The sequence below is a fragment of the Saccharothrix sp. S26 genome (assembly GCF_021390395.1).
GTDB lineage: Bacteria > Actinomycetota > Actinomycetes > Mycobacteriales > Pseudonocardiaceae > Actinosynnema.
Window position 1 is genome coordinate 114,603 of sequence record NZ_JAJUWT010000009.1, and the last position, 56,592, is coordinate 171,194.

Consider the following 56,592-nt stretch of genomic DNA (forward strand, 5'->3'; position numbering starts at 1 on the left):
CCCGCTGGGCGACGGTGTCGTCCCCGAGCACGGTCGCTGCCTCGGCCAGCGCGATGGCGGTGATCGCCGAGGAGGTCCCCTCGACCTTCGCTTCCAGCGCCGGTGTGCCGTCGGGCCGCACCCGGCTGGGCACCACGCCCTCGATCGAGCACAGCACGTCGGAGACCAGCTCCACCCGCTGCCGCAGGTCGTCGGTCGAACGCAGGCCGTGCCGCACGGCCAGGGCGGTCGCCCACAGGCCCAAGGACTGGCTGAGCGCGGTCACCGCGTCGTCCAGCAGCTTCGCCCCGTCGCGCGACACCGCCGCCAGGTAGCAGCCGCGGTCGTCGCGCAGCGTGCGGTCGAGCCAGTCCAGCACCCGGCCGCCCACCTCGGCGGGCCGCGGACCGTGCACCTGCGGGTCCGCGCTCAACGCGGCGACCACGGCCAGCAGCTGGGCCTCGGAGGTCTTGACGTTGCCCAGCTCGTGCGGGATGCCCGAGATCTCCTCGACCTCCACGAAACCCTCGTGGCGCGGGTCGGCGAAGTCCAGCAGGGCGGCCAGCGACGCCGCGGCGCGGTCCGGGTGCGCGGCGAGGTCGGCCAGCGCGATCGTGGCGTGCGCGCCCAGCGTGCGCTCCGAGGTGAGCACGTGCCGGCCGGTGTGGTCGACCGCGGAGGCGTGACCGTCCGCCCCGCTTGCGGTGAACGCGGTGTCCAGGAAGTCGCGGACCCGTTCGGAGAACGTGTTCGGCAAGGCTCCTCGATTCATCGGAGTGAGGTGATGATCTCTGCGACGCGACGCGCCCCGTGTGGGTCGGGTGCCACCGCGCGGTACTTCTCCCTCAGGTCCCGCACGGCCTCCGGCGAGCCGATCAGCTCCCGAGCCTTGGCCGCGAGGGCCACCGAGTCGGTGCCGAGCTGGGTGGCGAACCCGAGCGCGCCCAGCCGCTCGAACGGCTCGATCTCGTGGTACTCGCTGTAGGAGCTGAGCACGAACACCGCGGGGATGCCGAGGGCGCAGATCTCGGTGACGGTGATCCAGCCCGGCGGCACCAGCAGCACGGCGGCGTCGCGGATGAGCGCCATCCAGTCGGGGATGTAGTCGAAGCTGTGCACACCGGGCGGCGCGTCGAACTTCTCCCGGCCGATGAGCACCATTTCCAGGTCCGGCTCGCGCGCGCGCAGCTGCGCGAACGCGTCGAGGTAGCAGTCGACGAGCGCCTGCTTGTTCTTCAGGTGCATGGTGGTGCCGCCGACGGTGGCGACGACGACCGGTCCGTCACCCAGCCCGAGCCGCCGTCGGGCCGCCGCGCCCTCGGCCTTGGCGTCACCGGTGGGCAGCGGCCGGATCATCGGCCCGACGAAGTGGGCCCGCCCCTGGTCCTGCAACACCAGGAAGTCGGCGTCGGAGGCCAGGCCCGGCAGGGGCGGCTTGTCGGTCACCACCGCCGCGGCCGTGCGCGTGATGGACCGGAACACCTGGTCGAGCGCGACGCGGGCGCGGTCGAGCTGGTCGCCGTCCACCTCCACACCGCCCGCGATCAGCTGGTCGTTGGTGACGTTGACCAGCGAGAAGTTGAAGCGCTCGGTCACCAGCACGTGCGGCAGGCCGGCGAAGTGCGCGGCGATGGCCGCAGCCGGGTTGTAATCGCCCACCACGACCTCGGCAGCCGCGTCCCGGAAGTGCCCGAGCAGCCGCAGGATGCGGTCGCCGTCCAGGAAGGTCGGCACCAGGTAGCCGCTGACCATGCCCTCCCAGTCGAGCCGGTCGGGCAGGTGGCTGCGCAGCGCGGTGTTGGTGACCCCCTTGGGCGAGATGTCGACGACGTCCACGCCCGCGGCGGCGAACATGGGCCCGAAGGTGTCCTGCATCGACCCCAGCAACACGGTCTGCGCGAGGTCCGGGCGCAGTTCCCGCACTTGCGCGGCGATGGCCAGCGCCCGCATGTTGTGCCCGGTCCCGGTCGGGTTGGGCGCGTACACGACGGTCATCGCAGAACTCCCTCCACCGCGGCCGCGGTTCGTGTGCCGACGATCTTGACCTCGCCCGGCCGGTCGCGGTCGCGGAGCACGACCGCCCCCGGCGGGACGACCTGACCCGGGCCGATGTCGAGCGGCCCGACCAGCAGCGCGTCCGCGCCGATCCGCGCGCCGGTCCCGATCCGCACCGGGGTCGGCGTGAGCGGGAGGGAGGTGCGCCCGTGGTCGTGGCCGCTGGACAGGACGTGCGCGCCCGGCCCGATCCGCACGTCCGACCCGGTGGTGATGCCACCCGCGCCTTCGAGCACCGCGCCGGCGCCGACCTCGGTCCGGTCCCCGAGCTCGATGCCGCCGGTCGGCCACGGTCCCGGGGTGCGCGCACCACGCCCGATGAGCACGACGTCGTCACCGAGCACCACGTCGGCGCCACCGGAGAGGTCGGCGTCCACGAGGGCCACCGCGCCGACCTGCCAGCTCCCGAGGTCCGGGTCCACCTCGACGAGCAGCGCGCGGCCGACCGCGGCCTGGGACGTCCGGTCGCCGGCCAAGCGGACCATGGCCTGCCCGAGCAGCCGCGAGCCCTGTTGGCGCCGGGTCACGGTCCTCAGCAGCGCGTGGAAGGACGGCAGGCCGTCGTCGACCGCCTGCCGCGAGGAGACGTGCCGGGCGGGCCTGCCCGCCACGATCCCACCGGCCGGCACGTCCGCCTTCACCACCGCGCCCGCCGCGACGACCGACCCGTCACCCACCTGCACGCCCGGCGCGACCTCGGCGCCGGCGCCGAGCCACACGCCGCTGCCGATCCGGCACGGCGCGGCGCCCGGCTCACCGACCCGGACACCGGAGGCGATGAGCGTGCCTGGGCCGACCCGGCACCCGGCCAGCACCGACCGGAAACCGACGAAGACGTCGTTGGCCAGCACGGCGTCGTGCAGTCGGGCGCCGACGCGGACCCAGCTGTCGGGGCCGACCTCCGACCGGCCGGTGACCTCCACCTCGTGCTCGAACAGCGGGGTCGGCGGCGCGCCGAACAGCGCGCGCAGGTAGTCGTCCATTGCGGTCATGCGGTTTCCCCCAACCAGCAGATTCATCGGGCAGCGCGTCACCGGGCGCGATCGTTCGATCGGCCCCGGCACGTCCCGGTCAACAGGCGGGCAACAGTGCCCTGCTCAGGAAAACGGCTGCGATGCGCCTGACATCCCCCATGCGGAACGACGCCCGCACACATCCCAGTGTGTCAGAGCGCCCCTGCGTGTCAAGCAGTCCGCACCCGGCGACTTTAAGTCCATTGTGGATACACCGTCGCGGAAATGGACAATCCGGCCTTTCCAAGGCATTGCACACTCCCCCCGCTTCGGCACCACGCAGGGAAACCCCGCGCAGCCGGCGAGACGCACTCCTCACGCCGGTTGCAACGCCCTAGGATCACGCCCGGCAGAGCCATTGCGACCGAACGCGGCCGAGCGTTCCAGGGCGTCGGCCGCCCCGCCGGGCATCAGTCCTCAGTGGACGGCTCGGGACCACAAGGGGGGTCATGTCGAACACGGGCACACTGCACACGCGCAGGTTGGGACGGGAGCTGATCCGACTGCGCGAAGCGGCGGAGCTGGAAGTCACCGCCGTGGCGCTGGACATGCGCAGATCGGTCACCGAGCTCGTCGCGGTCGAGAGCGGGCACCGGCGTGCCGGCTGGTCGACCGTCGCGTGGCTGCTCGCGCGCTACGCGGCCGACGACGTCGACCGCGCCGCGGTCCGCGAGCTCTGGCAGGAGACCACCGAGGCGGGACCGCCCGCCGACCGCGCGTTCTCCCGGGCCGTCGCCGAGGCCGCCACGCTCTCGGTCTTCGGCCAGGTCGTCATACCCCGCGTGCTGCGCACACCCGGCTACGCCGAGGCGGCGGACCTGCCCGCACCTCCCCCGTTGCCGACCGGTTCGAGCACGGTGCACGCCGTCGTGGACGAGAGCGCGCTCCTGCGACTCGACCCGGAGGCCGACGCGCACCAGCTGCGCCACGTGCTGGAAGTCGCCGAGCAGCCCCACGTGACGCTCCAGGTGCTGCCCCTGCGGGCCGGCGCTCACCGACACTGGCTCACCCCGTTCACCGTCCTGACCTTCACCGACCACCCGGCCGCCGTGCACCACGACAGCGACCCGCGGCCGCGGTGGAGCGAGGACGCGGACCAGGTCGACGCGGCCGTCGAGGCGTTCTCCCGGGCAACCCGCCGGGCACTGGCGCCGGCGGACTCGGCGGAGCTCATCCGCCGCCTGGTTCGCTGAAGGCGTCCCGCGATCGGCGTCCGACGACCACCGCGACGCGGAAGTGCCCGCCACCCCGGGGTGGCGGGCACTTCCGCGTTGCGGGCCCGCGGCGGTGGCACCGCATTTCCTCGACGGTTCTTTAAGGCCGCACCACCAGGGTGGTCGGTACACCCGCACCAGGACGACGATGTCCCGTTCCCGTTCACCGCGCACATCAGGAGGCCCCGATGACGACCACCGCGCCCCCTGCGGCACTGACGTTGTTGTGCTTCCCCCACGCGGGCGGCAACGCCTCGCTGTTCGCCGGGTGGCACCAGGTGCTGGGCGTCCGGGTCGTCCCGGTCGAACTGCCCGGCCGGGACGGCGACGGTGCGGCCACCGACCTGGCCGCCCTCGTCGACTCGCTCGCCGACCGGGTCCGCGAGGACGTCCGCGGCGATTACGCCGTCTACGGGCACAGCATGGGAGCGCTGGTCGGCGCCGAGGTCGTGCGCAGGCTGGTGGCCACCGGTGCTCCCGCCCCGCGCGCGCTGTGCCTGGGCGCCTACCCGCCCCCGCACCACGAACACCCGCTGGTCGGCCGGTTGCCGACCGACGACGAGCTGGGTCGCCTGATCGTGGAGCTGACCGGGCTGCCCGAGGAGGTCCTGGACCACCCGACGTGGGTGGCGGGCGCCACCAGGCTGTTGTCGGGTGACTTGGCGCTGCTGCGCGGCCACCGCTTCCGCGTGGGCGAACCGCTGCCCGGACCCGTGCACGTGTTCGCCGGTGAGGGCGACGGCTTGGCTCCGCCGGAGGGCATGGCCGCGTGGGCGGAGCTGACCGAGTCCGAGCCGGTGCTGCACGTGCTGGGCGGCGGCCACTTCTTCGTCCGCACGCAGCGGGCGGCGTTCCTGCGACGGCTGCGAGCCGTGCTGGTGTCGGTCACGACCGGGGCGGCGGTGGGTTGATGGACACCGCGACGACCACCCGCACCGCCACCACCTGGCTGGTGTCCGCGCGGGACGAGGAGGGCCTGCGCGCGGCTGCCGCGGCGATCGCGTCCGCGCAGACCGTCGACCCGCGTGCGCTGGCCGCCCTGCCGCGGCTGCCGCACCGCGCCGCCGTGACCGCGGTCGGGCCGGATGCGGCGCGGGCGGCCATGGCCGACGTCGCCGCCGACGCGTTCTCCCCGGACGCCGTGCGCGGGGTCGCCGACACCGGGCCGGTCGGCGCGCTGTTCACCGGGCAGGGCAGCCAGCGGCCGGGCATGGGCCGGGAGCTGGCCCAGCTGGTGCCGGACTTCGGCGACGCGCTGCGCGACGTCTGCGCGGCCTTGGACGCGGAGCTGCCGCGCCCGCTGCTGCCGCTGGTGTTCAGCGAACCGGGGTCGCCCGAGGCCGAGGCGTTGGGCACCACGGAGTTCACCCAGCCCGCGCTGTTCGCCGTCGAGGTGGCGCTGTTCCGCGTGTTCGAGTCCTGGGGCCTGCGCCCGGCCGCGCTGCTCGGCCACTCCATCGGCGAGCTGTCCGCCGCGCACGTCGCGGGCGTGTTCGACCTGGCCGACGCGGCGGCGGTGATCGCGGCCAGGGGCAGGCTCATGCAGTCCGCCCGGCCCGACGGCGCGATGATCGCCATCGCAGCCCCCGAGGACGCCGTGCTACCCCACCTGGTGCCGGGCGTGGGCATCGCTGCGGTCAACGGCCCCAAGGCCGTCGTCATCTCCGGTGACGCGGGCTCGGCCGCCGAGGTGGCCGCGGCGCTGGCGGCCGACGGCCACAAGACGACCCCGCTGCGGGTCGGCCGGGCCTTCCACTCCAGCCACATGGACCCGGTGTTGGACGAGTTCCACGCCGTGGTGTCGTCGGTCGAGCTGCACGAGCCGCGGATCCCCGTGGTGTCCAACGTGACCGGCCGGGTCGCGAACGACCTGACCGACCCCGCCTACTGGGTGTCCCACCTGCGCAGCGCGGTCCGCTTCGCCGACGGGGTGCGGACCATGACCAACGACGGCGTGCGCACGTTCGTCGAGTTCGGGCCCGACCCCACGCTCAGCGCGCTGGGCCGGACGTGCGCGCCGGACGCGGTGTTCGTGCACACCCTGCGCCGCCGCACGCCCGAACACGCGACCGTGCTGGGCGCAGCCGCGGCGCTGTGGGTCCGCGGGTCCGAATTGGACTGGTCGCGCATCCTCGACTGATCGGGTGAGCACGAGCGCCCCACGGGAAGGGAACACGCCCGTGGGGCGCTCGTGCACCACGACACGAAGCGCGAGGCAGCTGGAACTCTGAGGCGCTTGCACGTAACGACAAGCGCGCCGGGAGGGCGAACTCTCCCGCGGCTCGCGCACGACGACAAGCGCCCCACAGGACGAACACTCCCGTGGGGCGCTTGCGCGTGCGGGCGGTCAGGGGTTGAGGATGTGGTCGCGTTCGCGGCGCAGCGCTGGGCCGGGTTCCACGCCCAGTTCGGAGGCGAGGAGCCGTTCCGCCTCCCGGTAGGCCATCAACGCCTCGCCGGGACGCTTGGCGGCCCGCAGCGCGCGCATCAGGCGCAGGTGGAACGGCTCGTGCAGCGGCTCGGTGTCGACGGCGGCCGTCATCAGCGACAGCGCCTCGCGGGCACGGCCCAACGTCACCAGAGAGTCGGCGACGATCTCCAGCGCGCGGCGGCGTGAGCCGTCGACGAGGTCGGCGGCTCCGCGCAGCAGCGGTCCCTCGCAGGGCAGCCAGCCGGGACGGCCGAGGGCGAGGGCGTTGCGGGCCTCCGCCAGGGCCGACACCGGGTCTCCGGCACGGTCCGCCGACACCGCGGCGGCCACGTGCGCCCTGAAGAACGACAAGTCGGTGTCGAGCACGTCGAGCCGGTACCCGCCCGGGACCGTGTGCACCACCAACGGGTCCAGCAGGACCCGCAACCGCGCCACGTGGACGTGCAGAGCGCCTTGGGCGCTGCGAGGCGGACGACCTCCCCACAGCTCTGCGACCAGCTGCGCGGAGGTGACCGGTTCCGGGGCGCGCAGGACCAGCGCGGCCAGCAGCAGGCGCAGCTTCCCCGCACCGATCACGCGTTCGGCGGGGTCCACGTCGCCGACGGTGACGCGGACCCTGCCGAGGAGCGCGCAACGCGGTGTCACGAGCCGCGCAGCAGTCGGCCGACCCGGCGGGCGAAGCGCTGGTTGGCCGACGCGGCCGCCGGGCTGAGCCGGTCCATGTAGAAGAAGCCGTGGGTCAGGCCCTGGCCCGGCAGCACCGTCACCGGCACCCCCGCCTCGTCCATCCGCTTGGCCAGCAACGCCGCCTCGTCGTGCAGGACGTCGTACTCGGCCAACGAGAACAGGCCGGCCGGCAACCTCTCGACGCCCGGCGCGACCGACGGCGTGGCGTCCACCGGCGGGGTGTCCAGGCGGTCGCCGAGGTACTGCCGCCAGAACCAGGTCGCGTTGGTGCGCGTCAGCGGGTAGCCGTCGGCGTAGCGCTCGTAGGACAGCGTGCGGAAGTCCGCGCCCAGGGACGGCGTGACCAGCGCGAGCAGGCTGAACCGCGACACCAGGTGCGGGGGCAGCCTCAGCAGTGCCGAGACGGCCAGGGCGCCGCCGGAGCTGTGCCCGCCCACCCCGGCGGTGTCGGGGTCCGCGCCCAGCTCCCGCGCGTGCCCCAGGGCCCACTCCAGCGCGGCGGCGGTGTCCAGGATCGGCGCGGGGTACGGGTGCTCGGGAGCGTTGCGGGCGCGCACGGCCAGCACCGCGCACTCCGACAGCAGCGCGAGCTGGCGGACGGGGGTGTCCTCGACCTCCAGCGAGTTCGCCACGAAGCCACCACCGACGACGAACACCAGCAGCGGCAGGGCCTGTTCGGGGTCGGGGTGGTACAGCCGCGCCGCGACCGGTCCGGCGGGACCGGGGATGCTCAGGTCGCGGACCTCGGGCAGCGGCGCGCCCGCGCCCGCGACGTCGAGCCAGCCGTCCACCGCGGTGCGGACCTGGTCGACGGTGAACGTGCCGAAGTCGACTTCGCCCTCCGGGGCGTCGGCGATGAACTGCTTGATGTGCGGGTCGAGCGCCATGGGCGTCGGACCTCCCCCTCAGTGTGGGCATCGGTGGTCGGTGGTCGCTCGGCGGACGACCGACCGGCCGCCGAGCGCCGGGTCAGTGGCCCATGCCCAGGCCACCGGACACCGGGAGCACGGCCCCGGTGACGAAGCCGTTCCCGGCCAGGAACAGCACGGCGTCGGCGATCTCCTCGGGCGTGCCGGACCGGCCCAGCGGCGTGCCCGTGATCAGCTCCTCGCGGCGCTTCGCGGTGATCGTCGAGCCCATGTCGGTCTCCACCAGGCCGGGGGCCACGACGTTGACGGTGATGCCTCGCGGCCCCAGCTCCCTGGCCAGCGAACGGGCCATGCCGACCAGTCCGGTCTTGGCGGAGGTGTAGTTGACCTGTCCGGCCGCGCCGAGCATGCCGACCGCCGAGGACACGAACACCATCGCGCCGCGACGGGCGGCGAGCATGCCCGCGCCCGCTCGGCGCGCCACCCGGAAGACGCCGCCCAGGTTGGTCGCCACCACGTCGTCGAACTCCTCGTCGGTCATGGCGATCGACAGCGCGTCACGGGTGATCCCGGCGTTGGCCACGAGCACCTCGACCGGGCCGTGCTGGGCCTCGACGGCGTCGAAGGCCGACTGCACCGACGCGGTGTCGGTGACCTCGCACCGGACGCCGAACAGGTCGTCCGGCGGCGGGCTGTCGCGGTGGGTGACCGAGACCTTGTCGCCGTTGCGGGCGAACCGCCGGGCGATGGCCAGCCCCAGCCCCCGGTTGCCACCTGTGACCAGCACCGATCTGCTCATTCGCGTACTCCTGTCGCTCAGGGGGCCGTCAGCACGAGGACGCCGTTCTGCCCGCCGAAGCCGAACGAGTTGGTGACCGCCGCGCGCAGCGGCGCGGTCCTGGGCTCCTTGGCCACCACGTCCAGCTCGACCTCCTCGTCGAGGGCGTCGAGGTTGGCGGTGGGCGGCACGGTGTCCTCCTGCAACGCGAGCACGGTGTAGGCGGCCTCGATGGCGCCCGCGGCGCCGAGCGCGTGCCCGGTGACGCCCTTGGTGGAGGTCACCAACGCCCTGTCGCCGAGCACGCGGCGCACGACGCGCGCTTCGGTGACGTCGTTGAGCGGCGTCGACGAACCGTGCGCGTTGACGTGGTCGATGTCCTGCGGGGACAGGTCCGCGTCGGTCAGCGCCTGGCGCAACGCGGCCTCCACCGCACGGCCCGACGGGTCCGGCGCGGACAGGTGGTGCGCGTCGCAGGTGGCGCCGTAGCCCGCCACCTTGGCGCGCACGCGGGCGCCGCGCGCACCGGCGTCGGCCGAGCGCTCCAGCACCAGCACCCCGGCGGCCTCGGCCACGACCATGCCGTCGCGGTGCCGGTCGAAGGGCCGTGACGCCGCGGCGATGTCGTCCGCCCTGGTCGACAGCGCGCCCATCTGGGCGAGGCCGGCCATGGTCATCCTGGTCAGCGGTGCGTCGGCGGCACCCGCGATGGCGATGTCGCACATGCCCGCGCGCAGCAGTTGGCGCGCGGTGCCCACGGCGGTCGGGCCGGAGGCGCAGGCGGTGGCGGCGCACAGGTTCGGCCCCCGGGCGCCCAGGTCCATGGCGACCGCGGCCGGGATCATGTTGACCGGCGACATCACCCAGACCAGCGGGGACACCCAGGAGTGGCCTTCCTGGAGCATCTTGGCGTGCTCGCGCTCCATGCTCCCCACACCGCCCATGGACGTGCCGAGCACGACGGCGACCCTGGCGCCGTCCCACGACCGCGGGTCCAACCCCGCGTCCGCGACGGCTTCCCTGGCCGCGACCACGGCGAGCTGGGTCGCCCGGTCGAGCTTGAAGGCGACCCGGCGGTCGAGGTGGTCGGTGATGTCGAAACCGGGAACCCGGCAGCTGAAGTCGACCGGGAGGCCGGCCAGCTCCGGGTCCGAGGCCGCCGCCGAACGGCCGGAGAGCACGCCCTTCCAGTTGTCGGCCACCCCGATGCCCGCGGGGCTGATCAGCCCCAGCCCGGTGACCACGACGTCGTCGGCGTTCACTGGACGTCCGCCCCCTTGCTCCGCACCAACGCCTTGATCTCCAGCGGGGTCTGCTCGGCGGAGATGTCGCCCGGGGCCAGCTCGATGCCCAGGCTCTTCTGCAGGAACAGGGCCAGTTCCACCGCGACCAGCGAGTCGATGCCGAACTCGGTCATCGGGCGGTCCTCGGCGAACTCCTCGGTGGGCACGCCGAAGCGGTCGGACAGGATGGTGGCCAGGTCTTGGACGAACGTGGTCATGACGGCTCCTCTGCGGTGTCGACGGTGGCTTGCGGACGGGTGGCGTCGGCGACGGCGACGACATCGGGCCACTCCAGGGCGGTGGCGCCCCAGGTCGTGCCGCCGCCGAACGCGGTCAGCAGCACGGTGTGCCCCTTGTGGATGGTCTGGTCGACCGCGGCGTCGGCCAGTGCGAGCGGGATGGAGGCCGCGGCGGTGTTGCCGACCCGGTGGATGTTGGACACGACCCGGTCCGCGGGCAGGTCCAGCTGGTCGGCCAGCGCCATCAGGATGCGGGTGTTCGCCTGGTGGCCGACCACCCGGTCCACGTCGGACACCTGGATGCCGCTGCGGGCCAGCACCGCCCGGGAGGACTCGGCCATGCGCAGCACGGCCTGCATGAAGACCTCACGGCCCTGCATGGTGAAGTACCTGCTGCTCGGGTCGACCGGTTCCGGGCTGGAGCGCTGGCGGGAACCACCGCCCCGCACGGTGATCAGGTCGACCCCGCCGCCGTCGCTTCCCAGGTCGAACGTGCCGATCGCGCCGGGCTCGTCCGGCTCGCCCCGGCGCAGCAGCACCGCGCCCGCCCCGTCGCCGAACACCGCGCGCGTCGTGCGGTCGCGGGGGTCGAGGATGGTGGAGAAGGCGTCGGCGCCGATCACCAGCACCCCGCGCGAAAGACCGGCGGCGATCTGCCCGACGCCCGTGGCCAGCGCGTAGAGGAAGCCGGTGCACACGGCGTTGACGTCCATCGCGGCCACACCGGTCAGGCCCAGCTCGGAGGCGACCCAAGGGGCGGTCGCCGGGCACGGGCGGTCGGGTGTCGTGGTGGCCACCAGCACCAGGTCGACCACCGGCGCGGCGCCCGCGGTCTCCTCGGCCGATTCCAGCGCCCTCCTGCCCGCCTCGACGGCGAGGTCGCCGACCCCCTGGCCGGGAGTCAGCACGTACCGCTGCCGGATGCCGGTGCGGCTGGAGATCCATTCGTCGCTGGTGTCGAGCACCTCGGCCAGGTCGCCGTTGGTCACCACGGTCGGCGGGGTGTAGGCGCCGATCCCGGCGAGCACCGCGGCGGTCATCGGACCGCTCCGCTGTCGGGTGCCGTCTCGCGCCGCGCTGTCCACGGCGTGCTCCCTTCGATCTTGATGGCGGTCGGTGTGGGCGCCGCCAGCTCCAGGGCGGCGCGCAACCCGGTGCGGTCGCCGGGGCGGGTGCAGGCGGTGATGTGGCCGTCCGGGCGCAGCACGACGAGCGCCGGACGTGGGCCGAGCGCGCGCAGCAGCACGCGCCGGGGTGTGGCGGGGTCGGTGAGGACCGCGGCCCGGTCCGCCACCGCGCCGCGCAGGACGTCCGGGGCGGTGCGCGAGCCGAACAACCCACCCCAGACCAGGACCGTCGGCCGATCCGGGTGCAGCGCGCCGGGACCGCCTCCGAGCGGCACGGGCAGCCGGCGCCCGCCGCGCCGTCCCCGGACCGCCCCGGTCCCCCGGTAGTCGACGCCGAGCTGGCTCACGATCGGCGCCACGGCGGTGCGCAGCAAGCCGCTGCGGTGAGCGAGGGTGAACAGGGCGTCACGCAGTCCGACCTGCCACGGACCGGACACCATGCCCCACTTGGTCTGCGCGGTCGTGGTGGCCGCGACGGCGCGCGCGGCGGCGAGCCGTTCCTCCGCGTAGTGGTCGAGCACGCGCTCGTCCAGCTCTCCGAGCACGACGCCCGCGAGCCGCCAGCCGAGGTTGACCGCGTCCTGGATGCCGGTGTTCATGCCTTGGCCGCCCGCCGGGCTCAGCACGTGCGCGGCGTCGCCGGCGAGCAGGCAGCGGTTCTGGCGGAACCGGGCCGCGATGCGGCAGCGGGCGCGGAACACGGCGCTCCAGCGCAGCTCGCCCAGCCGGGGGGAGCCGGGCGCGCGGTCGTCGAGCGCCTGCTGGAACACCTCCCTGGCCGGGGGCGCGCCGTCCGGCGAATGGGGCACGGTGATCGCCAACCGCCACACGCCGCCGCCGAACGGCCCGAGCGCGAGCCCTCCCTCGGGCGAGTAGCAGTAGTAGGTCATGTCCTCCGGCGGCGCGCCGGTGAGGGGAGCGTCGGCGACGGCGAAGCTGACGTCGACCAGGTCTCCCTCGAACGGGATGCCGAGCATCTCGCGGGTCGGGCTGTGCGCGCCGTCGGCGCCGACCAGCCAGTCCACCTCGACCTGCTCGGTGGTGCCGTCGACGTGGGTCAGGGTCGCGGACACCGCGGCGGGCGCCTCGGTGAGCGCGGTCAGCCGCACCCCGCTCTCGACGTGCCCGCCCAGCTCGGCGAACCGGGCGCGCAGCACCTCCTCGGTGTCGTTCTGCGAGATCACCAGGGCATGGCGGTGGGCGGAGTAGGGCGCGTCGACCCGGACATCGCCGATGCGTCGGCCCGCGGAGAAGTAGCCGACCCCGCCGACCGCGTGCCCCCGCTCGGCCAGCGCCGGGCCGACCTGGAGGCGGTCGAGCAGTTCGAGGATGCGCGGCCACAGCACGTTGGCCCGCGAGTGCCGGGTGAAGCGGCGCTCGGCGTCGACGAGGCGGACCTGGACGCCGCGCCGGCGCAGCTCGCAGCCGAGCACGAGCCCCACCGGCCCGCCACCGACGATCAGCACGGTCATGCCGCACCTCCCCGTCCGCGCAGGGCGATGCAGGAGAAGCTGAAGCCCGCGCCCGCGTTGAGGACCAACCCGACCCGGCCCGGGGCCAGGTCGTCGGCCAGCTCGGCGACGGTGGCGAACACGTCGCCGGGGCCGAGGTGCCCGGTCCGGCGGCCGGTGACCCGCACCGGGGCCGCGCACAGCTCGGTGACCAGCGGCTCGTAGACCTCGCGCAGGATCGTCGAGCCCAAGCGCGGCAGCGCCACCCAGGACACCTCGCCGCGACCCGCGCCGGCCTCGGACATGGCCGTGGCGAGCACCTCGCGCAGCCGTTCCCGGTTGACCTTGGTGAAGATTTCCTTGCCGTGCGCGGCCAGGTACTGCTTCTTCGCGCCGCGCACGTCGACCTTCCCGCCGGTCGCCAGCGGCGCGCGACCGAACGGGCGGTCACCGCGGTGCATCAGCTCCAGCTCCGGGGCATCGGCGAGCGCCACGGACAGCAGCTCCACCCGGTGGCGCGGGTCCAGCGGCGCGACGACCGCGGCGGTGGCGCTGTCGCCGTAGGCCAGTGAGTAGTCGGCGGTCCAGCGCTCGAACTCCGGTGCGCCGAACCGGTCCGCGGACGTCAGCAGGACCGGGCCGGGCCGTCCGCTGTCCAACCACGCCACGGCGAACGACAAGGCGGCGGCCGAGCCGTTGCACACCTGCTGCACGCCGACGGGGTGCGCGTTGACGGCCCCGAGCTCGCGGGCCAGGTAGTGCGGTGGCGACCAGACGTCGTGGCCTTGGTGGTACATCCACGAGTGCAGCACCAGCGACAGCTCGGCCGGGTCGGTCCCGGCGGCGGCGAGCGCGGCCCGCCCGGCGAGCGCGGCCATCTCCGGGGCGGCCAGGTCCTCGGACACCGTGACGGCGGCGTAGCCCAGGTCCGCGGCCGTGGCCGGGTCGATGCGGCCGTCGGCGACCGCGGCGTCGGCGGTCTCGACCGCGGCCGGCAGGTGGGCGGCGATCCCGGCCAGCCCCAGCGGGATGCCCGGTCTCATCGCCCGGTCACCCCGACCTGCGGCGCGACCAGGCGCGGGGTGATGTAGTCGATGGCGTCGGACGGCTTGGTGAAGTGCACCGCCTGCCAGCCCGCGGCACGCGCTCCCTCGCAGTTCTTCTCCAGGTCGTCGACGAGCACGCACTCCTCCGGCGGCGCGCCGGCCAGGCCCGCGGCCAGCTCGAAGATCTCCGGGCTCGGCTTGCGGCACCCGACCTCGAAGGACATGACCAGCTCGTCGAACAGGCCGGCGGGCGGCACCAGCCTGCGCCAGTGCGCGTCCCAGGCGGGCGGCATGTTCGACAGCAAGCCGATGAACACCTCGCCGTGGTGGGCGCGCAGCCAGCCCTCCCACTCGGGGTTGCCGGAACGGTCGGTGAACCACTTCGTGCCGAAGTCGGACAGGTCCACCTCGACGCCGTGCTCCTCGGCGAGCACCTGCTGCACCTGCGCGGCCCACTCGTCCTCGGTGATCAGCGGTGTGTCCAACGGCGCCATGGCGTCCACCCCGTAACGCCTGCCTACGGCGACCTCGGCCGCGATGAACTGCTCGGGGGTCATCCCCATGCGGGCGCAGAACACGGCGACGTCGTCGGCGACCGGCGGGGTGAGCACCCCGCCGAAGTCGGTCCAGATGGCGGAGATCTGCTGCATCGGTCACACCTCCAAGGGCTGGTGGCGGGAGGCCGCCGGGGCGAACGCGAGGCTGATGTCGGCGACCTGCCTGCCGCGCTGGCGGACGACCACCCGCACCTCCGAGTCGCCCTCCGCGGTGCTGGTGAGCAGGACCGGCTGGTCCAGCTCGGCGAAGCGGCTGAAGGAGCAGTCGAAGCCGGCCAGGGCGGGCGGCTCGGCGTGGCCGCCCGTGGCGATGGCGAGCTGGCGGGCGGCGTCGGTGAGGGTGAGGGCGGTGAAGTGGTCGTTGCTGTGACCGAACAGCGTCGGGTGGCGCGGGTCCACCGACAGCTCGGCGTACCCGCCGGTGTCGGTGCGCCGCACGCCGGCCAGCAGCGAGTTGTCCTGGTGGGTGCGTCCGGCCGCGGCGGCGTCGAGCTGGTCGGCGCGGGTCGCACCCGGCAGGTCGTCGGAGTTCGGCACGGTCCCACCGCCGTGCTGCAACGCGCGCAGCGCCCGGTACTCCTCGGGACCGGCGTACCCGACGGCGATGGTGATGTCGGCCAGCCAACGCCCCTGCGAAGTCATCCGCATGCGCAGGTTCGCGGCGCGCAGGTTGCCCCCGCGCATCACCCGGTCGGCGACCTCGGCCTCGATCTCCACGTCCGGGTCGGACGGCGGCACGTCGGCCGTCGCCACGCTCCAGCCCTTGACCAGGAACGCGGTGTCCATCGGCACGTCGTAGGCGGTGTGGGCGAGGTAGCTGCCGAACTGGCGGCAGCACTCGAGCAGCAGCAGCGGATCGGTGCGCGGGTCGGGGTGGTCGTTGAAGTAGCGGTGCCGCCGCGGGAGCCGAACCGCTCCGACGTGCCGGTCGAGACCTGTGCGGCGGGCCGAGCGGAGGAAGACCTCCTCGGTCGAGGACCGGTGCACCAGCGACAGGTCGACCACGCCTGCACCGGCGGCGCTCAAGGGGATGGCCATCGCGATGTACCTCCGGACGGGGATGTGGGATCCGCGAACTGCGGGACGTGATTCGATTCTCGGAGCCGCCGCGCAAAGACCGCTCAAGAAAGTGCGAGGGGTGCGGCGGGACTCCCCCGTCCCCCGCACGGCACCGATCAGGCCGTGTAGTTGGCGTTCCAGCCGGCCGCGATGTCCACTGTGGAGGCACTGATGTGGCGGGCGGCGTCGGAGGCCAGGAAGAGCGCCGTGCGCGCCACTTCCTCCGGCTCGACGTACGGCACGCGCATGGGCATCAGCTGCGCCCAGACCCGCGCGGCGGCGTCGGGAGTGGGGTCGTCCGGGCTGAACTGGTGGTAGTTCAGCGAGTTGTTGATCATCGCGGTGTTGGTGAAGCTGGGCGCCACCACGTTGACGGTGATGCCGTGCGGCGCCAACTCGAGTGCCGCGGACTTCACCAGGCCGATGACGCCCCACTTGGCCGCGGTGTAGTGGGCCATGTTGGCCGTGCCCATGCGGGCCGCGACCGAGCCGGTGACCACTATGCGGCCGGACTCGCGCGGGACCATGACCCTGGCCGCCTCGCGCAAGGTGTGGAAGACGCCGGTCAGGTCGGTGTCGATCATGTCACGCCAGGTGGCGTCCGGCATGCCCAGCAAGGGGGCGGTGCTCCAGATCCCCGCGTTGGCGCACACCACGTCGACGCGGCCGAACTCCTCGACCGCCTCGTCGAACGCCGCGCGGACCTGGTCGGCGTCGCGCACGTCCACGGTGGCCGTCAGGCACCGGGAACCCTTCTGCTCCACCAGCTTCCGCGTGTGGTCGAGGTCCGAGGGTTCCGCGAGGCCGATGGGCACCGAATCGACCTGGGCGACGATGTCGGTCGCCACGACGTCGGCGCCCGCGGCGGCGAACTCCACCGCGAGCGCCCGGCCGATACCGCGCGCGGCGCCCGTCACCAGCGCCACCCGTCCGCTGAACTCGCCCATGGTCGGTCGCTCCTCCCGGTCGGTGTGCGACCGACGGTAGGCAGCGGGTCGCAAGGACCGCACGAGAAGCGCACGAGGCTCGGACGAGCGCCCTCGACAGGTGATCGTCACCGCCCGACGATCTGGTCACGGTCCGGATCCGCCGCGACCGACGCAGGAGGACACATGCCCACCATCCCCGACAGTCATCTCGACCTGCTCGAGCGACCGCTGTTCGGGCACTTCGCCACCCTCGGCAGGTCCGGGGAACCGAACGTCAACCCGATCTGGTTCCGCTGGGACGGCGAGTACTGCTGGTTCACCACGTCGACGCGCCGCCGGAAGCACTCCAACGTGCGGCGTGACTCGCGGGCCGCACTCGCGGTGCACGACCCGGAGTCGCCTTATCGGTACCTGGAGCTGCGCGGGCGGGTGGAGCGCGTGGAACCCGACCCGGGGGTGGAGCTGTTCCTCGCCCTGGCCGCCAGGTACGGCATCCCGGACGCGGGGATCCCGGACGACGCGGCCGACCGGGTGAGGTTGGGGCTCAAGCCGACCCACATCACCTTCCAGTGACGTCCGGACCGGCCACGGTCGGGACCGTGCGCCGTCGTCACCTGGCGTCCGGGCCGGTCGCGGTGAGGACCTGCGCCGTCGTCACCCGGTGCACGGACGGGTGCCGGCGAGGGTCTCCGGCGTCGTCACCCGGTGCACGGGCCGGTCCCGGCGACGATCTCCGGCGTCGTCACCCGACGTCCGGGCGGGTCCGGGTCAGGACCGTGCGGCGTTGTCGCCGTCGTCCCTCAGCACCAGGGCGAGCAGGCCGGGGAACGCGGCCTCGACCTCCTCGCGGCGGAGTCGGTTCAGCCGCTGCTGGCCCTGGTCCCGCTGTTCGAGCAGCCCGGCCATGCGCAGCACGGCGAAGTGGTGGCTCAACCCCGACTTGCCGACCGGCAGGTCGAACACGCCGCAGGGGATCTCCTCCGGCTCCTTGGCCGCGAGCTGGCGCAGCAGCGACAGCCGGATCGGGTCGGCCACGGCCTGCAGGACCTTCTGCACCGGCACGTCCGCCGGATCGCAGTGCTCGATCGTCGCAGGTCGTCGCTCTTTGCGACGGGTCGTTTGCGGATTGTTCGACCCAGATCGTACACTTGCCGCTGTTGTTCGATCCACATCAAACATAGTAGCCGCTCGGCGGAGCGCCTGCGCTCGTCCGACAGGAGAAGACCCATGCCAGACTTAGCGTCCACCCCCGGCGGGGCGGTCGCCCCCAAGCGCGGCCTGACGCTGACGGCCGTGTGCCTGACGGTGGTGCTGTTCCCCCTGGCCATCGCGGGATCCGCGGTGGCCGTCCCGGCCATCAGCGCGGACCTGGGCAACTCGCTGGCCGCGGGCCAGTGGGTGATCAACGGCTACAACCTGACCTACGCGGGCTTCATGCTGGCCACCGGCTCGGTCGCCGACATCATCGGCCGCCGCCGGATGTTCCGCATCGGCGTCGCCCTGTTCGGCCTGGGGTCGTTGCTGTCGGCCATCGCGCCGGGGATCGCCCTGCTGGACATCGCCCGCGCCATCGCGGGCGTCGGCGCCGCCGCCGCGACCACCAGCGGTTCGGCCATCCTGGCCGACACCTTCGACGGCCCGGCCAGGGCGCGCGCGTTCGGCCTGTTCGGCACCGCGGTGGGCCTCGGCCTGGCGTTCGGCCCCACCCTGTCCGGCGTGCTGACGTCGAACCTGGGCTGGCGCGCCGTGTTCGCCCTGCCCGCGATCGTCACCGCCGTGGTGCTGTTCACCACGACGGGCATGACCGAGTCGCGCAACCCCCACGCGCGCAAGGTCGACGTGCCGGGCATGGCCACCTTCACCCTTGCGCTGCTGCTGCTGGTCCTGGCCCTGATCCAGGGTCCGCAGTCGGGCTGGGGCTCCGGCCTCGTCATCGGCAGCCTGGTCGCGTCCGCGGTGATGCTCGTGGCGTTCACGATCGTGGAGAAGCGCTCGTCCGAGCCGATGTTCGACCTGAGCCTGCTGCGTCAGCCGCGCTTCGTCGGCGTCTCGCTGGCCACCATCCCGGTCGTCTTCGGCTTCACCCCGCTCGCGGTCTACCTGCCGTCGTACTTCATGGCCGTCAACGGTGTGTCCGCCCAGCAGGCGGGGCTGCTGCTGATCATGCTCACCGGGCTGACCCTGATCTTCCCGTCGATCGCCGGGTACGCCACCCGCTGGCTCTCGGCGCAGGCGCAGATCGTCGCCACCGTCGCCATGGTGGCGGTGGGCATGTTCTGGCTGGTCGTCATCGAGCCGAAGCAGAACTACCTGGTGATCCTGCCGCCACTGGCCCTGATCGGCATCGCGGTCGGCATCTCGTTCGGCCTGCTCGACGGCCTGGCGGTCAGCAGCGTGCCGTCCTCGCGGGCAGGCATGGCCGCGGGCATGTTCAACACCGTGCGCCTGGCCGGCGAGACCGTCGCGATCGGTGTCGCGGGCGCGGTGCTGATCAGCATCACGCAGGCCGCGGTCGCCGACTCCATCACCGGGTTCTCCTCCGCCTACCGCGACGACCCGGCCGCGCTGGCCAACCTGCTCAACCAGGGCGAGCTGGCCAAGGCGACCGACACCGTGACCCCGGCGTCCGACCAGGCCGCGTTCGCCGCCGCCGCCTCGGAGGCGTTCACCACCGGCATCCACGGGATGGTCATCGTGCTGGGCGCGCTCTGCGCGGTCACCTTCGTGGTCGTCGGCCTGCTCCTGCGCGCCCGGACGCCGGTCGAGGACACCACCGGCGAGACCGAGGCCACCCTGGCCGACCGCACGTCCGGCAGCAACGCGTAAGTCGCGGCGAACGCCGGAGACGCACGAAGGGTGTTCAAGACCCGTTCGCGAGGACGGGTCTTGAACACCCTTCCGCGCATCCGGGGTCGCGATCGACCACCTCCCGGGCAGGACCTGCCCTGTGATACCGCTCACGGCTCGGCGATTTCCCCAGGACTGTCGGTTGGTGAAGGGGAAACGCAAGCGCGCAGACATGACGTCGTGCCAGATTCGGGACATCGGTCGTGAGGACGGGGCCGAAGGTGCCGGACGTCGACGTCGGGCCACTCCCCGCTCACCACGCGGACGCCGCCGGAGTCGCCGCGTCACGGAGCCCTCCGAGTGCTTCCCACAGAGAGGTGATCACATCATGCTGCTAGCTGTCCGGGACACCGCGGCAGAGGTCGCGGGGTCCACCCGCGGCGGGACGGCGCCCCGCCTGCGCTTGGCCGTGCTCGGACCGCTTGACCTGCGTGTCGACGGTTTCTCCGTGCGGCCGACGCCGCCGAAGATCCAGCAGGTCCTCGCCCTGCTCGCCGTGCACGCCGACCAGGTCGTGCCGGTGTCGTCGATCTTCCGCGAGCTGTGGGACGACGAACCGCCGCGGACCGCGTTGCGCACCACCCAGACCTACATCGGCCAGCTGCGCCGCTGCCTCGCGGACGCGCTGGGCTTGGACATGGACACGATCACCTCCGAGTACCTGGTGACGGAAGGCAGGGGTTACGCGCTGCGAACCGGGGCGGCCCAACTCGACCTGCACGAGTTCGAACGGCTCGCGCGTCAGGGGCGGGAGGCGCTGGCGCTGGGCGACCCGGTCCGCGCCGACGCGCTGCTCACCGCGGCCGCGCGGCTGTGGAGCGGGATGCCGCTGGGCAACGTCGCCACCGGCCCCATCCTGCGCGTGCAGGTCGAGCTCCTGCGCGAGCTGCGCCTTGGCGTGCTCGAAGACCAGGTCCAGGCGAAGATCGCGTTGCGCCGCGAGCAGGAGGTGCTCGGCGAACTCACCGAACTGGCCGCCGAGTACCCGCTCAACGAGAACCTGCAGGGTCAGCTGATCACCGTGCTGCACCACTGCGGCCGGCGGGCGGCCGCGCTGGAGGTCTACAGCAGGCTGCGCACCCGGCTCGTGGAGGACCTGGGTCTGGAGCCGTCACAGGCCCTGCGGCACTTGCAGCAGGCCACCCTGTCCGGTGAGCCGCCGGCCCGCGACGGGCGCGGCCCGGCGGCCTGGGGCCGCGCCAGGGTCGACACCCTCCCCACGCCGCGCACCGGCCGGCGCTGACGGCCTCGACCACCCCGGCCACCTGACGAGCGGTAACCCGAACCCAGACGACGAAGGACTGCGATGGAACTCCGGATCCACACCGAACCCTCCCAGGGCGCCTCGTACGCCACGCTGCTGCGCTTCGCGCAGGCGGCCGAGCAGCTGGGCTTCGACGCCTTCTTCCGCTCCGACCACTACCTCAAGCTCGGTGACGTCGACGGCAAACCAGGCCCGTCGGACGCCTGGGTGACCCTGGCCGGCATCGCCCGCGAGACGGAGTCGATCAAGCTCGGCACGCTGGTCACGCCGGTCACCTTCCGCTGGCCGGGGCAGCTGGCCATCCAGGTCGGCCAGGTCGACCACATGGCGGGGGGAAGGGTGGAGGTCGGCATCGGCACCGGCTGGTTCGCCGACGAGCACCACGCCTACGGCATCCCGTTCCCGGAGAAGCGCTTCGGCTTGCTGGAAGAGCAGCTGGAAATCGTCACCGGCCTGTGGAACACCCCCGAAGGGGGCACCTACGACTTCACCGGCGAGCACTACTCGCTCACCGGCGCGGTCGCCCCGCTGAAGGCGGGGCCGGACACCCGGCCGAAGATCATCATCGGGGGCACCGGCGGGAAGAAGACCCCCGCGCTGGCCGCCCGTTACGCCGACGAGTTCAACACCGCGTTCGTCACCCCCGAAGTGGCCGCCGGCCTGTACGAGACGGTCCGCGACCGGTCCGAGGAGGCCGGCCGCCCGCGCGACGCCCTGGTCCTGTCCATCATCCAGACCCTGTGCTGCGGCAAGGACGACGCCCAGGTCCGAGCCCGTGACGACGCCTTCACCGAACATCTGGACCCCAACGCCTGGCGCGGCACGCCCAGCGAGCTGGTCGACAAGCTGGGTCGCTTCGCCGAGGCCGGGGCCACCCGCGCCTACCTGCGCGTGCTCGACCTCAACGACATCGACCACCTCGAGCTGGTGGCTTCCGAAGTCCTGCCACAGGTCCGCTGAGCACGGGTGGCCACCACGGCGCGACCGACTGGGTGAACGCGTGACCTCGAGGGCCTGGGCCGATCGCGCTCAGGCCCTCGAGCGCGGTCCGGGTACGGGTGGTGTCGCACCCACCGGCGCGGGCTCAGCTCTCGAATCCACAGGCCGCCTGGTTCATCACCGTCGTGCCCACCGGCGCCAGCAACCGGTCCGCCCGCGCCCAGCCGTCCTCCGAGGCGTCGGGCAGCGACTCCGCCACGGCGGGCGCCCAGCGGTGCCCGCCCCGGCGGTAGGTCGCGGCGGCGTCCTGGCACAGGCGCGCAGCCTCGCCGGTGCGCCCTTCCGCGCGCAGCGTCGCCGCGAGCATCACCAGCACGTGCCCGTGCATGACGGTCAACCCGTCGCGGCGGACCAGGGCGAGCGCTGCGCACAGGTGGTCCATCGAGGCGTCGAGGCGGCCCAGCACCCGGGTCGAGATGGCCAGGCCGAGCCGGGCCTCCAACTCGATCTGCGCGTGCTTGGCGGCGATCGCCACCTCCAGCGCCTTTTCGTGCTCCTCGATCGAGCGCTCCACCTGCCCCAGCGCGCGGCTCGCCGCGCCCGAGACGTTCCACGCGTCCGCGCGGATGGCACGGTCGCCCAGGTCGGCGGCCAGCGCACGGCCTTCCCGCGCCTCGACGCCGGCGGGCTCCGGGTCGCCCACCAGCAGGCTCGCCGTGGCCAACCGGCAGTGCGCGGCGGCCCGGTCGAACCGACTGCCCGACTCCAGGCTGGCCGCCAGCGACGCGCGCAGCTCGGCCAGACCCTCCTCCTCCCGGCCCAGGCCGATCTGCGCGAGCCCGACTCGGCCCAGGTTCTCCGAGCGGGTGAACTCCACGCCGAACCGCTCGTCGATCTCGATCGCGGCGCGGAAGTGCGCCAGCGCTTCGGCGTAGGCCCCGAGCGCGTGCTCGACCGTGCCCAGGTGGCGGTGCGCGCGGGCCTGGGGCAGCGGCAGGTCCAGCTCGCGGTCGAGCGCGATGCCGCGGGCCAGCGTCTGCCTGGCTTCGGTGAGCCTGCCCTTCGCCAGCAGCACGATGCCCAGGCCGTTGCGGGTCTCGGCGGCGAACTCGGGCAGCGAGCTCCGTTCGGCGATCGCCTCGGCGCTGGTCAGGTGCTCCAGGGAGGTCGGGTACTCGGCGATCCGGTAGTGCGCCAGGCCGAGGCTGTAGTGCATGGCCCACTGTGCCCGGTGGTCGCCCGCGGCGATCGCGGCGCGCAGTCCGGCGTTGGCGGCGGCCTGCCACTCCTCGCTGTGCCAGCCCGACCAGAAGTAGCCGCGCAGCACGTCGGTGAGCAGCCAGCTCACCGGTCCGTGGTTCTCCTCGGCTGCGGTGATGGCCGCGACCAGGTTGGGCCGCTCGGAGTGCAGCCAGTCCAGCGCTTCGGCGTCGGTGCCGAAATCGAGGGTGAGCTCGGGCGGGCTGCCCGCCTCCTCGATCCGGATCATGCCGGGGTAACGGGGCACCACCGCGGAGGCGGCGGTGTGCAGGTACCACTCCAGCAGGGCCGACAGCGACTCCTGGCTCTCGTCCTTGCTGTCGTCGGCGCGGCCCCGCTCCACCGCGTAGAGCCGCAGCAGCTCGTGGAAGCGGTAGCGGCCCTGCTCGTAGGGCTCGATGAGGTTCGCTACGGCCAGCTCGTCGAGCAGCCGGGTCGCGGTCGCCACGTCCAGCCCGGCCACGACCGCGGCGGCGGTGGGCGTGAAGCTCGGGCCGGGCACGAGGCCCAGCCGCCGGAACAGCCGCCGCGCCGGTTCCGACAACAGCTGGTAGGACAGGTCGAAAGCGGCCTGCACGGCGGCCCGACTCGTGTTGCCGACGGTCAGCTTGGCGATCCGGTTGCCGTCGCGCAGGTCGGCGACGTAGCTGCGCAGGGTCTGGGTGGGGCGCACCGCCAGGCTGGCCGCGGCCACCCTCAGCGCCAGCGGCAGGCACGCGCACAGCTCGACCAGTTCGTCGGCTTCGTCCGGCTCGGCGACGACCCGTTCGTCGCCGATGTTGTGCTCGAGCAGCCGGCGGCCTTCGACGACCGACAGGATCCCGGTGACCACGATGCGCGCGCCGTGCAGGACCAGCAGGTCCGACAGGGTGGAGCGGCTGGTCACCACCACCGCGCAGCCCGGTGTGCCGGGCAGCAGCGGCGCGACCTGGTCCGCGTCCTGAGCGTCGTCGAACAACAGCAGCACGCGGCGGTCGGCCACCCGTGCGCGGAACATCGCCGCGCGCGCGTCCAGCCCCTGGGGGATGGCCGCGCTGGAGGTCCCGGAGCTGCGCAGGAGCTCGGCGAGCACGTCGGCGGGATCGCGGGGTGAGCCGCTGGTGGCTCCCAAGCGGACGAACCACTGACCGTCCGGGTAGAACAGGCGCACGTCGTGCGCGGCGCGCACGGCCAAGGCGGTCTTGCCGACGCCGGGGGAACCGGTGACGTTGACTATGGGCAACGCCCGCGGCGGCGTCTCCGTGAGCAGCTTCTCGAGTCGCCGCAGTTCGTCGGACCGGCCGACGAAGTCGTGCACGTCCGGCGGCAGCGCGCACAGCACCGGCCAGTGGTTGACCTCGGCCTCGGCGCGAGGGGCGAGCGCCGTCGTCGCGGACGCGGGCGGCTCGACGGCCTCGACCACGGCACGGGCGGGTTCGGAGGTCAGCGTGCCGGACAGGATCTGCCCGTACAGCTCGCGCAGGGCCTCGTCCGGGGCTACGCCCACCTCCTTCTCGAGCTTCTCGGCCAGCTGACGGTAGGTCTCCAGCGCTTCCGCCTTGCGCCCGGACAGGCACAAGGCGCGCATTAAGTGACCCCACAGCGGTTCACGCAGCGGGTGCGCCCGAACCGCGGCGCGCAGTTCACCGATGACCTCCTCGTGCCTGCCCAGCACCAGGTCCAGCTCGAACCGCCGCTCCAGCAGCGTCAGCCGCTGCTCGGTGAGCAGTTGGGCGTGGTCGCGCAGGCTGTCCCCCGGGATGTCCGCCAGCGCCGGACCGCGCCACAGCGCCAACGCCTCGGTGATCGTGTCGCGGACCGCGGTGGGCGATTCCCGCTGCCACTGCTGCTGCACCTTGTGCACCAGCTCGCCGAACCGCAGCAGGTCGACGTCGGCGGTGTTCACCCGGAGGGCATAGCCCATGGGGAGGGTCTCGATGAGCCGGCCCGCGGCGGGCGCGGTGGCGGTCAGGGTGCCGCGCAGCCGGGCCATGTGCACCTGCAAGGCGCTGCGGCTGCTCCCCACCGCCTCGTCCGGCCACAGGGAGTCGATGAGCTCGTCGGTGCCGACGACGCGGCCCGCGCGCAGCGCCAGGGCGGTGAGCAGCACCCGCTGCTTGCCGGCCCGCACCGCCACCTTGTTCCCCCCGTAGTGCACGGTCAAGGGACCGAGCAGACCGATCCGCAGCATCTGTTCCCCCATTCACCCGTGCTCCGTGCGGCGTTGCCGCAACCCACAGCACGATTCGCTGGCCCCAGTCCCGGCGAAAGCCGCCCGCGCCCCATCCCACCGAACGGCCACACCCGGCGGTTCAGTATATAGGTCGGAGATCTGTCGCAAACTCATTTTCCCGTTCCGGAATATGATGGAAACAAGGGTCGACCGCCATATCCGAAGCGTGATACGGCATGCAGAATGTCCGTTCTGTCCGAATTCCGACCGAGATGTCTACCGCCATCCGGGTGTGATCCACAACATTGGGAAGCCGCGTTCGTGACCGATTGTCCGACATGCACAACAGTGCATGTTCCTCCACGCATGCGACCAAACACGACCTCGTCACCAGAACATCTCGTCGGTGCGGGTTCCCGAAGATTACGGCGGGATCCGACGTTCGTGCGCGGAAACCACCGGTATTCGGGCTCGCACGGAATCGGCGGACGACTCGGGGGTCGACACCTGCCGACGCACCCCCGTTCAACGAGATCGGGGTGTGCAGGTCGCGCAGTGCTCCGGCGGCACAGGGCGGCGATTCTCGGAGTGACGGGTTCGTTCCACCTGATAATCAATGTTTTATTCGACCCTGTTCGAGGGGGCGAGACCATCGAGCGGTCGTGCTGAGCCGTCCACGGGTGGTCAATGCGCAAAGTCCGGGTTTCCGGGTGTTCCGCCTTCGGCAGTGGCACGTGGTCGTCGAACGATTTCCGTGACACCTCCGCCGCCACGGTGATCCGTGAAAGAGCTCATCCCGCCGCGGGACGGCGCCGATGCGATGAGGTGGCTCGGGTCGGCCTGATGCCGGCACGCGAAGCTCCCGATGCGGGCGCTGATCACGAGCCCGGGCCGGGTGTAGGCCATCCCGCCTTCCGCGGCGCCAGGGCCACGCCCGGGCCGGTCACCGGAGGCAAGCGGTTGTCCTGTCGGGCACTCCACCGGGGAAGGCGGAGTGCCCGATGGCGGCACCGCGGTCTTCCGGTGTTCCGTTGTCGCCCCGGGCGGGAGGCCGGGATTCGACCTCACCGGGTGAACAGCCGCTCCGATGGAATCACCGGTGTTGCCCCTCGCAGGCCGCGAAACGATGCTGGGAAAACGACTTCCGAGGGTTTCCGGGCCACTTCACCCATCGACGCAGGGGCGGGTCGCCGTGCCGAAAGTGCCGCAGAACGGGCCGGACCGCCTGCGGTGCCGCCCGCCCGACCGGCGGCGGCGGGTCTTCGCGGGCGCGGGCGGGGTCGTGGGCTGATGGCGCGGGTGTCACGGCGGGGTGTCCTGGCCGCGGGTCTGCTCGCCGTCACCGTTCCACCCGGCGGCGACGCGAGCGACCGGCGCGTCGACGTCCACCACCACTGCACCCCGCCCGGTTGGCTGCGCTGGGCGCAGGAGCGCGGCGTCGTCGGGGAACCGCCCTGGTGGGCACGGTGGGACGTGACCAGCACCCTGGCGGTGATGGACCGGTTCGGCATCGAGACCGCGGTCATGTCGGTCACCATGCCCGAGGCCCGCTACCGCGACGCCGCCCAGTTCCGGGAGGGCCACCACGTGGCCTACCAGGCGGTCGCAGACCTGGTGGCCGCCCACCCGGGCCGGTTCGCCTTCCTGGCGCGGACAACCGGCGCTGCCGACCCGGACCTGGCGATCTGGTCGGCCGTCACGGGTCTGGAGGCCGGAGCCGTCGGCGTGCAGGCTCCCACCCACGACCGCCGGGACGCCTACGTCGGCGAACCCTCCCTCGACCCGCTGCTCGCCGAACTGGACGCCCGGCGCACCGTGCTGGTCCTGCACCCCACCGACCTGCCGGGTGGGCAGCCCGACCAGCCGACCGTTCCCGGCGTGCCCAACTTCCTGTGCGACTACGCCCTGGACACGACGCGGGCCGCCGTCTGCATGATCGTCCACCGCACGCTCGACCGCTTCCCCCGCCTGTCGGTGGTCCTGCCGCACGGTGGTGGGGCCCTGCCCTACCTGGCCGCCCGCGCCGAGGCCCTGGGCGGGCGGCTGGAACCCCCGGTGCCGGCCGCGCGGGTGCGCGACTACCTGCGCCGCTTCCACTACGACACGGCCGCGCCGATGTCACCGCACGCCACCCCGACCTTGTTGGCCGTCGTCGACCCCACCCGCCTGCACTACGGCAGCGACTGGCCCGCGATGTCCGCCGACGAGGTCGGTCGGGCCGCCGCGGCGCTGGACTCCGACCCGGCGCTGCCCGGCGCCCTGCGCCCCGCCGTCAACCGGCACAACGCGCTGCGGCTGTTCCCCGGACTGGCCCGACCGTGAGCGCAGCCAGGCCGCCCACCCGGAACGAGAGGGCACCATGGATCACCGCACCACCCGGTCACGAACACGCGCTCTCGTGGCCGCCCGCGCCGTCCTGGCGACAGCCCCGGCAGGCTGCTCCCCCGCCTCCCCCGGGTCGGTGGACACCTCCACCAGGCCGGTCAGTTGTCACTGGAGCACCCGTTGCGGGACGGTGAGCGGTTCGTCGAGCGCGCGCTCGAAAGGCCCTACCAGCCGTCCGCACCCGATGGCGGCGCGGACGGGGTCACCCGGGTCGAGGCACGGAGCCCGAACAGCACCGAGACGTTGCTGGCGGGACCGACCAGTCGGGCGTCCGGTTGCGGTGCCGGGCTCACCGAGGACCGTCCGATCGAACGGTGCGGCGCGCCGGCGTTCCGAAGCCCGGCAACACCCGGGCGTGCGTCAAGGAAGTCCGGCAGGCCGGCACCCCCGCCGCCCGGACCCTGCTCGACCTGCCGACCCCGCGCGGGCAACTGCCGCGGTTGCGGAAGTCGCCGCCGCGCTACGTGGTCTGGGGCAACGGCACCAGCGACGAGATGTGCTCGGGCACGTCCTCCTCACCGAGGAGTCGACCGGGTCGCCGCGAACCCGCGCGAGGACGGCACGACCGCGGCCAAGGCGGGCGCGGCGAAGCAGGTCGCGGCGCAGGCGACCAGCACCGGCCCGGGGCCGAAGGCGTCGATGGCGGGGGCGATCAAGGCCAGGCCGACGGGCGCCAGGCCGTAGGACAGCAGGAAGTCGAGCGAGGACACCCGGGCCAGCGCCCGGGGGTCCACCTCCCGCTGGATGGCGGTGAACCACGGCACGTTGAACAGCTCGATGCCCGCGCCCGCCAGGGCGTAGGCGGCCACGACCACCGCGGCCGGGACGGGCAGCAGCAGGCTCAGCGGCGCGAACCCGTAGCAGGCCAGGCCCGCCAGGGCGGCCCAGCCCTGCGCGCGGGGGTGCCCGCGGACGACGAGGACCGCGCCGACCAGCGCGCCCGCGGTGTAGGCGGTCAGGGCACCGGCGAGCACCGCCTCCGTGCCGTACCGGTCGCGGCTGACCAGGGGCAGCACGACACCGGTGGCGGAGTAGCCGGTGGCGATGACGGCGGTGAGCGCGCCGAGGCCCGCGAGGAACCAGGGGTGACGGCGGGCTTCGCGGATGCCGTCCAGGAACTCCGACGCCAAGCGGGTCCTCCCACCGGCGGTCACCGGCGCGCGGTCGACCCCGGCGGGCGGGATCAGCGCGGACACCGACCACAGCGCGGCGGTGGCGACCAGCAGGGCGGGGGTGTCGACGAGCACGGCGAGCAACGCGGTGAGGCCGGGCGCGACCAGCGTGGTGACCCGGACCGAGAGGGTCAGCGCGGCGTTGGCCTGCTGCCGCCGGTCCTCGGCGACGACCTCGGCCGTCAGCGCCTGGTACGCGGGTCGGCACGCCCCCTGCCCGGCGCCGACGACGGCAGCGGCGGCGGCCATCAGCAGCAGCGAGCGCCCCATGCCCAGCGCGATCAGCGGCGTGGCCGCGGCGGCGACCGTGCCCGCCCACCGCACGACGCGGCGGCGGGGGTGCCGGTCGGCCAGAACCCCGGCCACCGGCACCGCGGCGAGGAAGCCGACCGTGCGGGCGGCGAGCACGACGCCCAGCCCCACCGGCGTGATCGACCGCTCCAGCACGGCGAGGCCGAGGATGAACGGCAACGCCCAGGTGGCGATGCCGGAGGCGGTGACGCCGGTCCACAGCCGGAGGAAGGAGGGGCTCCGGAACAGCGGTGCGGATCGCTCGTCGGCCGGTGCGCCGTCGTGCGCCACGGGGGCCTCCTCGTCACGGGCTCGGTCGACGGACGATCTCCAACGCCTGGGCCGATCATGCTGGCGTCGACGTCGTCGGCACAGTGAGCTGCTTCACAGGAAGCGGTGCGGGCTCTGGCACGACCACTGGTGCACGGGCGTTGCCCGGCGCGTCCGACCGCTCGAACACTTCGGATCCCCGTCGCACGGCGGGAGCCGCCGCCGGTCCGAGCCACGAACGGTGACCACCCGCCGACCGCACGAGATGGCGGGAACCGCCCGCAGTCCGCCCGCGACCAGTAGGACCGGGCGGCGCTGCTTCCGCGCCGACGACGACCCGTGGGGTGGCATGGGCTGGTACGAGGACGACGAGCTGTGGACCGGGTTCGCCGAGGTGATGTTCCCGCCGCGCCGGGTGGTGGAGGCGGAGCGGGTGGTGGCCACCTCGCCGCTGCCGGGAGTCGCGGGCGGGTGGACCTCAGCGAGGCGATGCTCGCCTGGACGCGCGAGGCGTGCGAGCGGGCGGGTGTGCGCGAGCACGTCGAGCCGGACGCCTACGACCTGGTGATCAACATTTACACGTCCTTCGGCTACTTCACCGACGCGGGTGAGAACCTGGACGCGGGTGCGCGGTGCGGCGCACGTCGCTGTACTCCACGCTTTACAGCGCCGCCGAGCTGCGCGCCCTGTTCGAGCAGACCGGGTTCGCCGGTGTCGAGTGCTTCGCGACTTCGACGCTTCGCCCTACGACAACCACGCCCGCCGGTTGATCGTGCGGGGCGCCCGCGCCTGACGGGACGATCAGGAGGCGCGGGCGAAGCAGGTGCCCTTGCCGCCGGGGAGCATGAACTCGCCCAAGCCGCCGCCGGCGGCATCATCCCGGTGGTCGAGGTCGCCGAGCGGGTCGGGACGGCCGGGTGACGCGACGATCCACAGTGGACTGCGGTGGACCGCAGCACCAGCCCAGCGTGTCCGCGGGTCAGGCTGCTCGGCGGTGGTGGGCGGTGGGTCGGAGGTGGCGTGGCCGCCTGCGACGCCCTCCCGCCCGCGGTGCGACGTCGAGGTCGTCGCGCCGGCCGTGGTCGTGGTCGTGCCGGGCCGGTGCGCCGGGGGTCGGCTGGTTCCGGTGGGCGCGGGCGACGAGGTGGAGCAGGAGCAAACCGGCCACCAACGGCACGTGGGAGGCGACGCGCGCGGTGGTCGCGGTGCCGTCGAGCAGGTCGTTGACCGAGAACGTGACCAGCGCGGCGACGAACCCGCCGAGGGTGGGCAGCAGTCCGGCGGCACGGTGCGCGTGCACCGCGGCCACCAGCAGACCGATCCCCCACGCCAGGTTCCACGCCGCGCCTTCGTTGAACAGGTGGCCGGAACCGCCGTGTCCGGTAGCGCCGGCGAGCAGTTGGTGCAGCGCGAGCCACAGTTGGACGACGGCCACCGCCGCCAGGGCGAGGTGACGGGGTGGGGCGGCGGCCGGCACGACGTCGACCAGGTCCGGGTCCGCGCCGACGGGCCGGACCCGGATGGTCCTGCCGAGAGCGCTTCACGGCAGGATCGGCAGTCCACACCACTGGTCGCGCCATTCGGCTCACCGGTTCCCGTCACCGCGTGGTTACGATCCGGAATCGTGACAGCTTTCGACGACGAGGTGACGGGCTGGGCGCTCGACGCGCGCTCCGGCGACCGCGACGCCCTGGAGCGGTTCGTCCGCGCCACCCAGCGGGACGTGTGGCGCTTCGTCGCGCACCTCACGGGCGTCGGCGTGGCGGACGACCTGGCTCAGGAGACCTACGCCCGCGCCCTGCCCAGCCTGCACCGCTTCGCCGGGCGTTCCTCGGCCCGCGCCTGGCTGTTGGCCATCGCCCGCCGCGTCGTGGTCGACCAGGTCCGCATGGCGCAGTCGCGCCCCCGGCTGTCGTCGGGCTCGGACTGGGTGCGGGAGGCGGACCGCAGGGCGGTCGACACCGGTTTCGAAGGTGTCGTCGAGCTGAACGTGCTGCTCGACGCGCTCGACCCCGCCCGGCGCGAAGCCCTGGTGCTCACCCAGGTGCTGGGCCTGTCCTACGCGGAGGCCGCCGACGTGGCGGGCTGCCCGGTCGGCACCATCCGCTCCCGGGTCGCGCGGGCCCGTGACGACCTGCTCCACGCCGCGGGCAACGACTCGTCGGAGGTCGGGTGACCCGCCGTCGCACCGGTTCGGGCTACCTGACCGGGCGAGGCTCGCCGGGACGTTCCGGCGGCGCGCGGGTGACAATCACCCCGTGGACTGCGACACCTGCCGCGAAGCCGTCTCCGCGCGCGCTGACGGCGAAGCCGAACCCGTGCCCGCCGAGGAGACCGACGCGCACCTCGCCTCCTGCGCCGACTGCCGGCGGTGGCAGGAGCGGGCGGCAGCGCTCACCCGCGACCTGAGGGTCCGCCCCGCCACCGACGTCCCCGACCTCACCGCGGCCGTCCTCGCCACCGCCGCGGCCACACCGCCGGTGGCACGGGCCACGCGCGGGTGGTACTGGCGCATGGGCTTGGCCGGGGTCGCGGTCGCGCAACTGACCCTCGGCATCGCGCAGGTGTTCGGGGTCGACGACGTCCCGGGCCACGGCGCGCACACCGACGGCGCCCCGGCGTCGACCCACCTGTTCAACGAGAGCACCGCGTGGAACCTCGCCGTCGGCCTCGGCCTGCTCTGGACCGCGCTGCGCCCGAGAGCCGTCACCGGGGTGCTGCCGGTCGTCGCGGCGTTCGTCGCCTCGCTCGTGCCGTTCTCCGTCAACGACCTGCTCACCGGAGCGGTCCCGCTCTCACGCGTCACCTCGCACGTCTTCCTCGTGCTCGGCTTGGCGCTGCTGGTAGTCGTGCGCCGTACCGCTCACGCTCCCGACGACGGCTCTCACACGACGGAACGGCCGGGGGACCACCGGCTCGACGTCGACGACACCGACGACCCCGGCCGGCAGTCGACCGAGCGCGGCAGGCCGCGGCACCTGCGACCGGTCACCAACGAACGAGCCGCCTGAACCGGACGACGACCCGGTCATCCACCGTGCCGCCGCCCTCGGTGTGACCAGACGTCGGGATTATCGACGTGGGGGTGTCGCCGATCGGTCCCACCAGGGAGCCCGCCGTCCACCCGGCAGCCGCCACCAGCGCGAGCCCGCCGGCGACGACCGCCATCACTCGCGGTCCACCGCGTCGCCGTGCCCGGTCATGCGGACCGGCCGGCGGCCACCACCGCAGCGACCGGGACCGTCGCCGAACGGCGTCACGTCGGGCAGGTGCTCCGAGCCGGGGTGGCGTCCAGGCGCCCCTGCGTCCACGCGAGGAGGTCCGGGATCAGCGGTGAGTCGGGTGCGACGACGCCCAGGTGGTCTCGCCCGGCGTACGTGCGGTAGTCGACGGCACCTCCCGCGGCGCACCGTTGGCGGACGTAGGCGGCCTGCACGGTCGGCAGGATGAGCGGGTCGCTCTCGCCCTGCGCGATGAGCAGCGGAACCGAAATGGGGCCGGTCGGCGTGTTCTCCCGCAGCCTCGCGCCGAACGCGCCGCTGGTCGGGTCGCCGTCCCAGATCGGCCGGTCGAACAGCAACGACGACATCAGCGTCACCGTGCTCGACGGCTCGGCCAGGCAGCGACGCGCCATCTCGCGTGCCTGGACGCGGGCGGTCGGCCGGACCATCGCCGTGTAGTCGACGTCCGGGTAGACCTCGCTGTAGGCCTCGATCACGTAGGCGGCCAGCACGGTGGTCAACCGCAGCCCGCCCAGGTTGTGGACGAGCCCGGACAGGTCGGCGGCGGGTGCGACGGCGGCGACGCCGACCACGTTCGCCCCCGGCGCGTAGGTGGGCGCCAGGATCCCGGTCCACAGCGCGGCGTGCCCGCCCTGCGAGTGTCCCCAGACCACGGTCCGCGGGGCGAGGTCCACGCCGTCGAGCCGGCGGGCGGCGCGGACGGCGTCCAGCACCGACCGACCCTCGCCCTGCCCGATCAGGTACGGGTGCGGGCCCGCGGTGCCCAGGCCCGGGTAGTCGGTCGCCACGACGGCCCAGCCGCGCGCGAGGGCCTCGGCCGGCGCGGGCATGGCACCGGAGCCCAGGGGGTCGGCCGCCAGCGAGGGTGCGCAGCCCGGCGCGACGCCGGTGGTCCCGTGCGCCCAGGCGATGACCGGCCGCGGCCCGGCGGGCGCGTCCCCGGCCACGAGCACGAGCCCGCTCGCCGTCGCCGGGACGCCCTCGTCGCGCGTCGTCGTGTACAAAATCCGCCACGCCCGCGCCCCGGCCGGGATGCCGCGGGTGAACGGCTCGCCGCGCAGCAGCACACCGGGCGCGGTCGGCGCGCCGGAGGGCGGGTCGTAGAACGCGTCGGGCCGGGGCGCGGCGGCGTGGACCCGCACGCTGACCACCAGCAGCGCCACCGCCACCACCAACCCGCACGCCGCCGCGGCGGTGCGGACCCTTCGCGGCCCCACCCGGTGCCCGCGCCGGCCGGGTCGCACCGCCGTGACGACCAGGTCGACGCCGAACAGCACCAGCCGCGCCCCGAACACGACCGCGAGGACGATCTCGGTGACGTCCGGCCAGCTCAGCGCCAGGACGCCGAAGAGCACCGCCGCCACACCGCGCACCGCCGACGTCACCCGCTGGTCCGCCGCACCCCGCGAGGCCCGCACCCCGTCGACCACGCCGGCGACGATCAACGCCACACCGGCCAGGACCGTGATCGTGCCGATCGCGACACCGGGCGCCAGTCCCGCGACGAGACCGGCCGCCACCCACGCCACGCCGACCAGGACGGCGATCCCCGACCGCGCGGAGGCCAGCTCGCCCACACCGGCCAACACCATCCCGACGGCGATCAGCAGCACCAGCACCGCGACCGAGCGGAACGGGTGGGCGATCAGCACCACACCCAGCAGGCCGCAGGACGCGCCGACGATCCCCCGCAACCACCGGGCACGACGCCGTCTCCCCACGGGCTGGTGCGCGGCGTCCGCCATGCCCACATCCAACGACCGCTCGCACACCGCCGGCCGCCGAGGCGCGGCAGAGCACCACATCGGGTGACGCACCCGCGCCTCACGAACCCGCGTTGTCCACCGCTTGGTGCGCGAGGGCACGGAGCGCGCTCAGCAGTGCGGCGCGGTGAGCCGGTGGTGGGTGCGCACGACCGTGCTTTCCGGCGCGGTGCGCACTTGGACGAGGTCGCACAGCTGGTTGACCAGCCACAACCCCCGCCCGCCCGGCTGACCGCCGGTCGGCGCCCGCCGACCGGTCAGCGGATCGGCGACGAGGGTCCCCGCGTCCCGCACCTCGCACACCAGCGTGTCGCCGTCGCGCCACAGCCGCACCACGCCGTGCCCACCACCGTGGACGACGCTGTTGGTGACCAACTCGTTGACCGTCAGCACCACCCGCTCGACCGCGGCCCGGTCCAACGGCGTCGCCGTCGCGTGGTCGCGGACGAACCTCCGCACGGCGGCCGGTGATCCCCGGTCGGACGCGAACGGGCACTGGGCCGCTCCGACGGGCGGCGGGTCGAGCCGGTGGTCCCACCGCGCGGGCGACGGGTGGTCGAACACGTAGTCGGCGCTGCTCGTCCGGACCCCGTCCGCGATCAGGGAGGGGTGGCTGCGGCGCGCCTCGTCCACCACCTGCGCGTCCAGCGCGGCGACGTCGTACGGGCACAACAGCGACCAGGCGGAGCCGTCACCGAAAGCGGTGTTGAGCAGCGTCTCGTGCGCCTGGCACTCCACGACCTCGGCGGAGCTGCGACCGGCCCACAGCGGTTCCCCGATCCCCCGGACGGGCTTGCCGTCGACGAGGTTCCGGTCGACGAAGCGCCGCCACAGCGGGATGATGCGGGCCGGGTTGCGGCCCACCTCGGCCATGTCGGCGAAGTCGACCCGATCCGCTCCCGCACCGAGCGCGGTCCGCAGCAGTCCGATCTTCTCGCGGTCGACCACGACCAGGACCGGTCCGCCCTCGGCGACACCGCCCTCGATGAACGGGACCGCCCCGTCCAGGAACTCCTCGCGCGATGAGTAGAACAACGCCTCGTGCCGGAAACCGCTCACCACCTCGGGCAGGCTCACCGCTCACGCCCTCCGTCACCGGGCGACCAGTCGACGACGGTGCCATCGACGTCGTTCGGCGGCCGGACCTCGACCAGGGGCGCGCTCGACTCGAACCCACCCAACGCCCAGCACTGGAGCAACGACGGGCACGCGTCTTCCACCACGATCCGCAGGTCCGGTCTCGCCCGCGCCACCCGGGCCAGGGCGTGTGCACCGGCCAAGCCGACGAATCCCAGCCCCGAGGTGCGCACCAGCAAGGACGCGGACCGCCCGGCCGCCGTCGCGAGCGCCCGCTCGAACGGCTCGGCGTTGAAGACGTCCACCTCGCCGGCGACCTCCCAGACCCCCGGCGCCACGCTCCACACGCGGAAGCCCGGCTCGAGCGGCACGTCCCCGACCGTGACGGGGTGCACCGCGAGCACCTCTGCGACCGCCTCGTCGTCGAAGCCCGAGGTCCGGTACGCGCACACCACGGTGGCGCCCAACTCCCGCACCACCTCGTCGAGGACCAGCTCGAACTCGGCGACCTCGGCCCGGCCCGGTCCGGCGGCCAGCAGCCAGTCCATGTCCGCCACCAGCCGCAAGCCCTGGTAGCCCTCGTCGCGAGCCACCTCGTCCTGGCGGCGGAACATCCGGTACATCGCCTCGGGGTCCATCGGCCCGCGGCCCAGGAACGCCACGTGCGGATCGGCCAAGGTCACCGACCCGTCGACCGCCAACTCCGGCAGCACCGCGTCCGGGGCGAACCGGAACAGCTTCTGCCGCTGCCGCGCGCCTTCCGCCAGGCACCCCGCGGCCCACTCCTCGAACCGCGGCGAGGAGTCGACCACGCAGCACACGTGCGAACCCTGTCCCAAACGGGTCAGCTCAGCCAACACGCCGACTTGGCGTTCCACGCCATCCACCGCGTCAGCCTAGCCACCTCCGCGGCCACCGACGCCTCGCGCCCGCGCGACGACCGGGCGGGAGCGCGGAGCCGACCCGGGAGGTGCGGCTCGACCGACCTCGTCGTCGCTCGGCCGGGAGCCCGGTTGTGGGGCAGCTCGTGCGACCCGACGTGGCCCGCCGGGCCGTCGCACACCACGGGTGTCCGGGCATTACGATCGACGATCAAGGACGAGGAGTGGGCCACACGATGACAGCGGCATCAGACCAGCACCCCTTCGGCGCGGGGTCGGCGGTCGCCGGACCGGCGACCGCCGAGGAGGACCTGCGGGGTTTGTTCGGGCAGTCCATCGCCGTGTTCGCCTCGCTGGCGGGGCCGGCGCACGTGGTGGAGATGGCGAACCCGGCTTTCTTCGCCACCATCGGCGAGCACCGGGCGCGCACCGGCGTCCCGCTGGTGGAGTTGATGCCCGAGCTGGTCGGTCAGGGTTTCATCGACCTGCTCGACCGGGTGTACCGCTCCGGTGAGCCCTACACCGGCCGCGACGTGCGGGTCGTGCTCGACACCGGTCCGCTCGAGCGGGAGGCGTTCTTCGACTTCACCTACGAGCCGCGCCGCGACGGCGCGGGCAACGTGGTCGGGATCTGGGTGATCGGCGTGGAGACCACCCAGGTCAAGCACGCCCAGCACCTGATGGCCGAGCACCGCGCGCTGCTCGAGCAGATCGCCCGGCAGGCACCCCTGACCGAGGTCCTCGACGGGATGGCCCGCTGCATCGAGGACCTCGCCCCGCAGGAGGTGCTCGTGTCCGTGCTGCTCGCCGACGCCGACGGCGAGCACCTGCGCCACGGTGCCGCGCCCAGCCTGCCCGACTTCTACAACGAGGCCATCGACGGGATCGCCACCGGCGAGGGCGTCGGCTCGTGCGGCACGGCCGCCCACCGGCGGGAGCCGGTCGTCGTCACCGACATCGCCACCGACCCGTTCTGGGACGACTTCCGGGACCTGGCCGACCGGGCGGGCCTCGCGGCTTGCTGGTCCACGCCGATCCTCGCCCGCGACGGGAGCCTGCTGGGCACCTTCGCCATGTACCACCGGACCCCGCGCGCCCCGCAGGAGTCCGACCTGGCGCTGGCCCGCGTCTTCGCCGGCACCGCGGCCCTGGCCATCGAGCGCCACCACAGCGAGCAGGCGCGCCGTGACGCCGAGACCCGCGCCGAGGCGGCCCACGCCGAGCTGGTCAAGGCGATGCGCGCGGAGCAGAAGCTGCGCGCCGAGGCCGAGCAGCGGGCCGCCGCGGCGGCGGAACTGGCCGACCGGATGCGCGCCGCCGAAGCCGCGCAGGCCACCGTGCCGCACCCCGAGCAGTGCCGGCTCGGCGGCGCGGACGGGTGCACCGCCCCGGCCGAGCTGAAGGTCGCCGACGCCTGGGGTGACGCGGCCTGGGGCTGCCACGCCCACGCCGAGGAAGCCCTCCTCAACGTGCGGTCGGCGTTCATCGCCAACGAGGAGCTCGGTGGCCTGGCCGCCTACATCAACCGTCGACCGCGGGCGCGCCAGGCGGGACAGCCCCGCACCGGGTGAACCCTCAGGTGGGGGTGGGCGGCGTGCCTTCGCGGCCCCAGCGGAAGCAGGACAGCGGGCCGACGATGTTCACCGCGATCACCAGGGCCCACCACGGCTCGCGGCCGGTGACGGCGTCGGCGGGCCGCCGGGCGAGGTCCGTCGCGGCCGGCACGACCTGCACCGCGCCCCACGCGATCCCCCATCGCCGCGCCGGCGTCAGCTCCAGCGGGATCCCGTGCTCCGTCATACCGGCCGGCTCCCTCCGGTAGCGCGAATGGCGCAGCGGGACGACTCGCGGGGGTGTCAGGTGGTCGGGCAGGGGGCACCCGTCCGCTTGCCGCGCGCACTCCACCCGGCCACCGCGACCCTCGCCGGCGCTCAACCACCCGGACCGTCACCGCGGTGCCCGCCGGGAATGCCGGTTCACCTCGAATCGGCTCGCGACGACGTCCCCCTGGCCATCGCGACCTCGGCGGCCTCGGGCACGGTCGGTCGGACGTCCAGCAGGTCGAGGACGCCGGTTTCGGCCAAGGGTGACAGCACGGCGCGTTGGTCGGTGGCCACGGCGAAACCGGCGGCGCACCGCTGCGCCCGGTGGCGTGCTTCGATCAGCAGGGACAGGCCGATCGAGCCGAAGACCACCACGCCGGTCAGGTCGAGCACCAGCGCTCCCGGTCGGCCGTCGAGGGCTTCGACGACCCACGAGCGCAGCTCGTCGCAGGTGTCCATGTCGACCTCGCCGTGCACGGCGACCACAACCACGCGGTCGTGCCAGGTCGTGTCCACGCTGATCGGTGCGCCCGGGTCCGTTCGACCGTCCATCACACCGCGCCTCCCGCCGGGACCCGGCGATCCCGCACTGGGCAGCGTAACGCCGTGACCGGCCACGATGGCGTGCGGCGGCGCACGAGCGCCCGGTTGGCCCAGCGAACGCCGGCGCGGGGGCGACCAGCCGGGATGCTCACGGGCGGCTCGCGCAGCGCGTGTAGCCGTCACGCTCGCACGAGACCTCGGCCCACACCGTCTTGCCCGTACCCGGCAACGGGTTGGTACCCCAGGCCGTCGACAGCTGGTCCACCAGCACCAGGCCCCGCCCACGGGTCTCGCCGAGCCGGGAGCGGCCGACGACGGGCTGCTCGGGCGAGGCGTCGTCCACCTCCACCCGGACTCGGCACGGCATCCGGCTGCGGCGCAACCGGATGCCGTACGGGGTGGCGCCGTGCTCGTAGGCGTTGGTCAGCAGTTCGGTGCTGACCAGCAGCACCGCCTCCAGGTGGTCCTCGTCCAGGTCGGCCAACGCGGCGGCCGTCCACTGCCGGACCCGCACGAGCGGCGCCGGTTCGGCGGTCATCTCCAGAGCCGGCGGGTCGGGAGCTTCGCCGACGCCCATCGATAACCGCCTCACCCTCGGCGCCCTGTGCTTTCAAGGCACTCGGCCCGCCTGGTACCCGAGGGCAGGCCACGCAAAACGCGTGCCGGTCACCGCGGCGCGCGACGATCAGGTCGTTCCGCGGTGGCGCCGGTAGTGGCGGGCGGACCGGGCGCGGTTGCCGCAGGTGGCCGAGCACCACTCCCGGCGCGGGTGGTCCTTGACGAAGTACCGGACGCAGCCCGGTCCGAGGCAGGCCCGCAGCCGGTGGCGGGCGTCCTGGGTGAGCAGGGCGACGGCCTCGTCGGCGATGGCGGAGACGGCCGCCGAGGCGGGTGGTCCGCCTGCGCGGACGTGGCGCGCGGGCGGTCGGCCGGGCGTCCAGGACAGCGCGGACCAGCGGGGCGTGTCGCCGGCGGCCTGGTTGAGCGCGGTCACGGCGGCGTCGAGTGCGCGCGGGTGGGAGGCGTGCGGACGGGGGTCCTCGGTGACCTCGGCGGCCAGTCGGCGCAACGCGTCACGCAGGTCGACCAGGCGGTGCGCGAGGCGGTCGAGGTCGGACGGGGTGAGCCGGTCGAGGTCGCCGGGGGTCAGCAGGTCGGTCCTGGCGGAGACGGTGCGCAGCCACGCCTTGGCGCCGTCACGATCGCGCAGCGCGTCGTGCACGCCGTCCCGGTCGGCCCAGACGGTGTTCATCAACTCGACCGGCAACGGCTCGCCCAGCAGCGGCGCATCCGTGTCCACGGCGACGAGGCTACCGCACTTCTAACGGTTGCCATGGCCTCTGTCCGTTGACAACGGCCGCGGAGGCGTGCCAGGGTCGTTCTAACGGTTACTGGCGCACTCAAGCGGCAGAACCGGTGATCGAAGGAGTGCCGCCCGCATGACCGAGGCCCGCCCGCCGTTCCCGCCGTTCGACCTCGACAGCGCCCTGGCCAAGGTCCAGGCCGCCGAGGACGCGTGGAACACCCGCGACCCGCACCGCGTCGCGCTCGCATACACCGAGGACTCGGCCTGGCGCAACCGGGACGTGTTCCTCACCGGCCGCGCGCGGATCGTCGACTTCCTCACCGAGAAGTGGGCGCGGGAACTGGACTACGTGCTGCGCAAGAGCCTGTGGGGCTTCCGCGGCAACCGCATCGCCGTCCGCTTCCAGTACGAGTGGCACGACGTGACGGGCCGGTGGTTCCGCTCCTACGGCAACGAGCTGTGGGAGTTCGCCGACAACGGGCTGATGAACCGCCGCGAGGCGAGCATCAACGACGTGGGCATCGACGAGGCCGACCGCCGCTACTTCGGCCCCCGCCCCGCCGACGAGCGCGGCCCGGGCCACGACATCCCGCTCGCCTGACCCCGCGCGTCACGGCTGCGGTAGACGATGTAGGGCCTGGTGAGGTAGCCCAACGGCATCGAGAACACGTGCACCAGGCGGCTGAACGGCCAGAACGCGAACAGCGACCACGCGGCCAGCGCGTGCAGCCGGAACCCCAGCGGTGCGGCGGCCATCAGCTCCGGCCGCGGCTGGAAGGTGAAGATCGACCGGAACCAGGGCGAGACCGACTCGCGGTAGTCGTGCGGGTGGTCGGTGAGGTTGCCCAGCACGGTGGTGCCCAGGCCGAGCGCGATCGTGCCGACCAGCAGCACGTACATGACCTTGTCGTTGCGGGTGGTCGCGGAGAACACCGGGCCGACGGTCCGGCGGCGGTAGACCAGGATCGCCGCGCCCGTCAGCGTGCACACCCCGGCCAGCACGCCGAGCACCACCGCGACCACGTGGTAGGCCGTGTCGCCGATGCCGACGGCCCCGGTCCACGACTTGGGCACCAGCAGGCCGCCGACGTGACCGACGGCGACGACCAGGATGCCGAAGTGGAACAGCGGGCTGCCCAGGCGCAGCAACCTGCTCTCGTAGAGCTGGGAGGACCGGGTGGTCCAGCCGAACTTGTCGTAGCGGTAGCGCCAGACGTGCCCGAGCACGAACACGGCGATGGCCACGTACGGCACGACGACCCACAGCATGATGTCGAGCGTGCTCGGCGACTCGGTCATCGCGGCCCTCCTCGCGGGTGCGGCGCGTGCTCGGGTGGGGCGAACGGGGCGAGGCCGACCTCCTCCTCGGGCGGTCCTTCGGCGGCCAGGCGGGCGATCGCCTCGTGCTCGTGCCGCCCGAGCGGTGGCAGGGTCGCCGACACCGACTCCAGGACGTGCGCCCACGGCGAGCCCGCTTCGCGCAGGCCGACGCGGAGCAGTTCCAACCCGGCGCGGTGCTCGCCCAGCAGCCGCAGGCCGGTCGCCGGGTCGCCGGTGGCGGCGAACTCCAGCACCACGGCGAGGTGGTCGGGCAGTTCGTCGTCGACCGGTTCGAGCCCGGCGGCCCGGTAGGCGTGCTTGAACCGCAGCAGCGCCAGGCCGCGCTTGCGGGTGTCGCCGTAGGCGAAGTAGGTCAGGTAAGGGCTGAACCGCTTGCGGTGGTCGAACGTGGCCACGTAGTCCGCGGCGAGGTCGGTCGGCGGGGTGGCCGCCATGTGGTCCAGGAACGCGGTCAGCGGCACGGCGAGCGGCGCGGGCAGCGTCCGGGTCGCGGCGCGCAGCAGGGGCAGCCGGGCGAACGCCTGCTCGTCGGGGTAGCCCAGCAGCAACGACTGGACCTGCCAGGCGGTGGCGCGTCGGGTGTCGGTGGGGGTCACGGCTTCGGCTCCACCTCGCCCGCCGGATCTCCCCCGCCGGGCCGGTCCCCGGGCGGGAACAGACCTTCGGGGCGACCCTTGCCGTCCCAGTTGAGCAGGTTGACCCGGTTGCCCTTGTCGACCGGCGCGGCGAGGGTGTCGGTGGTCTGGCGGTCGCGCAGCATCCGGAAGTTCTCCACCGCGATCGGCGACGTGCCGCCGGAGCCCTCGCCGAACGGGCCGGAGCCGCCCATGCCGGGGCCGCCCTCGTAGTCGAGGCTGCACTCGGTGGCCAGTTCCTCCAGCCCGTGCGCCTGTTCGGCGTGCGCGGGCGGGATGACGTAGCGCTCGTCGTACTTGGCCAGCGCGAGCAGCCGGTACAGGTCGTAGAGCCGCCGGCCGGTCATGCCGACCTTCGCCGGGATGGCCTCCTGCGGTTCGCGGCCGAGGTTGAGGTCGCGCATGTAGCTGCGCATCGCGGCCAGCCGTCGCAGCACGGCGTTCACCGGCTCGACGTCACCGGCGGTGAACAGCTGGGCCAGGTACTCCACCGGGATGCGCAGCGCCTCGACGGCGGCGAACAGGTTGCCGTGGTCCTCGGCGTCGTGGCCGGTGTCGCGCACGACGTCCACGACCGGCGACAGCGGCGGGATGTACCAGACCATGGGCATGGTGCGGTACTCCGGGTGCAGCGGCAGGGCCACCTCGTACTCGTTGATCAGCGCGTGGACCGGCGAGCGTTGCGCGGCGGTGATCCAGTCGCCCGGGATCCCGGCGAGTTCGGCCTCGCGGACCACCTCGGGGTCGTTGGGGTCGAGGAACACCCGCCGTTGTGCCTCGTAGAGGTCCTGGTCGTCCGGTGTCGTCGCCGCCGCGAGCACCCGGTCGGCGTCGTAGAGGACCAGCCCGATGTAGCGCAGCCGGCCCACGCACGTCTCCGCGCACACGGTGGGTATGCCGACCTCGACGCGGGGGAAGCAGAACGTGCACTTCTCGGCCTTGCCGGTGCGGTGGTTGAAGTACACCTTCTTGTACGGGCAACCCGACACGCACATCCGCCAGCCCCGGCAGCGGTCCTGGTCCACCAGGACGATGCCGTCCTCGGTGCGCTTGTAGATCGCGCCGGACGGGCACGACGCGGCGCACGAGGGGTTCAGGCAGTGCTCGCAGATGCGGGGCAGGTAGAACATGAACGTGCGCTCGAACTCGAACTTCACCTTGTCGGCGATGCCCTTGAGCAGCGGGTCGCGGTCGCCGTGGTCGGGCGAGCCGCCGAGGTCGTCGTCCCAGTTCGCCGACCAGGTGATCCGGGTGGGCTCGCCGCTGAGCAACGACCGGGGCCGGGCGACCGGGGTGTGCTCCTGCGCGGGCGCGTTGGTGAGGGTGTCGTAGTCGTAGGTCCACGGCTCGTAGTAGTCGTCGATGCCGGGCAGCTTGGGGTTGCTGAAGATGGTGAGCAGCTTGCGCAGCCGGCCGCCGCCCTTGAGCCGGAGCCTTCCGCGCCTGGTGAGCGCCCAACCGCCGCGCCACCGCTCCTGGTCCTCGTAGCGGCGCGGGTAGCCCTGGCCGGGGCGGGTCTCGACGTTGTTGAACCAGACGTACTCGACGCCCGAGCGGTTGGTCCAGGCCTGCTTGCAGGTGACCGAGCAGGTGTGGCAGCCGATGCACTTGTCCAGGTTCATCACCATCGCCAACTGCGCCATGACCCGCATCAGTACGTCACCTCCTGGCTCCGCCTCCGGACCACGGTCACCTCGTCGCGCTGGTTGCCGGTCGGGCCGAGGTAGTTGAACGCGAACGACAACTGCGCGTAGCCGCCGATCAGGTGTGACGGCTTGACCAGCAGCCTGGTCAGCGAGTTGTGGATGCCGCCGCGCTTGCCGGAGGTCTCGGTGCGCGGCACGTCGATCAGCCGGTCCTGCGCGTGGTGCATGTAGACGGTGCCCTCGGGCATCCGGTGCGACACCACCGCCCTGGCCACGACGACGCCGTTGCGGTTGACCGCCTCGACCCAGTCGTTGTCGGCCACGCCGATCTTGGCCGCGTCCTCCCGCGACATCCAGATCGTCTGACCACCGCGGGACAGGCTCAGCATGAACAGGTTGTCCTGGTACTCGGAGTGGATCGACCACTTGGAGTGCGGCGTCAGGTAGCGGACCGCGACACCCAGCTCACCGTGCTCGCCGACGCGTGGTTCACCGAACAACGCGTGCAGGTCCAGCGGTGGCCGGAACACCGGCAACTGCTCACCCAGCTCGGCCATCCAGTCGTGGTCGAGGTAGAAGTGCTGGCGGCCGGTGAGGGTGTGCCAGGGCTTGAGGCGCTCGACGTTGATCGTGAACGGCGAGTAGCGGCGGCCGCCGGTCTCCGACCCCGACCACTCGGGCGAGGTGATCACCGGCACCGGGGCGGTCTGCGTGTCGGCGAACGTGATCCGCTTGCCCTCGTGCTCGGCGGCCAGGTCGGCCAGCGGCGTGCCGGTGCGGTGTTCGAGGGTGCGGAAGCCCTGGGTGGCCAGGCGTCCGTTGGTGGTGCCGGACAGGGCGAGGATCGCCTCGCACGCGTGCACGTCGCGCACCAGTGACGGGCGGCCGTCGGCCGGACCGCCGCGGATCGCGCCGTTCTTGTGCCGCAGGTGCTCCACCTCGTCCTCGACCCGGTACGTGACGCCCTTGGTGGTGGCGCCGAGCGAGTCGAGCAGGGGGCCGAGAGCGCCCAGCTTGGCCGCGACCGCGGGGTAGTCGCGGTCCACGACGGTCAGCTTCGGCATCGTGACGCCGGGGACGGGCTCGCACTCCCCCGCCTTCCAGTCGCGCACCACGCCGTGCGGGGTGGCCAGCTCGTCTGGGGTGTCGTGCAGCAGCGGTGTGGCGACGACGTCCTTGCGCACGCCCAGGTGCCGCTCGGCGAGGGTGCTGAAGGACTCGGCGATGGCCTGGAACGCGGCCCAGTCCGTGCGGGTCTGCCAGGGCGGCGCGATCGCCGGGTTGAACGAGTGAACGAACGGGTGCATGTCGGTGGTGTTGAGGTCGTGCTTCTCGTACCAGGTCGCCGCGGGGAGCACCACGTCGGAGAACAGGGTGGTGCTGGTCATGCGGAAGTCCAGCGACAGCAGCAGGTCCAGCTTGCCGACCGGCGCTTCGTCGTGCCAGACCACGTCTCGGGGCCGGTCGGGCGGCGGGGTCTCCTGCGCGCGCAACGAGTGGTCGGCGCCCAGCAGGTGCTTGAGGAAGTACTCGTTGCCCTTGCCGGACGAGCCGAGCAGGTTGGCGCGCCAGATGCTCAGCACGCGCGGGAAGTTGCGCGGCGAGTCGGGGTCCTCGCAGGCGAACCGCAGCCGGCCCGACTTCAGCTCCGCGACGACGTGCTCGCCCACCGGCACGCCGGCCCGTTCGGCGTCGTCGGCGAGGTCGAGCGGGTTGCGGTCGAACGTCGGGTAGGACGGCATCCACCCCAGCCGCGCGGACAGCGCGATCAGGTCGGCGGTCGTCCGGCCCGCGAACCGACCGCCGGTGCTGGCCGACGCGAGGGTGTCCGCACCGAACCGGTCGTACCGGAACTGGTCGGTGTGCAGGTACCAGTAGGCGGTCTGGATCATCTGCCGGGGCGGGCGCGACCAGTCCAGCGCGGAGGCGAGCTGCGACCAGCCGGTGACCGGTCGGCACTTCTCCTGGCCCACGTAGTGCGCCCACCCTCCCCCGTTGACGCCCTGGCAGCCGGTGAGCGTGGTCAGCGCGAGGAACGCGCGGTAGATCGTGTCCGAGTGGAACCAGTGGTTGGTGCCCGCGCCCATGATGATCATCGACCGGCCGCGGGACTCCTCGGCGTTGGCCGCGAACTCCCGGGCGATGCGGGCGGCGGTCGGCGCGGGCACGCCGGTGATCGCCTCCTGCCAGGCGGGCGTGCACGGCTGGTCGGGGTCGTCGTAGCCGCTCGGCCAGGTCCCGGGCAGGCCGTCGCGGCGCACGCCGTACTGGGCCAGCAGCAGGTCGAACACGGTGGTGACCAGGTGCCCGTCGACCCGCCGCACGGGCACGCCCCGGCGCACGGTCGCGGCCGTGCCGCCCGGTGCGTCGAAGCGCGGCAGCTCCACCTCGACCGACTCGCCGCCGCGGGTCGACAGCAGCGGGTCGACCTCGCCCAGGTCGAGGTTCCACCGGCCCGCGCCCCGCTCACCGAAGCGGAACCCGAGCGAGCCACCCGGCACCACGGGTGCGCCGGTGGCGGAGTCGAGCAGGACCGTCTTGAACGCCGGGTGCTCGTCCTCCCCGGTGGCCAGGTCGGCGGCGGTGAGGAACTTGCCGGGCCGGTGCACGTCGCCGTGCGGGTCGAGCCGGACCAGGAACGGCAGGTCGGTGTAGCGCTTGACGTAGTCGGTGAAGTAGGGCGTCTGCCGGTCCACGAAGAACTCGCGCAGGACCACGTGCCCCATCGCCATGGCCAGCGCGCCGTCCGTGCCGGGGTGGGCGGCCAGCCACTCGTCGGCGAACTTCACGTTGTCGGCGTAGTCGGGCGACACCGCGACGACCTTCTGGCCCCGGTAGCGCGCTTCGGCCATCCAGTGCGCGTCGGGGGTCCGGGTCACCGGCAGGTTCGAGCCCCACATGATCAGGTAGCCCGCGTCCCACCAGTCACCCGACTCGGGCACGTCGGTCTGGTCGCCGAAGACCTGCGGGGAGGCCACCGGCAGGTCGGCGTACCAGTCGTAGAAGGAGAGCATCGTGCCGCCGAGCAGGGAGACGAACCGCGCGCCCGACGCGTGCGAGACCATCGACATGGCGGGGATCGGGGAGAAGCCCGCGATCCGGTCCGGGCCGTAGGTCTTGATCGTGTGCACGTGCGCGGCGGCGATCATCTCGGTCGCCTCGTCCCACGACGCGCGCACCAGGCCGCCCTTGCCGCGTGCCGCCTTGTACCGCCGTGCGCGCTCGGGGTCTTCCACCACGTCCGCCCAGGCGAGGACCGGGTCACCGGTGCGCGCCTTGGCTTCCCGGTACAGCTCCAGCAGCACGCCCCGCACGTACGGGTACCGGACGCGGGTCGGCGAGTAGGTGTACCAGGAGAACGCCGCGCCGCGCGGGCAGCCGCGGGGCTCGTACTCCGGGCGGTCCGGCCCCACCGACGGGTAGTCGGTCTGCTGCGCCTCCCAGGTGATGATCCCGTCCTTGACGTAGACCTTCCAGGAGCACGACCCGGTGCAGTTCACGCCGTGGGTGGAGCGCACCACCTTGTCGTGGCTCCACCGGTCCCGGTAGAACTCGTCGGCCTGCCGCCCGCCGATCCGGTGCACCGTGCGCAGGTCCGGGGAGATGTCGGCGCGGGTGAAGAACCGGCGTGTGCGCACCAGCGCGTCGACGAGGCCGCTGTCCAACCCGCCACTGCCGCCCGCGGCCGGTTCGGTGCCGGTGCTCACGGTGTTCGCGCCTTTCGGTGGCCAGTCACGCGGTGGTGTGGTCGTGACCGGTCGGTGATGGCGGGTGGTTGGCGGCCGTCCATGTCGGGTGGGGTCCTCACTGTCGGTGGGCGTGCACGGCGCGGCGCACCGCGGTCGCGGTGAACAGCAGCGAGGCCAGGGCGACGACCGCCAGCGCGGCGAGGCCCAGCGCGTAGGACGACAGCGCACCGTAGAGGGCGCCCATCACCAGCGGCGGCACGAAGCCGCCGAGGCCGCCGGCCGCGCCGACCACACCGGTCACCGAACCGACCTTGTCCGCCGGCGCGAGCAGGGCCACCAGGGCGAACACCGCGCCGCTGCCCGCGCCCAGCGCGGCGGCCATCGCCAGGAACGCGACCGTGCCCAGCGGCATCAACTCGGGCGTGAACGCCTGCACCGCCGCACCCGCGGCCACCACGGCCAGGCAGGCGACGAGCACCCGCACCGGGCCGAGCCGGTCCGACAGCCACCCTCCCACCGGCCGCATCACGACCGCGAGCAGCACGAACCCGGCCATCCGGTCGGCCGCGTCCGCCTGCGTCAGGCCGTAGGACTCGCCGAGGTAGGCGGGCAGGTAGACCGAGAACGCGACGAAACCGCCGAACGCCACGGCGTACAACGCCGACGCCTGCCAGGTGGACGGCAGCCGTGCGGTGGCCGCGAGCCGACGGCTCAGCGACCCGGCGGGGACCGTCCGCCCCGGCGCGTCGCGCAGCACCAGCACCGCGACGACCGCGTAGCAGGCCAGCGCCACCGCCGTCACCGCGAACGGTGTCGCCAGACCCCACCGCTCGACCAGCTTGACCGTGGTCAGGGCGCTGATCGCGGTGCCACCCATGCCCACGCCGAAGATGCCGATCGCCAGGCCCCGCCGCTCGGGCGGGAACCACAGGTTGACGAACGGCACCCCGACCGCGAAGGACGTGCCGCCCACGCCGAGGAAGAACCCGCCGACGAGCAGCGCGGCCAGCGACGTGTGCCCGACCAGCCCGAGGAACAGCACCGGCACGATCGTGACCGCCGAGACCAGCGGGAACATCACCCGGCCGCCGAACCGGTCGGTCAGCGCGCCGACCGGTATGCGCCCGACCGACCCCACCACCACCGGGACCGCGACCAGCAACGCCTGCTGGAACGAGGTCAGCCCCAGGTCGTCCTTGAACCGCGGGCCGAGGGGGCTGAGCAACGCCCACGCCCAGAAGTTCAGCGCGAACCCGACCGTGGCCAGGCCGAGCATCACCCAGCGCCGCCCGGTCGTGGGCGGCCGGTTGACCGTGGACGGCACTGCCGACAAGCCCATGACCGCGTCCTCGTCCGTGATCCGGCGTGGTCCGGCCATCGTCGCCCGGACCCGTCGGGGTCGCATGTCGAAGTCCCCGGCCGACGCGTGCCGGTACCCATCCGGGCGAACGCCCCTCCACCACGGGGTGAAGGGGCGTTCGCCGGCTCGGGTCAGCCGCTGCTGCCCGTGACCGTGGTGCCCGTCTTGGTGATGTGGTATGTGGTCCGCGCCCCGCTCCAGAAGTGGACGTGAGGGTGGTGCCACCGTCGTCCAGCTCGGCGAAGAAGTCCGGCTCCAGGATCAGCGTGCCCGCGGTGCAGTCGGGTTGGAAGTGCTGCTTGAACGGGGTCCAGTCCGCCGGTCCGGCGTTGGTGCCGTCGGCGTGCGCCTCCATGGTGGCGAGCTGGTCGCCGCGGAACTGGGTGGGGATGGCGAACGAGCCGGTCGTGCCGCTCACCCGAATCGGCGTGCGACAAGCCCCGCTCCCCTCGCTCACGCACCGGACCGACGCCCGGGCCTTGCGGTGTTTCCACTGCCTGGCCCGAAAGTCTCCACCCAACCGCGAACACGAGACTACGCCCCGGTCAGCTGTACGACCTGGCCTGGAGCGCGAACAGCTCCGCGTAGAGGCCCCCGCGGGCCATGAGGCCGGCGTGGTCGCCGGTTTCCGCCACCAGGCCGTCCCGCACCACGATGATCAGGTCGGCCATGCGCACCGTGGAGAAGCGGTGGGAGACGAAGACGGTGATCCCGCCGGTCGTGGCGGCGACCCGCTCGGCGTGCTCGGCGTAGCGCTGGAACAACGCGTGCTCGGCCTCCGGGTCCAGCGCGGACGTCGGCTCGTCCAGCACGAGGAGCAGCGGGGCGTCGCGCATCATGGCGCGGCCCAGCGCGAGCTTCTGCCACTGGCCGCCGGACAGCTCCGCCCCGTCGGCGTAGCTCTTGCCGAGGTGGGTCCGCGGGCCGTCGGGCAGGGCGTCGAGCACGTCGGTGGCGTCGGCGCGGGCCAGCGCCGTGCGGACGGCCGGCTCCGACGACAGCCGGGGCAGGTCGCCGAGGCCGACCACCTGCCCGGCCGGGAACTCGTAGCGGACGAAGTCCTGGAACCCGGCCGCGATCCGGGTGCGCCACCGGTCGAGCGGCAGGTCGTGCAGGTCCACCCCGTCGACCAGGATCCGCCCCTGGGACGGCCGGTAGAACCCGCACAGCAGCTTGACCAGGGTCGACTTGCCCGCGCCGTTCTCGCCGACGATCGCGACCGTGGCGCCGGCGGGGAGGTGGAGGTCGACCTCGCGCAGCACCGGGACGTCGGTGCCCGGATAGGTGAACGCGACGCCGGCGAACTCGATCCCGTCGTGCAGCCGGCTCGGCGGCGCGTGGCGGGGCGCGGCCCTCCCGGGCCCGGAAACCAGCGCGGTGACCTCGGTGAGCCGCCGGTACGCGCCGGCCATCCGCTGGAGGTCCTGCAGGAGCGCGACGGCGGTGGCGACCTGCTGGTTGACCTGGGCGGCGAGCACGATCACCAGCACGACGTCGCCGACGCCACGTCGCCCGGCGATGGCGTCACGCACCACGAGCAGCACGCCCGCGATGTAGGCGAGGGCGAACACGACCTGGCCGGCCGCGCGGATCACCGTGGCGGTGAGGTGCGCCCGCCACAACCCCCGCGTCGCCGTGTCCCACAGCCGGCTGTGCCGGGTGCGCAGCTCGTCCTGCACGCCGGACACCCGCAGCTCGCCGGCCACGCGGGCGGAGGTGGCCAGGTGGAACAGGTTCAGCGCGGTCCTGGTCGGCTCGGCGGTCGCGGTCCGGGCGCGGTCGAGCACCCGTTCGGCGGCCCGACCGGCCACCAGCGGCGGCACCGCGGCGACGGGCAGCACCAGCAGCCACGGGTTCTGCGCGGCCAGCAGGACCGCGGTCAGCGCCACCGCCAGGACCAGGCCGACACCGTTGAGCAGCGCTTCCAGGCCGGTGCGGAACTGCCTGCCCTCCTGCCGCAGCACGGTCCACGTGTCGGCGTGCTCGGCGTGCTCGTGGTGCTCGATGCCGGCCGACCCGTTGGACACCTCGATCACGCGCTCGTCGAAGTCCAGTTCCGCCAGCTCGGAGAGCTCGTAGTAGGCGAGGTGGGCGAAGTGCGAGAGGGACAGCACCAGCACCGCCAGCACGGCCACGACCACACCGGCCAGCACCGCCCGCCCCGGGACGCCCGCCACCACCTCGCGGGTCATCCAGCCGAGCGCGGCGGCCAGCACCGGGGCGGCGACCGCGCCCGCCGTCATCAGGACCACCGCGAGCGCCGTCTTGCGCCGGTTGAGCCGCCATGCCGTGGCGAGCACCGTCCACGCGCCGGTCAGCAGGACCTTCACCCGACCCGCCCCTCGACCGCGTCCGCGAACCGGTCCGCCTGCAACCGGAACAGCTCGGCGTAACGCCCGCCCCGGGCCAGCAGGTCGGCGTGGCCGCCCTGCTCAACGACCCGGCCGTGTTCGAGCACGACGATGAGGTCGGCGTGCCGCACGGTGGAGAACCGGTGGGAGATCAGCAGGGTGGTCGCGCCCTCGGCGAGGTCGGCGAACTCCTCGAAGAAGCCGGTCTCGGCGCGCACGTCGAGGCTGGCGGTCGGTTCGTCCAGCACCACGACCCGCGCGCCGTGGCGCAGCGCGAACAACGCCCTCGCCAACGCCACGCGCTGCCACTGGCCGCCGGACAGCTCCGCGCCGCCGCTGAGGTGGCGGGCCAGCGGCGTGTCCAGGCCGCGGGGCAGGCCGGCCACCGCCGCGGTCAGGCCGACGGCGTCCACGACCTCCCGGATCCCCGCGCGGTCGGCGCGGGAGCCGACCGCGCCGAGCCCCACGTTGTCCGCGACGGACGCCTCGTACCGCACGAAGTCCTGGAAGATCACGCTGAGCCGGGCACGCCACGCGTCGAGCGGGAACTCGCGGATGTCCACGCCGTCGAGCGTGATCACGCCCGTCGTCGGCTCGTAGAGGCGGGCGAGCAGCTTGACCAGGGTCGTCTTGCCCGCGCCGTTCACGCCGACGATCGCCGTGCAGCGGCCGATCGGGATCGTCAGGTCCAAGCGGTCGAAGACCGCGCGCTCCTGGCCCGGGTAGCGGAAGCCGACCTGCTCGAACCGGATGACGCCCACCGGCTCCGGCACGGTCGGCCGCCGGGCCGGGCGGGGATGTTCTTCGTCGACGAGCGCGGCGAACCGCCGCACGGCGTCGTAGGCCCTCATGCCCACGGCGGTCGGCAGGTCCGCTTCCGGGTAGTGCTCGGCCAGCCGCAGCAGGCCCAGGACGGCGGTGGCGACGAGGACGAACCCGGTGAGGGTGATCTCGTGCGCGGTCGCGCCGAGCACCGCGAAGACCACGGCCGTGACCGCGACCGCCAGGACCGAGAACCGGACGAACGGCCACAGGTAGATCGCGCGCCGTTCCGCCCACAGCGGCCCGAGGTAGCGCAGGTGCGTCTCGCGCAGGCGTTGCCGCAGGTGGCCGTCCAGGCCGAAGACCCGGATCTCCTTGGCCGCGGCGGCCCCGCCGGCCAGCTCGCGCAGGTAGTCGACCTCGCGCTGCTCGGCGGCGAGCAGGGACCGGGCGCGCGCGTACCGGCGCAGCCCGCCGCGCTGGCCGTGGCGGAACAACAGCACGGTGACGACCAGCGCGACCGCGGCGGGCCACGAGAACACCGCGCCGATCGCGACCGCGCAGCCGGCGAGCTCGGTGTAGCGGGCGATCAGCGCGAGCAGGCCGGTGGCGGCCCGGCCGGGGCTCTGCACGCCGAACTCCACCTCCCGCGCGGCGGTGCGCAGCGCGTCCAACGCCCGTTGGTCCTCCAGCGGGCCGAGGCCGGGGCTGCGCAGCGACGCGGCCATCAGCTCGTCGACCACCCGGCCGTCGACCCGCCGCGTCACCAGCTCGCCCAGGGCCCGTTCCACCGGGGAGAGCAGCTGCCTGCCGACGAACGCGCCCGCCGCGACGCCGAACACCGCGACCAGCCCGTGCCACGCGGCCGAGTCGAGCCCGCCGCGCACGGCCGCGGGCACCCGGCCGAGCACCATCGCGGTGGCGACGGTGAACACGACGGGCAGGCAGCCGAGCAGCAGGTTGATCGCGACCAGCGCGGCGACCGGCCACCGGCCCGCGCGCGGGAGCAGCCGGACGATGTCCCGCCGTGCGGCGAACCGCTCTCGCGCCGTGCCGAGCCAGGAGGGGCGCCTCGGCCCCATCTACCCGGAGACCTTGCGCTGTGCCAGGTAGTCGGCGCAGCTGGGCAGCCCGCGTTCGGCGATGACGTCGTCGAACGCCGAGAAGCGGATCGCCGGCTCCTCGGTCAGCAGCCGGGTGATCGGCGTGTCGTACTTCTCCGCGATGTAGCGGTAGTTCTCCAGGGCGGACGCCGTGTTGTCGCCCTGGTCCTTGTCGTGCGGGTAGTGGATGGAGCTCGCCCGCCTGCTCACGGCGAACCGGGCCCCGTCGCGGTGCAGCCGGTAGGCGAGGTCGAGGTCCTCCCCGCCCCACTGCCGGAACTCCTCGTCGTACATGCCGATCGCGCGCACCTGCTCCGTGCGTGCCGACGCGTGGCACGTCCAGTACATCAACCAGGGGGCGCGGAGGTGGCCGAAGTCGTCGGAGTGCCGCTCGTAGAACGGTTCGCGCACGTCCGGCCACGACCGCGTGCGCGCCAGCGAGCCGATGGTCGAGTCGACGTCGTCCACGTCCACGAACTTGCGGATCAGCCGGGCGTCCTCGTTGTCGAGGTTGAAGCAGTACACGTAACCGTTCAGCGCCAACGGCTCCGCGGCGGCGGCGTGGGCGTCCAGGTGCGCGGTCAGGCTCGCGGAGTGCAGCAGCACCCCGGAGTCGACGAAGACGCAGACCTCGCCGCGCGCGTGCCGGATGCCGACGTTGCGAGCCCGGGCGACCCGGTAGCCCTCGTCGGGTTGGTGGAAGTACCGCAGGTCGAGCCGGTCCTCGAACGCCCGCACCGCGGCCGCGGTGTCGTCGCTGGAGCCGTCGTCGACGACCACCACCTCGAACCGGTCGCGGTGCAGGTCCTGCCTGGCCAGCGAGTCGAGCGTCAGCTCGAGCAATCGTCTCCTGTTGTAGGTCGGGACGATGACCGTGCAACGCGATGAGCTACCCACGAGAAGCTCTCCTCCGAGAGGCCGGGGGCCGGTCGGGTCGACACTCCCCGCCGATGACCGCGCAAGTCTGCCGAGGGTCGCGAGCGGCGGTCAACACCGTCTCAGTTCGGGCCGCCGAACGCGTCCTCCACCAGGTCGACCAACGGCCCCATCAGGTCGGCGAAGACCTCGCGCACCGCCGGCACGAAGATGATCACGGCCACCAGCAGCGCCACGTACGGGGCCAGGCCGCCCCTGCGCTTCGACGCCATGCCCACCCCCGTCTCGTTGTCCGCACCAGCATCGCACGACCGGCATCGGCGGGCAGTCCCGCCGGTGCCGGTCGTGCGAGCGTTCGCCGGGTGGGTGGCGGCCCGCACGACGTCACGGCCGTCGAGCCGGCGCGGTCGGCCGCGTCGAAGGGGCGTGCCGGGTCAGTCCGGCAGCGCGGCGAGCACCGACTTCAGCTCCGGCTCGCTCAGCACGACGCCGAACCGGTCGGCCAGCACCTCGGCGAACCCGTCGTCCTCGACCCGCGACTCCTCGCGCCGGCCGTCGGCGTGGCGCAGGGTCAGCACGCGGTTGTTCAGGTTGAGCCGCCAGTGCTCGGCGATCCGCTCCAGGAACACCCGGCCCACGAACGGCGAGCGCGGGTTGGTCGAGATGAAGTGGTTGGCCACCAGGCAGTCGATGCGGTGGTGGGCCTCCAGCGAGAACCGGTAGACCGGGAACCAGCCGTCGTCGCGCTTCAGGTACAGGCACCACGGCTGCGGCCGGTCGCGTTCCTCGGCCAGCCGGTAGGTCCAGCCCGCCTGCTCCGACACGACGTCGCCGAACGGCACCGGGTCCAGCGGGCCGCTGTCGCCGAAACCCACGTCGGCGAGGTAGGCCGTGCCGTCCTCCACCTCCACGCGCAGCGCCATGTGGGTGCGCGGCAACGGCTTGCCGTAGTGCAGGTCCGGCCGGGCGAACAGCCGCGTGACGCGGTAGCCGAGCCGGTCCAGCAGGGCGGCGAGCAGCATGTTGTGCTCGTAGCAGTAACCGCCGCGCCGGTTCTCCAGCAGCTTCGCCTGCATCGCCGGCACGTCGAGGTCGACGCCGCGGCCGAGCACCACGTCGAGGTTCTCGAACGGGATGGTCAGCACGTGCGCCCGGTGCAACCGGCGCAGGTTCTGCGCTGTCGGCGCGAGCGGCCCGGTGATTCCGAGCCGGTCGAGGTACGTGTCGACGTCAAGGCGGTCGGACTCCCACTGGTCTTCGGTGCGCATCCCACGTCCCTTACTCGCTCAGCGACCGAGTGACTACCGTCTGCTATCGACCATAGCGACTTTCGTCAGATCGTGACGAGTGCTCGCACCGCGCCGGCCGGCACGACGCTTCGGGAGCGCGACAGCGGGAGAACTCCCGCCCTGGTCAGCGTTGTGGGCGCACGCCGGTGTAGACGCCGGTCGGGCGGAACCTCATGCCGGGCTCGCGGTACTCCTCGATCGCGTGCGCGAGCCAGCCCGCGCAGCGCGCCAGCGCGAAGATCGCCTCGCCCGCGTCCGGGCGCAGGCCGAAGGCGTGCATCAGCGCGGCCAACGCCAGGTCGACGTTGGGGAACGTGCCGGCGCCGGGTGCGACCGCGTCCACCGTGGCCATGACGTCCCGGGCGGCCTCGTGCCCGCGCAGCGCGGTGAACAACGCCTCGGCCCGCGGGTCGCGGTCGCGGTAGACGCGGTGCCCGAAGCCGGGGACCCCGCCGGTGCGCTGCCGTTCCGCCAACGCGCCGAACGGGTCGTCCGCCGCGTCACGCAGGAACCGGTACGCGAGGGTGCTGGCGACACCGTGGTACTGGCCGTCGACCGCGCCCAGGCCGGCGGACACCACGGAGTACGGGTGGGCGCGGGCGCTGGCGGCCACGCGCACGGCGACCGTGGACACGGCGAGGTCGTGGTCGGCGAGCAGGACCAGCGCCAGGTCGAGCAGCGCCGGGTCGACGGGCCGGTCGCCGAGCTTGCCCGCCAGCCGTTGGGCGATGCGGTCGCCCTCGCCCGCCGCGCCGGGCAACACGTCGGCGAGCACGCCGATGAGCCGCCTGCCGACGCGGACGACGGCCGCGGGCGACAGGTCGAACCGCAGCGGGTCGGTGGCGCCCAGCACGGCGGCGGCGACCTTGAACCGGTCGGTCGTGCGCGCCGCGTCCGGCAACGCGGCCAGCGCGGCGCGGACGGTGTTCACGAGCGGCTCGTCGACGGGGAACGGGTCGGGGTCGGCCAGGTGCCCGGTCCACAGCAGCGTGGCGACCGACTCGAACGCGTGCGACGCCGCGAGGTCGGTGGCGCGGTGGCCGCGGTAGCACAGCTCGTCACCGTCGAGCAGCGTGAGCTCGGTGCGGATCCGCTCGACCGCACCGGACGGCGGGCGTTCGTCACGGCCGCGCGCGGCGAAGTCCTCGACCTCGGGCTGCGCGAAGAAGCTCCCCCGCCGACCGGGCAGCCGCACGCTGCGCAGCAGGCCGCGGCTGGCGTAGGCGTAGACGGTCTCGGTCTTCACGCCGAGCCGCCGCGCCACCTCGGCGGTGGTCAGGTAACGCTCGTCACTCCCGGTCCGCACGACCTGCGACTCCTCGTTCGTATTGACTGCATCAACATTGACAATAGTTGATTCGCGAATCGACAGTGGATCGGGTCGACGAGGAGGTTGTCATGGATGCACCGGCGGGCCTGCGCGACGTCGTGGTCACCACCACCGAACTGGGTGACGTGCGCGGCGGCGAGGGCTTCTACCACTACCGCGGCTACTCGGCGGTCGAGCTGGCCCGGACCAGGACGTTGGAGGACGTCTGGTTCCTGTTCGTGGAGGGCCGGTTGCCCGACCCCGCCGAACGCGCCCGCTTCACCGAGGACGTCACCGCG

50 protein-coding genes and 1 pseudogene (2 of these 51 running past the window's edge) are annotated in these 56,592 nt (G+C 73.3%); 14 read left to right on the forward strand and 37 right to left on the reverse strand.

The window, feature by feature from the left end; genetic code table 11:
* The 3 genes in view from LZG04_RS16240 to LZG04_RS16250 are tightly spaced (at most 11 nt apart) and all read right to left on the reverse strand, a layout consistent with a single transcriptional unit that may run on beyond the window.
* Positions 1-736: the start of a prenyltransferase/squalene oxidase repeat-containing protein gene (locus LZG04_RS16240; protein ID WP_233817772.1), read on the reverse strand. The gene continues 1,487 nt to the left of window position 1, outside the view; 736 of the gene's 2,223 nt are visible here — the first part of the coding sequence; the start codon lies at positions 734-736; its stop codon lies off the left edge, out of view.
* 11 nt (positions 737-747) lie between these two features.
* Complete coding sequence (locus LZG04_RS16245; protein ID WP_233817774.1) at positions 748-1,974, reverse strand: hypothetical protein; 1,227 nt, start codon at positions 1,972-1,974, stop codon at positions 748-750.
* Positions 1,971-3,026, reverse strand: a complete 1,056-nt coding sequence (locus tag LZG04_RS16250; RefSeq protein ID WP_233817776.1) for a DapH/DapD/GlmU-related protein — start codon at positions 3,024-3,026, stop codon at positions 1,971-1,973. Before LZG04_RS16250 ends, LZG04_RS16245 begins: the two co-directional genes overlap by 4 nt.
* Positions 3,027-3,496: 470 nt before the next feature.
* On the opposite strand from LZG04_RS16250, the gene LZG04_RS16255 reads away from it, so the two are divergent.
* The 3 genes from LZG04_RS16255 to LZG04_RS16265 all read left to right on the forward strand — a co-directional run bounded on the left by LZG04_RS16255 (position 3,497) and on the right by LZG04_RS16265 (position 6,401).
* Entirely contained in the window at positions 3,497-4,240 is a 744-nt protein-coding gene (locus LZG04_RS16255) for a helix-turn-helix transcriptional regulator (protein ID WP_233817778.1), read from the forward strand.
* Positions 4,241-4,449: 209 nt separating this feature from the next.
* On the forward strand, positions 4,450-5,172 hold the full coding sequence (locus LZG04_RS16260; RefSeq protein WP_233817780.1) for a thioesterase II family protein: 723 nt from the start codon (positions 4,450-4,452) through the stop codon (positions 5,170-5,172).
* Positions 5,172-6,401, forward strand: coding sequence for an acyltransferase domain-containing protein (locus LZG04_RS16265; RefSeq protein ID WP_233817782.1), 1,230 nt, complete (start codon positions 5,172-5,174; stop codon positions 6,399-6,401). Before LZG04_RS16260 ends, LZG04_RS16265 begins: the two co-directional genes overlap by 1 nt.
* A 207-nt stretch (positions 6,402-6,608) precedes the next feature.
* Here LZG04_RS16265 and LZG04_RS16270 read toward each other — a convergent pair whose 3' ends face one another.
* From LZG04_RS16270 to LZG04_RS16320, 11 genes are all read right to left on the reverse strand, one after another.
* Positions 6,609-7,286: an AfsR/SARP family transcriptional regulator gene (locus LZG04_RS16270; protein ID WP_233817784.1), complete on the reverse strand. Its 678-nt coding sequence runs from the start codon at positions 7,284-7,286 to the stop codon at positions 6,609-6,611.
* Between the two features lie 47 nt (positions 7,287-7,333).
* Positions 7,334-8,266, reverse strand: coding sequence for an alpha/beta hydrolase (locus LZG04_RS16275; RefSeq protein ID WP_233817786.1), 933 nt, complete (start codon positions 8,264-8,266; stop codon positions 7,334-7,336).
* A gap of 82 nt (positions 8,267-8,348) precedes the next feature.
* Positions 8,349-9,047, reverse strand: coding sequence for an SDR family oxidoreductase (locus tag LZG04_RS16280; protein WP_233817788.1), 699 nt, complete (start codon positions 9,045-9,047; stop codon positions 8,349-8,351).
* A gap of 17 nt (positions 9,048-9,064) precedes the next feature.
* Positions 9,065-10,288 carry a beta-ketoacyl synthase gene (locus tag LZG04_RS16285; RefSeq protein WP_233817790.1) on the reverse strand — a complete coding sequence of 408 codons (1,224 nt, stop codon included), beginning with the start codon at positions 10,286-10,288 and terminating at the stop codon, positions 9,065-9,067.
* Complete coding sequence (locus tag LZG04_RS16290; RefSeq protein WP_233817792.1) at positions 10,285-10,527, reverse strand: acyl carrier protein; 243 nt, start codon at positions 10,525-10,527, stop codon at positions 10,285-10,287. Before LZG04_RS16290 ends, LZG04_RS16285 begins: the two co-directional genes overlap by 4 nt.
* On the reverse strand, positions 10,524-11,588 hold the full coding sequence (locus tag LZG04_RS16295; RefSeq protein ID WP_233817794.1) for a beta-ketoacyl-ACP synthase III: 1,065 nt from the start codon (positions 11,586-11,588) through the stop codon (positions 10,524-10,526). The genes LZG04_RS16290 and LZG04_RS16295 overlap by 4 nt, the downstream gene beginning before the upstream one ends.
* The gene (locus LZG04_RS16300; RefSeq protein ID WP_233817795.1) at positions 11,585-13,147 is read right to left on the reverse strand and encodes an FAD-dependent monooxygenase; all 1,563 of its coding nucleotides are present in this window, start codon (positions 13,145-13,147) and stop codon (positions 11,585-11,587) included. The genes LZG04_RS16295 and LZG04_RS16300 overlap by 4 nt, the downstream gene beginning before the upstream one ends.
* The gene (locus LZG04_RS16305) at positions 13,144-14,169 is read right to left on the reverse strand and encodes a 3-oxoacyl-ACP synthase (protein ID WP_233817796.1); all 1,026 of its coding nucleotides are present in this window, start codon (positions 14,167-14,169) and stop codon (positions 13,144-13,146) included. Before LZG04_RS16305 ends, LZG04_RS16300 begins: the two co-directional genes overlap by 4 nt.
* Positions 14,166-14,822 (reverse strand): HAD-IA family hydrolase, encoded by a 657-nt coding sequence (locus tag LZG04_RS16310; protein WP_233817797.1) that lies wholly within the window; start codon positions 14,820-14,822, stop codon positions 14,166-14,168. Before LZG04_RS16310 ends, LZG04_RS16305 begins: the two co-directional genes overlap by 4 nt.
* A gap of 3 nt (positions 14,823-14,825) precedes the next feature.
* Complete coding sequence (locus LZG04_RS16315; protein ID WP_233817798.1) at positions 14,826-15,767, reverse strand: AfsA-related hotdog domain-containing protein; 942 nt, start codon at positions 15,765-15,767, stop codon at positions 14,826-14,828.
* Between the two features lie 137 nt (positions 15,768-15,904).
* Positions 15,905-16,735, reverse strand: a complete 831-nt coding sequence (locus tag LZG04_RS16320; RefSeq protein ID WP_233817799.1) for a mycofactocin-coupled SDR family oxidoreductase — start codon at positions 16,733-16,735, stop codon at positions 15,905-15,907.
* A 165-nt stretch (positions 16,736-16,900) separates the two neighbouring features.
* On the opposite strand from LZG04_RS16320, the gene LZG04_RS16325 reads away from it, so the two are divergent.
* A complete protein-coding gene (locus tag LZG04_RS16325) occupies positions 16,901-17,290 on the forward strand; it encodes a PPOX class F420-dependent oxidoreductase (protein WP_233817800.1) in 390 nt (129 codons plus the stop codon).
* 195 nt (positions 17,291-17,485) lie between these two features.
* Here LZG04_RS16325 and LZG04_RS16330 read toward each other — a convergent pair whose 3' ends face one another.
* Positions 17,486-17,773, reverse strand: coding sequence for a helix-turn-helix domain-containing protein (locus LZG04_RS16330; RefSeq protein ID WP_308199127.1), 288 nt, complete (start codon positions 17,771-17,773; stop codon positions 17,486-17,488).
* Positions 17,774-17,944: 171 nt separating this feature from the next.
* On the opposite strand from LZG04_RS16330, the gene LZG04_RS16335 reads away from it, so the two are divergent.
* From LZG04_RS16335 to LZG04_RS16345, 3 genes are all read left to right on the forward strand, one after another.
* Positions 17,945-19,543, forward strand: coding sequence for an MFS transporter (locus LZG04_RS16335; protein ID WP_233817802.1), 1,599 nt, complete (start codon positions 17,945-17,947; stop codon positions 19,541-19,543).
* A 349-nt stretch (positions 19,544-19,892) separates the two neighbouring features.
* Entirely contained in the window at positions 19,893-20,807 is a 915-nt protein-coding gene (locus tag LZG04_RS16340; protein WP_233817803.1) for an AfsR/SARP family transcriptional regulator, read from the forward strand.
* A gap of 63 nt (positions 20,808-20,870) precedes the next feature.
* Entirely contained in the window at positions 20,871-21,788 is a 918-nt protein-coding gene (locus tag LZG04_RS16345) for a TIGR03560 family F420-dependent LLM class oxidoreductase (RefSeq protein WP_233817804.1), read from the forward strand.
* Between the two features lie 124 nt (positions 21,789-21,912).
* Here LZG04_RS16345 and LZG04_RS16350 read toward each other — a convergent pair whose 3' ends face one another.
* Positions 21,913-25,209: a BTAD domain-containing putative transcriptional regulator gene (locus LZG04_RS16350; RefSeq protein WP_233817805.1), complete on the reverse strand. Its 3,297-nt coding sequence runs from the start codon at positions 25,207-25,209 to the stop codon at positions 21,913-21,915.
* A gap of 1,260 nt (positions 25,210-26,469) precedes the next feature.
* On the opposite strand from LZG04_RS16350, the gene LZG04_RS16355 reads away from it, so the two are divergent.
* Positions 26,470-27,501, forward strand: coding sequence for an amidohydrolase family protein (locus LZG04_RS16355; RefSeq protein ID WP_233817806.1), 1,032 nt, complete (start codon positions 26,470-26,472; stop codon positions 27,499-27,501).
* Between the two features lie 578 nt (positions 27,502-28,079).
* On the opposite strand, the gene LZG04_RS16360 is transcribed toward LZG04_RS16355, so the two are convergent.
* Positions 28,080-29,276, reverse strand: a complete 1,197-nt coding sequence (locus tag LZG04_RS16360) for an MFS transporter (RefSeq protein ID WP_233818102.1) — start codon at positions 29,274-29,276, stop codon at positions 28,080-28,082.
* A gap of 492 nt (positions 29,277-29,768) precedes the next feature.
* On the opposite strand from LZG04_RS16360, the gene LZG04_RS16365 reads away from it, so the two are divergent.
* Complete coding sequence (locus LZG04_RS16365) at positions 29,769-30,218, forward strand: hypothetical protein (RefSeq protein ID WP_233817807.1); 450 nt, start codon at positions 29,769-29,771, stop codon at positions 30,216-30,218.
* Positions 30,219-30,276: 58 nt separating this feature from the next.
* Here the strand turns inward: LZG04_RS16365 and LZG04_RS16370 are convergent, their stop codons facing one another.
* On the reverse strand, positions 30,277-30,732 hold the full coding sequence (locus LZG04_RS16370; protein WP_233817808.1) for a hypothetical protein: 456 nt from the start codon (positions 30,730-30,732) through the stop codon (positions 30,277-30,279).
* A gap of 189 nt (positions 30,733-30,921) precedes the next feature.
* Between LZG04_RS16370 and LZG04_RS16375 the strand changes: the two genes are divergently transcribed.
* Both LZG04_RS16375 and LZG04_RS16380 read left to right on the forward strand, forming a co-directional pair.
* Positions 30,922-31,473 carry a sigma-70 family RNA polymerase sigma factor gene (locus LZG04_RS16375; RefSeq protein WP_233817809.1) on the forward strand — a complete coding sequence of 184 codons (552 nt, stop codon included), beginning with the start codon at positions 30,922-30,924 and terminating at the stop codon, positions 31,471-31,473.
* Between the two features lie 82 nt (positions 31,474-31,555).
* The gene (locus LZG04_RS16380) at positions 31,556-32,308 is read left to right on the forward strand and encodes a zf-HC2 domain-containing protein (RefSeq protein ID WP_233817810.1); all 753 of its coding nucleotides are present in this window, start codon (positions 31,556-31,558) and stop codon (positions 32,306-32,308) included.
* A 245-nt stretch (positions 32,309-32,553) separates the two neighbouring features.
* Here LZG04_RS16380 and LZG04_RS16385 read toward each other — a convergent pair whose 3' ends face one another.
* The 3 genes from LZG04_RS16385 to LZG04_RS16395 all read right to left on the reverse strand — a co-directional run bounded on the left by LZG04_RS16385 (position 32,554) and on the right by LZG04_RS16395 (position 36,257).
* Positions 32,554-34,284 (reverse strand): alpha/beta fold hydrolase, encoded by a 1,731-nt coding sequence (locus LZG04_RS16385; protein WP_233817811.1) that lies wholly within the window; start codon positions 34,282-34,284, stop codon positions 32,554-32,556.
* A gap of 129 nt (positions 34,285-34,413) precedes the next feature.
* Positions 34,414-35,379: a sensor histidine kinase gene (locus tag LZG04_RS16390; RefSeq protein ID WP_233817812.1), complete on the reverse strand. Its 966-nt coding sequence runs from the start codon at positions 35,377-35,379 to the stop codon at positions 34,414-34,416.
* A complete protein-coding gene (locus tag LZG04_RS16395) occupies positions 35,376-36,257 on the reverse strand; it encodes an MEDS domain-containing protein (RefSeq protein ID WP_233817813.1) in 882 nt (293 codons plus the stop codon). Before LZG04_RS16395 ends, LZG04_RS16390 begins: the two co-directional genes overlap by 4 nt.
* Positions 36,258-36,496: 239 nt before the next feature.
* Between LZG04_RS16395 and LZG04_RS16400 the strand changes: the two genes are divergently transcribed.
* Positions 36,497-37,831 carry a GAF domain-containing protein gene (locus tag LZG04_RS16400; RefSeq protein WP_233817815.1) on the forward strand — a complete coding sequence of 445 codons (1,335 nt, stop codon included), beginning with the start codon at positions 36,497-36,499 and terminating at the stop codon, positions 37,829-37,831.
* A 4-nt stretch (positions 37,832-37,835) separates the two neighbouring features.
* Here the strand turns inward: LZG04_RS16400 and LZG04_RS16405 are convergent, their stop codons facing one another.
* The 4 genes from LZG04_RS16405 to LZG04_RS16420 all read right to left on the reverse strand — a co-directional run bounded on the left by LZG04_RS16405 (position 37,836) and on the right by LZG04_RS16420 (position 39,926).
* Positions 37,836-38,060, reverse strand: a complete 225-nt coding sequence (locus LZG04_RS16405) for a hypothetical protein (protein ID WP_233817817.1) — start codon at positions 38,058-38,060, stop codon at positions 37,836-37,838.
* Positions 38,061-38,236: 176 nt separating this feature from the next.
* Positions 38,237-38,635 (reverse strand): STAS domain-containing protein, encoded by a 399-nt coding sequence (locus tag LZG04_RS16410; protein ID WP_233817818.1) that lies wholly within the window; start codon positions 38,633-38,635, stop codon positions 38,237-38,239.
* Between the two features lie 139 nt (positions 38,636-38,774).
* Complete coding sequence (locus LZG04_RS16415) at positions 38,775-39,164, reverse strand: ATP-binding protein (RefSeq protein WP_233817820.1); 390 nt, start codon at positions 39,162-39,164, stop codon at positions 38,775-38,777.
* Positions 39,165-39,311: 147 nt separating this feature from the next.
* Positions 39,312-39,926, reverse strand: coding sequence for an ABATE domain-containing protein (locus LZG04_RS16420; protein WP_233817822.1), 615 nt, complete (start codon positions 39,924-39,926; stop codon positions 39,312-39,314).
* Positions 39,927-40,065: 139 nt separating this feature from the next.
* Between LZG04_RS16420 and LZG04_RS16425 the strand changes: the two genes are divergently transcribed.
* Complete coding sequence (locus LZG04_RS16425) at positions 40,066-40,533, forward strand: nuclear transport factor 2 family protein (RefSeq protein WP_233817824.1); 468 nt, start codon at positions 40,066-40,068, stop codon at positions 40,531-40,533.
* On the opposite strand, the gene narI is transcribed toward LZG04_RS16425, so the two are convergent.
* The 12 genes and pseudogenes from narI to LZG04_RS16485 form a co-directional block, all read right to left on the reverse strand.
* Positions 40,473-41,231 carry a respiratory nitrate reductase subunit gamma gene (narI, locus tag LZG04_RS16430; RefSeq protein WP_233817826.1) on the reverse strand — a complete coding sequence of 253 codons (759 nt, stop codon included), beginning with the start codon at positions 41,229-41,231 and terminating at the stop codon, positions 40,473-40,475. The two genes, LZG04_RS16425 and narI, sit on opposite strands and share 61 nt — an antisense overlap.
* Positions 41,228-41,869 carry a nitrate reductase molybdenum cofactor assembly chaperone gene (narJ, locus tag LZG04_RS16435; protein WP_233817828.1) on the reverse strand — a complete coding sequence of 214 codons (642 nt, stop codon included), beginning with the start codon at positions 41,867-41,869 and terminating at the stop codon, positions 41,228-41,230. The genes narI and narJ overlap by 4 nt, the downstream gene beginning before the upstream one ends.
* Positions 41,866-43,560 (reverse strand): nitrate reductase subunit beta, encoded by a 1,695-nt coding sequence (gene narH / locus LZG04_RS16440; protein WP_233817830.1) that lies wholly within the window; start codon positions 43,558-43,560, stop codon positions 41,866-41,868. The genes narJ and narH overlap by 4 nt, the downstream gene beginning before the upstream one ends.
* Positions 43,560-47,219, reverse strand: a complete 3,660-nt coding sequence (locus tag LZG04_RS16445) for a nitrate reductase subunit alpha (RefSeq protein ID WP_233818104.1) — start codon at positions 47,217-47,219, stop codon at positions 43,560-43,562. Before LZG04_RS16445 ends, narH begins: the two co-directional genes overlap by 1 nt.
* 139 nt (positions 47,220-47,358) lie before the next feature.
* Complete coding sequence (locus LZG04_RS16450; protein ID WP_233817832.1) at positions 47,359-48,582, reverse strand: MFS transporter; 1,224 nt, start codon at positions 48,580-48,582, stop codon at positions 47,359-47,361.
* A gap of 292 nt (positions 48,583-48,874) precedes the next feature.
* Positions 48,875-48,958 (reverse strand): annotated as a pseudogene (locus tag LZG04_RS16455) (hypothetical protein); the annotation flags it as partial.
* 190 nt (positions 48,959-49,148) lie between these two features.
* On the reverse strand, positions 49,149-50,933 hold the full coding sequence (locus LZG04_RS16460) for an ABC transporter ATP-binding protein (protein WP_233817834.1): 1,785 nt from the start codon (positions 50,931-50,933) through the stop codon (positions 49,149-49,151).
* Positions 50,930-52,798 carry an ABC transporter ATP-binding protein gene (locus tag LZG04_RS16465; RefSeq protein WP_233817836.1) on the reverse strand — a complete coding sequence of 623 codons (1,869 nt, stop codon included), beginning with the start codon at positions 52,796-52,798 and terminating at the stop codon, positions 50,930-50,932. Before LZG04_RS16465 ends, LZG04_RS16460 begins: the two co-directional genes overlap by 4 nt.
* Positions 52,799-53,716 carry a glycosyltransferase gene (locus tag LZG04_RS16470; RefSeq protein WP_308199129.1) on the reverse strand — a complete coding sequence of 306 codons (918 nt, stop codon included), beginning with the start codon at positions 53,714-53,716 and terminating at the stop codon, positions 52,799-52,801. It lies immediately after the preceding gene.
* A 101-nt stretch (positions 53,717-53,817) separates the two neighbouring features.
* Positions 53,818-53,967, reverse strand: coding sequence for a hypothetical protein (locus tag LZG04_RS16475; protein ID WP_233817840.1), 150 nt, complete (start codon positions 53,965-53,967; stop codon positions 53,818-53,820).
* A gap of 162 nt (positions 53,968-54,129) precedes the next feature.
* A complete protein-coding gene (locus tag LZG04_RS16480) occupies positions 54,130-54,963 on the reverse strand; it encodes an arylamine N-acetyltransferase (RefSeq protein ID WP_233817842.1) in 834 nt (277 codons plus the stop codon).
* Between the two features lie 145 nt (positions 54,964-55,108).
* Positions 55,109-56,290, reverse strand: a complete 1,182-nt coding sequence (locus LZG04_RS16485) for a citrate synthase (protein ID WP_233817844.1) — start codon at positions 56,288-56,290, stop codon at positions 55,109-55,111.
* Positions 56,291-56,382: 92 nt separating this feature from the next.
* Here LZG04_RS16485 and LZG04_RS16490 point away from each other — a divergent pair, with 92 nt between their 5' ends.
* Positions 56,383-56,592, forward strand: partial view of a citrate/2-methylcitrate synthase gene (locus LZG04_RS16490; protein ID WP_233817846.1) — the start only. 951 nt of this gene lie beyond the right edge of the window; the window shows 210 of its 1,161 coding nt (coding positions 1-210); its start codon is at positions 56,383-56,385; its stop codon lies off the right edge, out of view.

Excerpts from the sequence above, each read along its gene's own strand:
- LZG04_RS16245 (WP_233817774.1), bottom strand. The coding sequence starts at position 1,974 with ATGACCGTCGTGTACGCGCCCAACCCGACCGGGACCGGGCACAACATG.
- LZG04_RS16250 (WP_233817776.1), bottom strand. The coding sequence starts at position 3,026 with ATGACCGCAATGGACGACTACCTGCGCGCGCTGTTCGGCGCGCCGCCG.
- LZG04_RS16255 (WP_233817778.1), top strand. The coding sequence starts at position 3,497 with ATGTCGAACACGGGCACACTGCACACGCGCAGGTTGGGACGGGAGCTG.
- LZG04_RS16260 (WP_233817780.1), top strand. The coding sequence starts at position 4,450 with ATGACGACCACCGCGCCCCCTGCGGCACTGACGTTGTTGTGCTTCCCC.
- LZG04_RS16265 (WP_233817782.1), top strand. The coding sequence starts at position 5,172 with ATGGACACCGCGACGACCACCCGCACCGCCACCACCTGGCTGGTGTCC.
- LZG04_RS16275 (WP_233817786.1), bottom strand. The coding sequence starts at position 8,266 with ATGGCGCTCGACCCGCACATCAAGCAGTTCATCGCCGACGCCCCGGAG.
- LZG04_RS16280 (WP_233817788.1), bottom strand. The coding sequence starts at position 9,047 with ATGAGCAGATCGGTGCTGGTCACAGGTGGCAACCGGGGGCTGGGGCTG.
- LZG04_RS16290 (WP_233817792.1), bottom strand. The coding sequence starts at position 10,527 with ATGACCACGTTCGTCCAAGACCTGGCCACCATCCTGTCCGACCGCTTC.
- LZG04_RS16295 (WP_233817794.1), bottom strand. The coding sequence starts at position 11,588 with ATGACCGCCGCGGTGCTCGCCGGGATCGGCGCCTACACCCCGCCGACC.
- LZG04_RS16300 (WP_233817795.1), bottom strand. The coding sequence starts at position 13,147 with ATGACCGTGCTGATCGTCGGTGGCGGGCCGGTGGGGCTCGTGCTCGGC.
- LZG04_RS16305 (WP_233817796.1), bottom strand. The coding sequence starts at position 14,169 with ATGAGACCGGGCATCCCGCTGGGGCTGGCCGGGATCGCCGCCCACCTG.
- LZG04_RS16310 (WP_233817797.1), bottom strand. The coding sequence starts at position 14,822 with ATGCAGCAGATCTCCGCCATCTGGACCGACTTCGGCGGGGTGCTCACC.
- LZG04_RS16315 (WP_233817798.1), bottom strand. The coding sequence starts at position 15,767 with ATGGCCATCCCCTTGAGCGCCGCCGGTGCAGGCGTGGTCGACCTGTCG.
- LZG04_RS16320 (WP_233817799.1), bottom strand. The coding sequence starts at position 16,735 with ATGGGCGAGTTCAGCGGACGGGTGGCGCTGGTGACGGGCGCCGCGCGC.
- LZG04_RS16325 (WP_233817800.1), top strand. The coding sequence starts at position 16,901 with ATGCCCACCATCCCCGACAGTCATCTCGACCTGCTCGAGCGACCGCTG.
- LZG04_RS16335 (WP_233817802.1), top strand. The coding sequence starts at position 17,945 with ATGCCAGACTTAGCGTCCACCCCCGGCGGGGCGGTCGCCCCCAAGCGC.
- LZG04_RS16340 (WP_233817803.1), top strand. The coding sequence starts at position 19,893 with ATGCTGCTAGCTGTCCGGGACACCGCGGCAGAGGTCGCGGGGTCCACC.
- LZG04_RS16345 (WP_233817804.1), top strand. The coding sequence starts at position 20,871 with ATGGAACTCCGGATCCACACCGAACCCTCCCAGGGCGCCTCGTACGCC.
- LZG04_RS16350 (WP_233817805.1), bottom strand. The coding sequence starts at position 25,209 with ATGGGGGAACAGATGCTGCGGATCGGTCTGCTCGGTCCCTTGACCGTG.
- LZG04_RS16355 (WP_233817806.1), top strand. The coding sequence starts at position 26,470 with ATGGCGCGGGTGTCACGGCGGGGTGTCCTGGCCGCGGGTCTGCTCGCC.
- LZG04_RS16385 (WP_233817811.1), bottom strand. The coding sequence starts at position 34,284 with ATGGCGGACGCCGCGCACCAGCCCGTGGGGAGACGGCGTCGTGCCCGG.
- LZG04_RS16400 (WP_233817815.1), top strand. The coding sequence starts at position 36,497 with ATGACAGCGGCATCAGACCAGCACCCCTTCGGCGCGGGGTCGGCGGTC.
- LZG04_RS16405 (WP_233817817.1), bottom strand. The coding sequence starts at position 38,060 with ATGACGGAGCACGGGATCCCGCTGGAGCTGACGCCGGCGCGGCGATGG.
- LZG04_RS16410 (WP_233817818.1), bottom strand. The coding sequence starts at position 38,635 with ATGGACGGTCGAACGGACCCGGGCGCACCGATCAGCGTGGACACGACC.
- LZG04_RS16415 (WP_233817820.1), bottom strand. The coding sequence starts at position 39,164 with ATGACCGCCGAACCGGCGCCGCTCGTGCGGGTCCGGCAGTGGACGGCC.
- LZG04_RS16425 (WP_233817824.1), top strand. The coding sequence starts at position 40,066 with ATGACCGAGGCCCGCCCGCCGTTCCCGCCGTTCGACCTCGACAGCGCC.
- narI (WP_233817826.1), bottom strand. The coding sequence starts at position 41,231 with ATGACCGAGTCGCCGAGCACGCTCGACATCATGCTGTGGGTCGTCGTG.
- narH (WP_233817830.1), bottom strand. The coding sequence starts at position 43,560 with ATGCGGGTCATGGCGCAGTTGGCGATGGTGATGAACCTGGACAAGTGC.
- LZG04_RS16450 (WP_233817832.1), bottom strand. The coding sequence starts at position 48,582 with ATGGGCTTGTCGGCAGTGCCGTCCACGGTCAACCGGCCGCCCACGACC.
- LZG04_RS16465 (WP_233817836.1), bottom strand. The coding sequence starts at position 52,798 with ATGGGGCCGAGGCGCCCCTCCTGGCTCGGCACGGCGCGAGAGCGGTTC.
- LZG04_RS16475 (WP_233817840.1), bottom strand. The coding sequence starts at position 53,967 with ATGGCGTCGAAGCGCAGGGGCGGCCTGGCCCCGTACGTGGCGCTGCTG.
- LZG04_RS16480 (WP_233817842.1), bottom strand. The coding sequence starts at position 54,963 with ATGCGCACCGAAGACCAGTGGGAGTCCGACCGCCTTGACGTCGACACG.